50 protein-coding genes and 1 other RNA gene (1 of these 51 running past the window's edge) are annotated in these 57671 nt (G+C 49.3%); 15 read left to right on the top strand and 36 right to left on the bottom strand.

All coding sequences use genetic code 11. From position 1 onward, the window contains the following. Both zapD and yacG read left to right on the top strand, forming a co-directional pair. On the top strand, positions 1–732 hold the 3' portion of the coding sequence (zapD, locus tag CEQ48_RS06895; protein ID WP_089070729.1) for a cell division protein ZapD. 9 nt of this gene lie to the left of the window's left edge; the window shows 732 of its 741 coding nt (coding positions 10–741); its start codon lies beyond the left edge, outside the window; the stop codon is at positions 730–732. Between the two features lie 157 nt (positions 733–889). Then, a complete protein-coding gene (gene yacG / locus CEQ48_RS06890) occupies positions 890–1087 on the top strand; it encodes a DNA gyrase inhibitor YacG (protein WP_000162865.1) in 198 nt (65 codons plus the stop codon). A gap of 47 nt (positions 1088–1134) precedes the next feature. Here the strand turns inward: yacG and parC are convergent, their stop codons facing one another. The 6 genes from parC to nudF all read right to left on the bottom strand — a co-directional run bounded on the left by parC (position 1135) and on the right by nudF (position 8144). Continuing rightward, on the bottom strand, positions 1135–3420 hold the full coding sequence (gene parC, locus CEQ48_RS06885; RefSeq protein ID WP_089070728.1) for a DNA topoisomerase IV subunit A: 2286 nt from the start codon (positions 3418–3420) through the stop codon (positions 1135–1137). A 3-nt stretch (positions 3421–3423) separates the two neighbouring features. Continuing rightward, entirely contained in the window at positions 3424–5304 is a 1881-nt protein-coding gene (parE, locus tag CEQ48_RS06880; protein ID WP_000139794.1) for a DNA topoisomerase IV subunit B, read from the bottom strand. A gap of 328 nt (positions 5305–5632) precedes the next feature. Continuing rightward, positions 5633–6220, bottom strand: a complete 588-nt coding sequence (yqiA, locus tag CEQ48_RS06875; protein ID WP_089070727.1) for an esterase YqiA — start codon at positions 6218–6220, stop codon at positions 5633–5635. A gap of 1 nt (position 6221) precedes the next feature. After that, on the bottom strand, positions 6222–7040 hold the full coding sequence (gene cpdA / locus CEQ48_RS06870) for a 3',5'-cyclic-AMP phosphodiesterase (RefSeq protein ID WP_089070726.1): 819 nt from the start codon (positions 7038–7040) through the stop codon (positions 6222–6224). Between the two features lie 24 nt (positions 7041–7064). Further along, the gene (locus CEQ48_RS06865; RefSeq protein WP_089070725.1) at positions 7065–7511 is read right to left on the bottom strand and encodes a DUF1249 family protein; all 447 of its coding nucleotides are present in this window, start codon (positions 7509–7511) and stop codon (positions 7065–7067) included. Between the two features lie 6 nt (positions 7512–7517). Then, positions 7518–8144 carry an ADP-ribose diphosphatase gene (nudF, locus tag CEQ48_RS06860; protein ID WP_001150034.1) on the bottom strand — a complete coding sequence of 209 codons (627 nt, stop codon included), beginning with the start codon at positions 8142–8144 and terminating at the stop codon, positions 7518–7520. Between the two features lie 231 nt (positions 8145–8375). Here nudF and tolC point away from each other — a divergent pair, with 231 nt between their 5' ends. Continuing rightward, positions 8376–9692, top strand: a complete 1317-nt coding sequence (gene tolC / locus CEQ48_RS06855) for an outer membrane channel protein TolC (protein ID WP_089070724.1) — start codon at positions 8376–8378, stop codon at positions 9690–9692. A gap of 104 nt (positions 9693–9796) precedes the next feature. On the opposite strand, the gene hldE is transcribed toward tolC, so the two are convergent. From hldE to CEQ48_RS06835, 4 genes are all read right to left on the bottom strand, one after another. Next, a complete protein-coding gene (gene hldE, locus CEQ48_RS06850; protein ID WP_089070723.1) occupies positions 9797–11227 on the bottom strand; it encodes a bifunctional D-glycero-beta-D-manno-heptose-7-phosphate kinase/D-glycero-beta-D-manno-heptose 1-phosphate adenylyltransferase HldE in 1431 nt (476 codons plus the stop codon). 63 nt (positions 11228–11290) lie between these two features. Further along, positions 11291–14137 (bottom strand): bifunctional [glutamate--ammonia ligase]-adenylyl-L-tyrosine phosphorylase/[glutamate--ammonia-ligase] adenylyltransferase, encoded by a 2847-nt coding sequence (gene glnE / locus CEQ48_RS06845; protein ID WP_089070722.1) that lies wholly within the window; start codon positions 14135–14137, stop codon positions 11291–11293. A 123-nt stretch (positions 14138–14260) separates the two neighbouring features. Beyond that, positions 14261–15517, bottom strand: a complete 1257-nt coding sequence (locus CEQ48_RS06840) for a methyl-accepting chemotaxis protein (RefSeq protein ID WP_113599265.1) — start codon at positions 15515–15517, stop codon at positions 14261–14263. Between the two features lie 484 nt (positions 15518–16001). Continuing rightward, on the bottom strand, positions 16002–17519 hold the full coding sequence (locus CEQ48_RS06835; RefSeq protein WP_089070720.1) for a CYTH and CHAD domain-containing protein: 1518 nt from the start codon (positions 17517–17519) through the stop codon (positions 16002–16004). Between the two features lie 205 nt (positions 17520–17724). Between CEQ48_RS06835 and CEQ48_RS06830 the strand changes: the two genes are divergently transcribed. The 3 genes from CEQ48_RS06830 (at position 17725) to CEQ48_RS06820 (ending at position 20585) form a co-directional block, all read left to right on the top strand. After that, positions 17725–18405, top strand: a complete 681-nt coding sequence (locus CEQ48_RS06830) for a TIGR00153 family protein (RefSeq protein ID WP_005514779.1) — start codon at positions 17725–17727, stop codon at positions 18403–18405. Positions 18406–18547: 142 nt separating this feature from the next. After that, the gene (locus CEQ48_RS06825; RefSeq protein WP_089070719.1) at positions 18548–19810 is read left to right on the top strand and encodes an inorganic phosphate transporter; all 1263 of its coding nucleotides are present in this window, start codon (positions 18548–18550) and stop codon (positions 19808–19810) included. Positions 19811–19976: 166 nt separating this feature from the next. After that, positions 19977–20585: a TIGR04211 family SH3 domain-containing protein gene (locus tag CEQ48_RS06820; RefSeq protein WP_089070718.1), complete on the top strand. Its 609-nt coding sequence runs from the start codon at positions 19977–19979 to the stop codon at positions 20583–20585. A gap of 112 nt (positions 20586–20697) precedes the next feature. Here CEQ48_RS06820 and CEQ48_RS06815 read toward each other — a convergent pair whose 3' ends face one another. Continuing rightward, entirely contained in the window at positions 20698–21468 is a 771-nt protein-coding gene (locus CEQ48_RS06815; RefSeq protein ID WP_089070717.1) for a general secretion pathway protein GspB, read from the bottom strand. Continuing rightward, entirely contained in the window at positions 21468–23051 is a 1584-nt protein-coding gene (locus CEQ48_RS06810) for an AAA family ATPase (RefSeq protein ID WP_089070716.1), read from the bottom strand. The genes CEQ48_RS06815 and CEQ48_RS06810 overlap by 1 nt, the downstream gene beginning before the upstream one ends. A 92-nt stretch (positions 23052–23143) precedes the next feature. On the opposite strand from CEQ48_RS06810, the gene CEQ48_RS06805 reads away from it, so the two are divergent. Then, complete coding sequence (locus CEQ48_RS06805) at positions 23144–24355, top strand: multifunctional CCA addition/repair protein (protein ID WP_089070715.1); 1212 nt, start codon at positions 23144–23146, stop codon at positions 24353–24355. Between the two features lie 100 nt (positions 24356–24455). On the opposite strand, the gene eno is transcribed toward CEQ48_RS06805, so the two are convergent. The 5 genes from eno to rlmD form a co-directional block, all read right to left on the bottom strand. Beyond that, positions 24456–25757 carry a phosphopyruvate hydratase gene (gene eno / locus CEQ48_RS06800; RefSeq protein WP_000036742.1) on the bottom strand — a complete coding sequence of 434 codons (1302 nt, stop codon included), beginning with the start codon at positions 25755–25757 and terminating at the stop codon, positions 24456–24458. A 78-nt stretch (positions 25758–25835) separates the two neighbouring features. Next, positions 25836–27473 carry a CTP synthase gene (gene pyrG, locus CEQ48_RS06795; protein WP_089070714.1) on the bottom strand — a complete coding sequence of 546 codons (1638 nt, stop codon included), beginning with the start codon at positions 27471–27473 and terminating at the stop codon, positions 25836–25838. 274 nt (positions 27474–27747) lie between these two features. Continuing rightward, positions 27748–28563, bottom strand: coding sequence for a nucleoside triphosphate pyrophosphohydrolase (mazG, locus tag CEQ48_RS06790; protein WP_089070713.1), 816 nt, complete (start codon positions 28561–28563; stop codon positions 27748–27750). A gap of 99 nt (positions 28564–28662) precedes the next feature. Next, positions 28663–30879, bottom strand: a complete 2217-nt coding sequence (gene relA, locus CEQ48_RS06785; protein ID WP_089070712.1) for a GTP diphosphokinase — start codon at positions 30877–30879, stop codon at positions 28663–28665. 63 nt (positions 30880–30942) lie between these two features. Then, on the bottom strand, positions 30943–32265 hold the full coding sequence (gene rlmD, locus CEQ48_RS06780) for a 23S rRNA (uracil(1939)-C(5))-methyltransferase RlmD (protein WP_089070711.1): 1323 nt from the start codon (positions 32263–32265) through the stop codon (positions 30943–30945). Positions 32266–32436: 171 nt separating this feature from the next. Here rlmD and barA point away from each other — a divergent pair, with 171 nt between their 5' ends. Beyond that, a complete protein-coding gene (gene barA / locus CEQ48_RS06775; protein ID WP_089070710.1) occupies positions 32437–35220 on the top strand; it encodes a two-component sensor histidine kinase BarA in 2784 nt (927 codons plus the stop codon). Between the two features lie 11 nt (positions 35221–35231). Here barA and CEQ48_RS06770 read toward each other — a convergent pair whose 3' ends face one another. From CEQ48_RS06770 to rpoE, 14 genes are all read right to left on the bottom strand, one after another. Further along, positions 35232–36500 carry a sensor domain-containing diguanylate cyclase gene (locus CEQ48_RS06770; protein ID WP_089070709.1) on the bottom strand — a complete coding sequence of 423 codons (1269 nt, stop codon included), beginning with the start codon at positions 36498–36500 and terminating at the stop codon, positions 35232–35234. Next, entirely contained in the window at positions 36493–36897 is a 405-nt protein-coding gene (locus tag CEQ48_RS06765) for a hypothetical protein (RefSeq protein WP_089070708.1), read from the bottom strand. The genes CEQ48_RS06770 and CEQ48_RS06765 overlap by 8 nt, the downstream gene beginning before the upstream one ends. 9 nt (positions 36898–36906) lie before the next feature. Continuing rightward, the gene (locus CEQ48_RS06760; RefSeq protein WP_089070707.1) at positions 36907–38190 is read right to left on the bottom strand and encodes a hypothetical protein; all 1284 of its coding nucleotides are present in this window, start codon (positions 38188–38190) and stop codon (positions 36907–36909) included. Between the two features lie 256 nt (positions 38191–38446). Then, the gene (acpS, locus tag CEQ48_RS06755) at positions 38447–38827 is read right to left on the bottom strand and encodes a holo-ACP synthase (RefSeq protein ID WP_089070706.1); all 381 of its coding nucleotides are present in this window, start codon (positions 38825–38827) and stop codon (positions 38447–38449) included. Positions 38828–38830: 3 nt separating this feature from the next. Beyond that, a complete protein-coding gene (gene pdxJ / locus CEQ48_RS06750) occupies positions 38831–39562 on the bottom strand; it encodes a pyridoxine 5'-phosphate synthase (protein WP_089070705.1) in 732 nt (243 codons plus the stop codon). Further along, positions 39559–40284: a DNA repair protein RecO gene (gene recO, locus CEQ48_RS06745; RefSeq protein WP_001279493.1), complete on the bottom strand. Its 726-nt coding sequence runs from the start codon at positions 40282–40284 to the stop codon at positions 39559–39561. Before recO ends, pdxJ begins: the two co-directional genes overlap by 4 nt. Before the next feature lie 69 nt (positions 40285–40353). After that, positions 40354–41328, bottom strand: coding sequence for a GTPase Era (era, locus tag CEQ48_RS06740; RefSeq protein ID WP_089070704.1), 975 nt, complete (start codon positions 41326–41328; stop codon positions 40354–40356). Further along, positions 41321–41998, bottom strand: a complete 678-nt coding sequence (gene rnc / locus CEQ48_RS06735) for a ribonuclease III (RefSeq protein WP_089070703.1) — start codon at positions 41996–41998, stop codon at positions 41321–41323. Before rnc ends, era begins: the two co-directional genes overlap by 8 nt. 31 nt (positions 41999–42029) lie before the next feature. Beyond that, positions 42030–42926, bottom strand: coding sequence for a signal peptidase I (gene lepB / locus CEQ48_RS06730; protein ID WP_089070702.1), 897 nt, complete (start codon positions 42924–42926; stop codon positions 42030–42032). Between the two features lie 91 nt (positions 42927–43017). Continuing rightward, the gene (gene lepA / locus CEQ48_RS06725) at positions 43018–44811 is read right to left on the bottom strand and encodes a translation elongation factor 4 (RefSeq protein ID WP_089070701.1); all 1794 of its coding nucleotides are present in this window, start codon (positions 44809–44811) and stop codon (positions 43018–43020) included. Between the two features lie 112 nt (positions 44812–44923). Next, positions 44924–45394: a SoxR reducing system RseC family protein gene (locus CEQ48_RS06720; RefSeq protein WP_089070700.1), complete on the bottom strand. Its 471-nt coding sequence runs from the start codon at positions 45392–45394 to the stop codon at positions 44924–44926. Then, positions 45391–46356, bottom strand: a complete 966-nt coding sequence (rseB, locus tag CEQ48_RS06715) for a sigma-E factor regulatory protein RseB (RefSeq protein ID WP_000734779.1) — start codon at positions 46354–46356, stop codon at positions 45391–45393. The genes CEQ48_RS06720 and rseB overlap by 4 nt, the downstream gene beginning before the upstream one ends. Continuing rightward, on the bottom strand, positions 46353–46973 hold the full coding sequence (locus CEQ48_RS06710; RefSeq protein ID WP_000763844.1) for a sigma-E factor negative regulatory protein: 621 nt from the start codon (positions 46971–46973) through the stop codon (positions 46353–46355). The genes rseB and CEQ48_RS06710 overlap by 4 nt, the downstream gene beginning before the upstream one ends. Before the next feature lie 31 nt (positions 46974–47004). After that, positions 47005–47577, bottom strand: a complete 573-nt coding sequence (gene rpoE, locus CEQ48_RS06705) for an RNA polymerase sigma factor RpoE (RefSeq protein ID WP_001005346.1) — start codon at positions 47575–47577, stop codon at positions 47005–47007. A gap of 505 nt (positions 47578–48082) precedes the next feature. On the opposite strand from rpoE, the gene nadB reads away from it, so the two are divergent. Further along, the gene (gene nadB / locus CEQ48_RS06695; protein ID WP_001918879.1) at positions 48083–49690 is read left to right on the top strand and encodes an L-aspartate oxidase; all 1608 of its coding nucleotides are present in this window, start codon (positions 48083–48085) and stop codon (positions 49688–49690) included. Between the two features lie 24 nt (positions 49691–49714). Here nadB and CEQ48_RS06690 read toward each other — a convergent pair whose 3' ends face one another. Together CEQ48_RS06690 and CEQ48_RS06685 are read right to left on the bottom strand one after the other, a co-directional pair. Then, on the bottom strand, positions 49715–50059 hold the full coding sequence (locus CEQ48_RS06690) for a hypothetical protein (protein WP_032481254.1): 345 nt from the start codon (positions 50057–50059) through the stop codon (positions 49715–49717). 49 nt (positions 50060–50108) lie between these two features. Further along, positions 50109–50369: an FAD assembly factor SdhE gene (locus CEQ48_RS06685; RefSeq protein WP_089070699.1), complete on the bottom strand. Its 261-nt coding sequence runs from the start codon at positions 50367–50369 to the stop codon at positions 50109–50111. A gap of 152 nt (positions 50370–50521) precedes the next feature. On the opposite strand from CEQ48_RS06685, the gene ygfZ reads away from it, so the two are divergent. Together ygfZ and CEQ48_RS06675 are read left to right on the top strand one after the other, a co-directional pair. Then, positions 50522–51493 carry a tRNA-modifying protein YgfZ gene (ygfZ, locus tag CEQ48_RS06680; protein ID WP_089070698.1) on the top strand — a complete coding sequence of 324 codons (972 nt, stop codon included), beginning with the start codon at positions 50522–50524 and terminating at the stop codon, positions 51491–51493. A gap of 634 nt (positions 51494–52127) precedes the next feature. Beyond that, positions 52128–52334 carry a DUF1107 domain-containing protein gene (locus CEQ48_RS06675; RefSeq protein WP_001235991.1) on the top strand — a complete coding sequence of 69 codons (207 nt, stop codon included), beginning with the start codon at positions 52128–52130 and terminating at the stop codon, positions 52332–52334. A gap of 100 nt (positions 52335–52434) precedes the next feature. On the opposite strand, the gene CEQ48_RS06670 is transcribed toward CEQ48_RS06675, so the two are convergent. Genes CEQ48_RS06670 through CEQ48_RS06660 form a run of 3 tightly spaced genes read right to left on the bottom strand, consistent with a single transcriptional unit; the run spans position 52435 to position 55480 of the window. Further along, complete coding sequence (locus CEQ48_RS06670; RefSeq protein WP_089070697.1) at positions 52435–53664, bottom strand: FAD-dependent 2-octaprenylphenol hydroxylase; 1230 nt, start codon at positions 53662–53664, stop codon at positions 52435–52437. A gap of 11 nt (positions 53665–53675) precedes the next feature. Continuing rightward, entirely contained in the window at positions 53676–54884 is a 1209-nt protein-coding gene (ubiH, locus tag CEQ48_RS06665; protein WP_089070696.1) for a 2-octaprenyl-6-methoxyphenyl hydroxylase, read from the bottom strand. Between the two features lie 20 nt (positions 54885–54904). Next, a complete protein-coding gene (locus tag CEQ48_RS06660) occupies positions 54905–55480 on the bottom strand; it encodes a YecA/YgfB family protein (protein WP_000042175.1) in 576 nt (191 codons plus the stop codon). A 241-nt stretch (positions 55481–55721) separates the two neighbouring features. Between CEQ48_RS06660 and CEQ48_RS06655 the strand changes: the two genes are divergently transcribed. The 4 genes from CEQ48_RS06655 (at position 55722) to rpiA (ending at position 57580) form a co-directional block, all read left to right on the top strand. Then, positions 55722–56030 (top strand): cell division protein ZapA, encoded by a 309-nt coding sequence (locus CEQ48_RS06655; RefSeq protein WP_000070442.1) that lies wholly within the window; start codon positions 55722–55724, stop codon positions 56028–56030. 12 nt (positions 56031–56042) lie between these two features. Further along, positions 56043–56226: non-coding RNA, 6S RNA (ssrS, locus tag CEQ48_RS06650), on the top strand. A 3-nt stretch (positions 56227–56229) separates the two neighbouring features. Further along, positions 56230–56814 (top strand): 5-formyltetrahydrofolate cyclo-ligase, encoded by a 585-nt coding sequence (locus CEQ48_RS06645; protein ID WP_032478466.1) that lies wholly within the window; start codon positions 56230–56232, stop codon positions 56812–56814. A 109-nt stretch (positions 56815–56923) separates the two neighbouring features. After that, complete coding sequence (rpiA, locus tag CEQ48_RS06640) at positions 56924–57580, top strand: ribose-5-phosphate isomerase RpiA (RefSeq protein ID WP_000189749.1); 657 nt, start codon at positions 56924–56926, stop codon at positions 57578–57580. The last annotated feature ends 91 nt before the right edge of the window (positions 57581–57671 follow it).

The following is a 57671-nucleotide window of genomic DNA, read 5'->3' as shown; positions in this document are numbered from 1 at the left end:
CACCAGTTTGAACACCCTCTCAATGAAAAAACGCGCATCTACCTGCGTGTCGAAGCGCTGCTCAACCAGATGGAGCGAGCGTCCACTTTCAGTGATGGGATTCAACATCAGCTCTTTTTTCGCTCACTGTTCGATATGCTTGAGATTTTTGAGCAAATTCAACTGAAAAGTGAACTGGCGAAAGATATGGAAAAACAGCGCTTAACCTATCGCAGTTGGCTTCATGTAGAAGGTGTGGATCAAGAGATGCTTAGTTCTCTTCTGGCCGAACTCGATGAAGTGCATCGGGATTTGATGAGTGCCGAGCGTTTTGGCCAATCACTCAAAGAAGATCGATTTCTCAGCGCGATTCGTCAGCGTTTTAATCTACCGGGTGGTTCTTGCTGCTTTGATCTGCCGGCGCTGCACTACTGGCTACATCTACCGCTGGATCGCAAAATGCGTGATGCCCAGCAGTGGATGCAAACCGTGACACCGCTTTCGAATGCACTCAAGCTGTGGCTTAAATTGACTCGAGAAACCGGCCACTACCGCTCACGCTTAGCAAGCAACGGTTTCTACCAAAGCGATGCGGAGGATGCCAATATCCTACGCCTTGCGATTCCGCTCGAATACGGTGTATACCCGATGATTTCTGGGCACAAAAACCGTTTTGCTATCAAGTTTATCGATTTTCACAGCGGGCAAGCCTGCACTCAAGATATCGCCTTTGATTTAGCGGTGTGCTGCTAAAACTCACGACATTTTCTCGAAACGACTTTTTCTCGAAACAATGTTGCGAACCAAAAATACATTATCAGCTTGGCTTTGATGAAGAGCATCCCCATACAACTTGGCATTGCCGGTTTTAAGGGGATAAGCCATTGCTGCTTTTCAATAGGACTGCGTTATGACCAAAAAACTCACCATAGTGAAATGCCCACAATGTGGCACCGATGTGGAATGGGGCGAACAGAGCCCACACCGCCCTTTTTGTAGTAAACAATGTCAAATGATTGATTTTGGCGAATGGGCAGATGAAGAGAAAGCCATTCCCGGCGCACCGGATATGTCCGACAGCGATGGCTGGTCAGAAGATCAGTATTAGTTCACGGGTTGAGAGTAAAGAAAGAGGAGCCAAATGGCTCCTCTTGTCTATTCGTCTTCCGAATGCGGGGTTGATTCTGGCTCCGCTGAGGTCTCAATCTCAATCGCGGTCACGCGTTGCAAGCCACGGGGCAACAAAGCACCACGGCGGCCGCGTTCACCACGGAAGTTATCCAGATCGCTCACCTTCAAGCCTAGCTTACGCTTACCCGCATACAGGGTAATGGATGCGCCTTGTGGTAATACCATCAGGCTTGACAGCACTTCCTCACGGGTTTTCGCTTTCGCCGCAGGAATATTGATGATCTTGTTACCCTTACCTTTGCTCAGTTGCGGCAGATCCTTAATCGGGAACAGCAACATTCGCCCTTGGTTAGTAATCGCAAGGATCTCATCGTTATCGAGATCGGCAATCACTTGTGGCGTCATCACTTCCGAGTTTTCCGGTAAGTTGATCAGCGCTTTACCACTGCGGTTTTTCGACAGCAGATCATCGCCTTTACACACAAAGCCGTAGCCGGCATCCGAGCCGACCAGCCAGAGCTGATCTTCTTCGCCCATCACAACCTGACGAATCGTGGTGCCTTCAGCTACGTTCAAACGTCCGGTAATCGGCTCACCTTGACCGCGCGCTGATGGCAGCGTGTGAGATTCTAGTGAGTAACTGCGGCCATCACTGCCCAAGAACACTGCTTGCTGGTTGCTCTTACCACAGGCATGGGTCAGGTAATTATCGCCCGCTTTGTAGTTCAGGCTCTGGCAATCCACATCATGACCTTTGGCGTGACGGATCCAGCCTTTTTCAGACAGCACGACGGTGATCGCTTCACTTGGCATCAAATCACGCTCAGTCAGCGCTTTGGCTTCTTCGCGCTCGACCAGTGGTGAACGGCGATCATCGCCAAACTTGTCGGCATCCGCTTTGATTTCTTTCTTAAGTAGATTGTTCAAGCGACGTTCAGAGCCGAGTAGCTCTTCCAGTTTTTTACGCTCTTTTTCCAGCTCATCTTGCTCACCGCGGATCTTCATCTCTTCCAGTTTCGCCAAGTGGCGTAACTTGGTATCTAAGATCGCATCAGCTTGAATATCCGTCAGGTTGAAACGCGCCATCAGCACCGCTTTTGGATCGTCTTCGGTACGGATGATCTCAATCACTTCATCAATATTGAGATAAGCGATCAGCAAACCTTGCAAAACGTGCAAACGAGCCAGCACTTTATCGAGGCGGTATTGCAGACGCGAGCGCACCGTTTCACGGCGGAAAGTGATCCACTCACTCAAGATTTGCACTAAACCTTTAACCTGAGGACGATTGTCGAGACCAATCATGTTCAGGTTAACGCGGAAGCTCTTTTCCAGATCCGTTGAGGCGAACAAGTGGTTCATCAGCAGATCGCAATCGACGCGATTTGAGCGCGGCACGATCACGATACGCGTTGGGTTCTCGTGGTCCGATTCATCGCGCAAATCTTCCACCATCGGCAGCTTCTTAGCGCGCATCTGCGCCGCAATCTGCTCCAACAGCTTCGCGCCAGAAACTTGATGCGGCAGCGCGGTGATCACGATGTCCGAACCTTCTTTGCACCACACAGCACGCATTCTTACACTGCCACGCCCCGAGCGGTAGATCTTCTCTAGCTCAATCGTTGGGGTGATGATTTCCGCTTCAGTCGGGAAATCTGGGCCTTTGACGTACTGCATTAAATCGGTCAGCGGCGCGTTAGGATTATCGATAAGGTGAATCGTCGCATCCGCCACTTCACGCACGTTGTGCGGTGGAATGTCGGTGGCCATACCTACCGCGATGCCGGTAACACCATTGAGCAGAATGTGCGGCAGACGCGCTGGTAACATTTTCGGCTCTTGCATGGTGCCGTCAAAGTTTGGCTGCCAATCTACGGTGCCTTGGCCTAATTCGCTAAGCAGAATCTCGGCAAACTTTGACAATTTGGCTTCGGTATAACGCATGGCCGCGAACGATTTCGGATCGTCCGGTGCACCCCAGTTACCCTGACCATCCACCAACGGATAGCGATAAGAGAATGGCTGCGCCATCAACACCATGGCTTCGTAACAGGCCGAATCGCCATGCGGATGGTATTTACCCAGTACATCACCCACGGTACGTGCTGATTTTTTGTATTTGGCCGATGCCGAGAGACCCAACTCAGACATCGCGTAGATGATGCGTCGTTGAACCGGTTTTAAGCCATCGCCAATGTAGGGCAAGGCACGGTCCATGATGACGTACATCGAATAGTTGAGATAAGCGTCTTCAGTAAATTTGCGCAGCGGCAGCTGTTCAACGCCATCAAAGCTGATTTCAGTAGACATTCGTTACACCTCTGCCATATCGCCGTTACGTTGCAGCCAAGCTCGGCGGTCATCCGCACGCTTTTTACCCAGCAGCATATCCATCATCTCGTCGGTCGCTTCTGCATCATCAATGGTCAGTTGCACCAAGCGGCGAGTGTTGGGATCCATCGTGGTTTCACGCAGTTGCAGCGGGTTCATTTCACCCAAGCCTTTAAAGCGTTGCACGTTCACTTTGGCTTTTTTCTGGCTCAGACGCTCTAACACGCCCTCTTTTTCCTGATCATCCAGTGCGTAGAACACCTCTTTACCACAGTCGATGCGGTAGAGCGGCGGCATGGCAACATAGACGTGACCAGCTTTCACCAGCGCGCGGAAATGACGTGTGAACAATGCGCACAACAAAGTTGCGATATGCAGACCATCCGAGTCCGCATCGGCAAGAATACAGACTTTGCCGTAACGTAGTGCTTCGAGGTTGTCATTGTCCGGGTCAATACCCAGTGCAACCGAGATGTCGTGTACTTCTTGTGAAGCCAATACCTGATCGGCAGAAACTTCCCACGTATTGAGGATTTTACCGCGCAGTGGCATTACCGCTTGGAATTCACGATCCCGCGCTTGCTTCGCCGAGCCACCCGCCGAATCCCCTTCCACCAAGAAGAGTTCGGTGCGGTTAAGGTCTTGCACTGTACAGTCGGTCAATTTACCCGGTAAGGCAGGGCCTGAAGCGATCTTCTTACGCACCACTTTCTTGCTGGCACGCATTCGGCTGTGCGCGTTGGCAATACAAACTTCGGCTAACTGCTCTGCCAGTTGCGGTTTCTCATTAAGCCACAAGCTGAAGGCATCTTTCACCACACCGGAGACAAACGCCGCCGATTGGCGTGAAGAGAGGCGCTCTTTGGTTTGGCCGGCAAACTGCGGATCTTGCATCTTGATCGACAGTACATAAGCACAGCGATCAAACACGTCCTCGCCCGTCAATTTGACCCCGCGTGGCAGCAGATTGCGGAACTCACAAAACTCGCGCATCGCATCCAGCAAGCCTTGGCGTAAACCGTTGACATGGGTACCACCTTGCGCGGTTGGGATCAGGTTAACGTAGCTTTCGGTGATCAGCTCGCCACCTTCGGGTAGCCAAATCACCGCCCACGTTGCCGCTTCGGTTTGCGCAGTAAACTCGCCCGTAAACGGCTCTTCCGGCAGTAAGGTATAACCTTTCACCCCTTCGGCCAGATAGTCTTTTAGGCCATCTTCGTACAACCAGCGGTGCTCGTTGTTATTCACCTTATCGGTAAAGATGATTTCTAAACCGGGGCAAAGTACCGCCTTGGCGCGCAAGTTATTAATCAGGCGCGATACGGAGAAATTCGGTGAGTCAAAGTATTTGGTGTCTGGCCAGAAATGCACGCTAGTACCGGTATTGCGACGGCCGCAAGTCCCCGTAACCGTCAGCTCAGTCACTTTATCGCCATGTTCAAAGGCAATTTCATACACTTGACCATCACGGCGTACCGCTACTTCTACCCGTTTGGAGAGCGCATTCACCACCGAAATACCCACCCCGTGCAAGCCACCGGAGAATTGGTAGTTTTTGTTGGAGAACTTACCACCGGCGTGCAGTTTGCACAGAATAAGCTCCACCCCTGAGACCTTCTCTTCAGGGTGAATATCGACGGGCATGCCTCGCCCGTCATCAATCACTTCGAGCGATTGATCGGCATGAAGAATTACCTGAATTTTGGAGGCGTATCCGGCCAGCGCTTCATCGACGGAGTTGTCGATCACTTCTTGCCCAAGGTGATTGGGGCGCGTGGTGTCGGTATACATTCCCGGTCTGCGACGCACTGGTTCTAAGCCATTGAGAACCTCAATGGCCCCAGCATTATATTGTTCAGTCATAATACGGAATGCTTTATTTGCTCAATGATTGGTAACTTTATCAGCGCCGTGTGAAAACCTGATTTTTCGTGCATAAATTGTGCGAAAAATCGCATTATTTCAGGTGTTCATTTCAGCAAGCTGAACGATGGGAGCGAGAGGACACTGATCAAGCAAGCTCGCGTTCTGCCCTTACACCGCCGCACAGCTGGCGCTAAAGTCTAAGGGCAACATAGTCTGGAAGCCGCCCTCTGATGTCAAGGGCACAGCGCAAGGATCAGGTAAATTTATGAGGCTTTGCGCAGCAAAACGCAGATTGAATCCGAAAACAACAAAAGTCAGTCATCAATCAAAGTTCAAGGAAGTGAATAATCTGCTCTGGGTAACGTTCAAAATCCACAAAACTGTGGTCACCGCCCTCTTCCACGGTCTGTTTAGCCGCTTGGTACTTCTCAACCGCTTGTCGATAATCCAGCACTTCATCGCCTTTTTGCTGCAGTAGCCAAAAATCGCTTGGCTGTTTCAGTACTGGCTTATCGAGCGCTTTCAACTCATCAATATGACACGCTTCGAGCACGTAATGCTCTTGAGTGTAAGGATTAACCTGCTCACCGAGAAAATCGGCTAATAACTCGTAAGGCTTCACAGCAGGATTGATCAGGACCGCGCGAAAGCCAAATTGGGCATTTAACCAAGTGGAGAGATAACCGCCTAATGAACTACCGACCAACCCGATCCGATATTGCGCGCGATATTGCTCCACGACAGACAACAGATGCTGCGCCGCTTGCGCTGGAAAGCTCGGTAACTTGGGCACCACGACTTTGATATCAGGCCTGTGCTGCTGACAATACTGCTGCATCACTTGCGCTTTGTGTGACAAAGGTGAGCTGTTAAAACCATGGATGTAGAGCAGCAAAGCAGGACGAGCAGTCATATCAGTATCCGTTCGAGTTAAAATCAGGTAAAAATCGGCCTTGTTTAAGTCGCTTCACTTGAGTACTGACTTGCCCATCCGCGTGGAGGGTTAATTCACGCCAGCCGGGTGAGCAGTTGTCTAACGCGAAATCTTGCGAATTTGGCTTAAACTGCACACAGGTCGAGGGGCTCGCCATCATGCGTGCTCCCAAATGAAGACGATCCATATCCTGATGCACATGGCCACACAAAATGGCTTTCACATTACTGTGCTTAGCGACAACATCCCAAAAACGCTCACTCTCTTTGAGTGTGTGTTGATCGAGCCAAGCGCTTCCCACCAAGAGCGGATGATGGTGCAGCAGCACTAAAGTGTGACGCTCTGGATGCTCGGTCAGCTTATTATCCAGCAGTTGTAACTGCTGCTCACTCAGTTTGCCATGCGGCACGCCAACCACTTGCGAATCAAGTAACACCACTTGCCAATGTTCCCCCAGCAGCACATGTTCAACGGCTTGAATTTGCTGAGTGGGCAGTACGCTGTGCATACTCGGTTTGTAATCATGATTACCAGGCAGCCAATAACACGCTTTTTGTAGCGGCTGAATACCGCGCACAAAGCGTTGATAAGACTCGGGTGTATGGTCTTGCGAAATATCCCCGGTGGCGAGAATGGCATCAAATTCGACCTGCTCTTCACCAATGGCCGCAACCACAGCCGCAAAGCTGTCAGCCGTATTCACACTGAGCAAGCTCCCCTCTTCCGTCGCGAACAAATGGGTGTCCGTGATCTGAATAAGCTTGATCGATGAATCCTCTGATTGAGACGACACTTTCAAAATCGGTAAACCTAACTCTGTTATTTATTGTGATAGGGTGATTGGACTGCGACTGATGCCATGCTTGAGGCAGAAAGTCAGCCAATCGCCTAAAAAGCGATTCAGTTGCGCTTTTTCATCGGGTTGCACCATGTTTTCGTTCGGATAATCATAGCGCGCTTGCACTCGACCTAACTGTTCACTACTGCAAACCTCGGCCACGCGAGCATCGTGGTACAGCCTGACAGACATGGTCGGCAATGGAAATACTGACAAGTCATCACTTTGACAGACCTCCAACAAAGTTGTGTACTTTGTGACCTCTAGCACTTGCAGTTGGTAGGTCATTTGAGCAGCTTGGTAACGACGCACCTCTCCGACCTCCGGCTGCGCAGGCAGCAGAGCATTCAGTTTGGCGTAGTTGGTCTCATATACCCGCATTAATTCAGGGAGATCAACATGATATGGTTTTTTAACTGTCAATTGACTCATTACTCGTTACTGCCATTGCTGTTGTAATGGCTGATAATTCAGCGCCAACCACTGTAAGGCAATGATTGATGCTCCATTTTCAATTCGCCCATCTTTGACCAATTGATACGCTTCAGTCCGACTCATCACATGCACTTTGATGTCCTCTCCTTCACAGTCTAAACCATGAATGCCACCCGCTTGTGAACAATCAACTTCACCTATAAAGACATCCAATTTTTCAGAACATCCCCCAGATGAAGGATAATAAGAGGTAATTTTTTCAATTCTACCTACGCTCAGCCCTGCTTCTTCTACCGCTTCACGGCGCACGACTTGTTCAGCACTCTCATCGGTATCAATCACTCCAGCGACAATTTCCAGTTGCCAGGGCTGTGCATGTTCTAGCGCACCGACGCGGATCTGTTCGATGATCACCACTTGGTCACGAATAGGATCGTACGGCAACATCGCTGCGGCATGACCACGTTCAAACATTTCCCGCTCGACAGGCTCACTCCAGCCTCCCGCAAAGCGTTTATGCTTAAAACGGTACTTCACCATGCGGAAAAAGCCTTTAAACAGTGTCTCCTTATTAAGGATTTCGACATCTTTCTTATTAAAAGAGACTGGCTGCTGATTCGCGTCTTGCATTCGTACCTCCTATTGATGAACTTTATAGTTTACTCGTGGAATTTGCCGACTACCAAGTGATGGCTCAACTTTTTATATAAAAATTATCTTATTTTTTAAGTGGCTCATAATTTTTATTGCACAGTTGGATAGTTAAGTGTAAAAAAGTGCAAAGTTTCGAGTGAATTACCATCAATTTGAGTTAAACTCTTGAGGAATAAATCCTTTCACATCACGTCAGGAATAGGACCGATGAAAAAACTGCTTCCATTATTTGTTAGTGCTGCGCTAGGCACACTAAGCTCTGCCGTTTGGGCAGAAAACCTGGCAGAGATTTATAACCAAGCAAAAGAAAATGACCCCCAATTACTCAGCGTAGCGGCTCAACGTGATGCTGCGTTTGAAGCGGTGACTTCTAGCCGTAGTGCCCTTTTACCACAAATTAATCTGACGGCGGGTTACAATATCAACCGTAGTGATCAAGACCCACGCGAAAGTGATCTTCTCTCTGCAGGCATCAACTTTTCACAAGAACTGTACCAGCGTTCTAGCTGGGTAAGCTTAGACACGGCAGAGAAAAAAGCCCGCCAAGCAGACTCTCAATATGCGGCAGCTCAACAAGCTTTGATCTTACGTGTCGCACAAGCTTACTTTGAAGTGCTCCGCGCTCAAGATAACCTTGAATTCGTACGCGCAGAAAAAGCCGCTGTGGGTCGCCAATTAGAGCAAACCAAACAACGCTTTGAAGTGGGGTTGTCAGCGATTACCGACGTACATGATGCGCAGGCACAGTTCGATGGCGTGTTAGCCGATGAAGTGTTGGCTGAAAATAGCCTCACCAATAGCTATGAAGCTTTGCGTGAAATTACGGGTCAGGAATACTCTAAGCTTTCAGTGCTCGATACCAAGCGTTTTGCCGCGAGTCGTACTACTGAATCGAGTGAAGCTTTGATCGAAAAAGCGCAACAGCAAAACTTGTCGCTGCTTGCCGCTCGTATCAGTCAAGATGTCGCACGTGACAACATTTCGCTTGCTAGCTCTGGCCACCTGCCATCACTAACCTTAGATGGTGGCTACAACTATGGCAACAATAGCAACGACAATGCTAAAAACACTTCAGGTGAAGAGTACAACGATTTCAAAATCGGTGTGAATCTGTCGGTTCCTTTGTACACGGGTGGCAACACCACGTCACTGACCAAGCAGGCTGAATTTGCTTATGTAGCCGCCAGCCAAGATCTGGAAGCCGCTTACCGCTCAGTGGTTAAAGATGTACGTGCGTACAACAACAACATCAACGCTTCGATTGGTGCATTGCGTGCTTATGAGCAGGCAGTGATTTCTGCGAAGTCAGCACTGGAAGCGACCGAAGCAGGTTTTGATGTTGGTACGCGTACCATTGTCGATGTACTCGATGCCACACGTCGTCTGTATGATGCGAACAAGAACCTATCGAATGCTCGCTATGACTACATTCTCAGTGTGCTGCAACTGCGCCAAGCGATTGGTACTCTGAGCGAGCAAGACATAATGGACATCAACTCCGGCCTAAAAGTCGCGAAGAAGTAATCCATCTGTTTTGAGCTGTATGAAATAGTAAAGGGGCCACTTGGCCCCTTTTGCTACGCTTTATTTAAGTAATTGATAAATAAAATATTTATTGTAATACAGAATTAACCACGACCACCTTTGATCGCTTCGATGATTTCCGTGGTTGAGCAGCCTTCTTCAAAGTTCAATACTTTTACTTCACCACCCGCAGCAATCACTTCTTTGCCACCGGCAATCTCTTCCGGTTTATAATCACCACCTTTCACCAGTAGGTTTGGCAATACGGCTGCGATCAAACGCTGTGGCGTATCTTCGCTAAATGGCACGACCCAGTCCACCGCGCCAAGACCGGCCAATACCGCCATACGACGATCGGTACTATTGACCGGACGGCCAGGGCCTTTCAAGCGTTTCACCGATTCATCGGTGTTCACCGCAACGATTAAGCGATCGCCAAGCTCTGCTGCATGGTTAAGGTATGAAACATGGCCGGCGTGCAAAATATCAAAGCAGCCGTTGGTCATCACCACTTTTTCGCCACGCGCTTGCGCTTTTTTCACCGCTTCAATCAGAGCATCTTCGCTGATCACGCCATAGTCGGTGTCTCTGCTACCGTGCACGGCTTCCGCCAATTCAATGGTAGAAACGGTGGATGTTCCGAGTTTACCGACCACCACACCGGCAGCGGCGTTGGCAAGCGCACAGGCTTCATCCAGCGCTTTGCCTGCCGCAACCGACGCAGCAAGCACAGAAATCACCGTATCGCCCGCGCCCGTCACGTCATACACTTCTTGGGCTTGGGTGGGTAAATGGAAAGGTTCCAGTCCACGGCGCAGCAGAGTCATACCGTGTTCGCTACGAGTCACCAGTAATGCACCGAGGTCGAACTTTTCAATCAGGGCAAAACCTTTTTCAACCAGCTCTTGCTCAGATTTGACTTTGCCGACCACAGCTTCAAATTCAGACATGTTTGGCGTAAGCAGCGATGCACCGCGATAGCGTTCAAAGTCGCTGCCCTTAGGATCGATAAACACAGGTACACCAGCCGCCTTGGCTTTCTGAATAAACTGCTGTACGTGCTCTAACGCACCTTTCGCGTAGTCAGACAGGATCACCGCGCGCACTTTAGGTAGCGCACTCTCCATGCGAGATAAGATAAGCTGCGCATCCGTATTTTCGAATTTGTCTTCAAAATCGAGACGGATCAACTGCTGACCGCGGCTCAATACACGCAATTTAGTGATGGTCGGGTAATCCGGCAGCGCCACAAAATCACAATGGACTTTCAGTGAGGTGAGCTTGTTGGCAAGCACATTCGCCGGCTCATCTTGCCCTGTCAGGCCAATGATGTGCGCGTGACCACCTAAAGAAGCGATGTTCATCGCAACGTTAGCGGCACCGCCCGGACGCTCTTCACTCTGCTCTACTTTCACTACAGGTACTGGTGCTTCCGGTGAGATACGTCCCGTTGGGCCATACCAGTAACGGTCAAGCATGACATCACCGACAATTAACACACCCGCTTTGCTGTAGTCAGGTAGCACTGGTTTCATTCTCAATCTCCAATATTCAGATTGGGGCGGAGTTTATCACAGCCGCCAAGGTGGCAGAAGTGCTCAACCGAGCCACTGCTGCCAAGCTTGTATCACTTGTTCACGTTCAACCACAAATTGTGAATCTCGCACATCGGCCGATTGATTGAGTAAATTACGGCGATGAATCTGGTCACGCATACTGGTGTAGGCATGAGTCAGAGCCTGCGCTTGCGACTCGCTCATCACTTGATGGTTCATCAAGGATTCAAAAATGCGTACGTTATCCGACCAACGCGTTAACTTAGGTTGTTGATGACTAAAGCGTAAGACCAGATATTGCGCTAAAAATTCAATATCGGTGATCCCGCCTTCATCTTGCTTGAGCATAAAGCGCCCCGCTTTTTTACCGCCGAGATGATCACGCATTTTGATCCGCATCTCGACCACTTCTTGTTTAAGCTTGTGCTCCTCTCGGGGCAAACAGAGAATCTGATGCCGTGTGTTGGCAAACGCTTGTTGCAGCGGCGCATCACCATAGATCATCCGCGCGCGAACTAGGGCTTGATGCTCCCAAGTCCACGCTTCTTGACGCTGATATTCATCAAAGGCATCGGTTGGACTCACGAGCAAGCCTGATGCACCAGAGGGGCGCAGTCTGGTATCGACTTCATACAAAATACCCGAGGCTGTGCGGGTAGAGAAAATATGGATGATGCGCTGCGCTAAACGTAGATAGAACTGGCGGCCATCAATGCTTTTCTCGCCATCCGTGTTCACCTCAACTGGGCAGTCGTGCATAAATACGATGTCGAGGTCGGAGTTATACCCCAGCTCCCAGCCTCCGACTTTGCCATAGCCCACCACCGCAAAACCTCGGCCATCACGATCTTTGAGATGAGTAGGTTCGCCGTATTTACTGCTCACTTGCAACCAAGCTTGACTCACGACCGCTTCAACAATCGCTTCGGCAAGATAGGTTAAGTGGTCACTCACTTTCATCACCGGAAGCACGCCAGCGATATCCGCTGCGGCAATGCGCAGGATAGAGATCTGCTTAAATTGGCGCAGCCCTTCCATCTGCTGCTCCATATCTTCTTCTGGAATGCGCGCCAGAAAATCCCGCAGCTCGGTTTGATAAGACTCCAATGGAATTGGGTTATACAGATGCTGTGGATCAATCAGCTCATCAAGCAAGATAGGATAACGCGCGAGCTGCTCAGAAATCATTGGGCTAGCGGTACACAAGCGCACCAATTGCACCAAAGCAGCAGGATGCTCATCGAGCAGTTCAAGGTAAGTGGTGCGTGTGGCGATACTGTGCAGCAATGCCAATACACGCGACAAACCAAATTCTGCATCGGGATGAGCAAACACGGCCTGATACACTTTCGGCATTAACCGATTAAGCACCTCGCGCCCACGCGGGCCAATGGTGCGTTTCGCCAGATCATCTTTAAATTGATTGATGGTGCGAATTTGCTCACCCGCTTCGCTCAACCCAAGATCCTGCTCAATGATGTGTTCAATCACTTCCGGTTTATGCGCCATATCCCACAGCTCATGGAAATGACGAGCTACCGTGTGCTCCTCTTCTTCATCTTCTTCGCCAATCAAGGTGGCAAACACGCGATGCACGCGCTGCATGTGTTCGCTCACCTCACGCTGTAAACTTGGCCAGTCGGCCAATCCGATTGCGATCGAAAGGCGCAGTTGATCGTCTTCTTTATCCGGTAACGTTTGGGTTTGCTTATCGGCCATCGCTTGCAGCAAGTTTTCTAAGCGGCGCAAAAAGCGGTAAGCATCACGCAAATCTTGCACTTGTTCGCGCGTTAGCAGTTCAAGCTCCGCAATCGCATCCAAGGTTTCTAGCAAGCCGCGTTTGCGCAGGCTTGGCTCGCGGCCACCGCGGATCAATTGGAACACTTGCGCAATAAATTCCACTTCACGAATGCCGCCCGCACCGAGCTTGATGTTGTTACTCAAACCACGGCGGCGCACTTCGCTGCTGATCATGGATTTCATTCGGCGTAGGGATTGGATCGCGCTGAAGTCGATGTAGCGTCGAAACACAAACGGGCGCAGCATCTGGCGCAACTCTTGGTATTGCGGGTACATTTCTCGCCCCATCACTCGCGCTTTGATCATCGCGTAGCGTTCCCAGTCACGCCCCTGCTCTTGGTAGTAATCCTCTAATGCGGCATAACTCATCGCGAGTGGGCCGCTGTCACCAAACGGGCGCAAGCGCATATCCACTCGGTAACAAAAACCATCCGGTGTGGATTGGTCCAGTAGCTTGATCAAGCGCTGACCTAAGCGTGTGAAAAATTGCGCATTGGCAATCGAGCGGCGCGCGCCTTGCGTCTCGCCATTTTCAGGATAAGTAAAAATCAGATCGATATCGGAGGAGAAGTTGAGCTCACCGCCACCGAGTTTGCCCATACCTATGATCAACATGGGCTGCGCTTCCCCTTGCGCATTGCAAGGTGTGCCCATTTCAAGACAACAGCGTTGATAGAGCCATTGATAGCTTTCAAAGATCAGTGCTTCCGCCAGTTGGGAAAGGTGAGAAAGGCTCTCTTCCAAGGTCCAACTCGCACAAAAATCCCGCCATGCGATATACACCATCTCTTGGTTACGAAACTGGCGTAAACGCTTCTGCGCGACCGCTTCATCCTGACACTCGGCCAACCACTGCGCTAATTCACTGCGATAATATTGTTCACGGCTTGGCTCGGCTAATAACGAGGGGAGCACCTGACACAGTTGGTCATCACGCTGCAAGGTTTGGGCTACAAACTGGCTTAAACCGAGCACATAGCGCAATTGACTCAGTACAGGCGAAGGCCAGTTGGCGATGTGTGGATGTTCAGAAATCAGTGATTGATAATGCAATTCGGCGGTCGGCAAAAGCGCGCTGGGCAGTGACATGATGCTTCCTTGTCTTTGAATGTTCACTAGTTATATCGCAAACTCTGGCGGAAAAAAAACGCCCACAGAGCAGTTGTGGGCGCTTGACGAATAATTTTTTGCGGTTTTGCTCAATAACTCGGCTTACACGCGAAATGCGGTAATTTTTCTATCCAGCTCTTCAGCGTTACTTTGCATGATTTCTGAGGTTTCGAGCAGCTCAGTCATCACGGTGACCGAACCTTCCACCAACTCACGCACATTGTTGAGGTTTTCGTTCATCTCTTCGGCCACATTACTTTGCTGGCCTGCTGCCGCGGCAATTTGGAAGTTCATATCATTGAGTAATTGAACCTGATTAACGATGCCATCCAACTCGCTGCCAGCGTTGGTAATCAGCTCTACTCCATCCGCGGCTTGCACTACACTTTTTTCCATCAGTTCGACAGCGACATTAGCACCGGCTTGCAGTTGTGAAATCATCTCTTGAATTTCAACAGTCGCGTTTTGCGTACGCTGCGCCAAGTTACGCACTTCATCAGCAACCACCGCGAAACCGCGCCCCGCATCCCCTGCACGCGCCGCTTCAATCGCTGCATTCAGCGCCAGCAAGTTGGTTTGTTCTGAAATACCTCGAATTGTGCCCACAACACTACTGATTGACACCACACGCTCTTCAACTTGGTTTACCGCATTAGCCGAAGCACTGATATCTTTTGAAAGCTCATTCATTTTATGAATGGTGCTTTTCACAAACTGCTGACCCGTTTTCGCTTGCTGGGAAGTATTTTCGGTTAAGGAAGAGGCCTTCAGCGCATGTTCCGCTACCGTTTGAACCGTTGACGACATTTCACTCATCGCCGTCGCCAATTGGTCAATTTCGTTGAACTCTTCTTGCGCTGAATCTTTGGTCTCCGACATACTCATCGCCATCACTTCGGTGAGTGAGGTCAACTCTTGCGAAGCATCAATTTGCAGCTTGATCAGGTCTTGTAGCTGGCGGCGGGTTTTCTCAAGCTCGCGTGCTACATCCCCATACTCATCTTTACAATCCATAATGATCGGCTCTGAGAGATTACGCTGCGCCATCAGTTTGATCACATCATTTAGATATTGGGTTTGGCGCAACATCACACGCGCAGCAAACAGCAACAACACCACAAACACCACAATCAACAGTAAGGTTTGCCAGAACACTTGCACCAAATAGTTATCGTAGTGCTGCTGTGCGACTTCCACACTATGGGTGGCAGCCAACAAGGATTGGTAAAAAGTATGCGCATCCCAGAGTTGCTTGCCAATGATCAACACCGTGCTGAATACCATCAGCATCACCATTTTCGGGACGAGACGAACATCTGTGATTACCCGCTCCCACGGCTTAAACGACATCGTTGCCATTGTCAGTTCTCCATTCTTGTTGATTGCCACTGAGTGAGGATGCAAAAGATCCGCAACCTATTATTTCGAGCCTCGTATGAAAGCCGATAATATCAAAAATGAAACAAAACCCATCAGTTTGTTATCGCTAATTCTCTTATTCATCACGCTATTTGTGATCTTTGACTTATACCCAAATGACTTGGAGTTGCAGGTAGGCATCAAGTGAGTTCATATCAATGGGCATAGACAGACTATGTGATTGGGATGAACAAACGTAGCCAACACCACCGCAGCTTCAAGTAGGAAGGGGATATTATCTCTATCCATCACTCATCAAACTCACTATGTGTTATCGGCATAAACTGGCGTATCTAGAGTCTTTTCTCGCGATAACGAGATGTGGGCATGCATAGTGAAAGCTCACCAAGATGGGGATACACGATAAAAAGAAAAGGGAAGCACCCGCCTCCCTTATTTATCTATATCAATGCGTTAGCCAGAGCTACTCACGCCAATACGGATGCGCTTCAACACCCATAGTGCGGCTTTGCTCCATCGCATGCAAAATGGAGTTCTCTTGACGAATCAGCCAACGTTTCAGTTGATCTTGCTCTTCACCTTGTAGCAGATCCACCAAACGCTCTAATGGTTTGAGGCGCAATAAATCATCAATACCGTGCAACAAATCCGCCCACGGCATCCGAAATGCCTGACGGTTTTCCGCATCGTACAAGCTCGCAAAACTCACCCCAGTGTAGAGGTTACGCATTAAGCGATACTGCTGATCGAGGTATTCTTGTACGGTTAAGGTTTTACCCGGAGGGAAAGCTTCCATCAACTCCGCCCATGTGCGGTCAAGTTGTTTTACGGAAAACGCCTCCAGAGGCTGGGCCATTTTTTCGCGTGATTTGTCATCTAAAAACGGCTGCCAACCACGTGTCAGCACCCAACGACTTAGATCCAGTAACAAGCCGGTATAACGGGCACTGCTCAGTAAACGCAATGTATCTTCACGCTGTGGCAGACTCTCTTGCAAGGTTTTCAAAGCGGTGACTAAAAACTTACGCGCATCCAGTTTACGCAGCGCGTAACCTTTGTCTTCTTGCAGGCTTTCCAGATATTCAAACTCTTTCAGCCATTGTAATTCTTGCTCTAACCATTTGAGTTCTTGGCGCAAAATTGCGCTGGCGCGGCGCGGAATGATGCCGCCGTAGACGGAAAGCAGTTGGCGCAGGTAACTCACCGCATGACGAATTTCGTGCAATGCCGCGACGTTTTCACGTTCGGTATAGATTTGCTCATGGTAATGCCAGTGTGCCAACGCATGTTCCAACGCACGGATAAAGCAAGACTCTGCGGTGTCATTTTTATCGACACTGACCAATGCCATGGGTTGGATTTCATCACCCGAATAATTGGCGGCGAGGCGATAGCCACGAGCTGCTTTGCTAAGATTCCCTAAGCGCATACCGCCATGCTCACAGAGCTGGCGCGCTAAGGTAAACAGTGCATCGGTTTGACCGGATTTCAGTTCCAGTTCCACTTCACAGATCGGCTCTTGGCGATCGCCTGCCACTACAAGACCTTGGTCAAAGGCGACTTCGACTTGGCTACCATCGGCCATGCTAATCAGCCACTGCTCACGGGTGAAATTGGTCGAAAAGAGCGGCATGAGTTCGGCTTGTAGCTGAGCCAGCTCTTTTCCTTGCGGCCAGATATCGGCAGGATGCAACGAAAGATCGGGCTCATTACTGTGATGTTCAGCATTGAACTCCGGACGCTGATGTAGACCGGCGACCACACGACCTGCGGTTTTCACCGTTTGAACATACACCTCATCAAAACGACGAATGCGCAGTCCAATATCATGCTGACGCAACCAGTTATCGGGGGTATCAAAGTATGTGTTTCCTAACTCCCGACAGCTGTGCTGAAGAACTTTGGTTTCAGAAATCTTCGCGCGTAAGATGGTTGAAAAATCTGGAGAAACAAAAAACTTCAGTTCTATCTCGGTTTCCATAGTTATCCCTTTCGATGCAGATGCCGACAGGATATTGCCTTATAGACACCGGAGCAAGAGAGAAATATCGGCCCAATCATGATCTAAAACAGTTTTATTGCGACAGTGTTTGGGTTAACATGCGCGCCTTTATAGCCAACGCTCAACATTTCATCATAATATGGTGTATGTTATTTCAAGGTTATAGTTATTAGGTTGAATGACCATGCCAGTAAATACAATCATGGGGTTATTTGCAAAGTCCCCGATTAAGCCTTTGCAACGCCACGTTGTGTGTGTGAATGAATGCTGCTCTCATCTGATCAATTTCTTTGAAGTCTGTAACAAGGGTGATTGGGAAAAAGCAGGTGAAATTCGTGCACAGATTTCTCATCTTGAGAAAGAAGCTGACGTGTTAAAACGTGAAATTCGTCTTAAACTTCCTCGCGGTTTGTTCATGCCTGTTGATCGTAGTGACATGCTTGAGCTTCTCACTCAACAGGACAAACTCGCAAACCTAGCCAAAGACATTGCAGGCCGTGTATATGGTCGACAACTTGTTATCCCTGAGCCTCTCCAAGAAAACTTCATTGCTTACGTTAAACGTTGTTTAGACGCGGCTAACCAAGCGCAGAATGTGATCAACGAGCTCGACGAGTTATTGGAAACAGGATTCAAAGGTCGTGAGGTAACCCTCGTGGCTGAAATGATCCATCAACTGGATGTGATTGAAGATGACACCGATTCTATGCAGATTCGCCTACGCCAACAATTGATGGCTATCGAATCGAAAATGAATCCAATTGATGTCATGTTCTTGTACAAAATTCTGGAATGGGTGGGCGGTATTGCCGACCAAGCGCAGCGCGTTGGTGCTCGCTTAGAGCTTATGCTTTCTCGTTCTTAAATTTAAAAGTTAACCAAATAACGAAGAGCAACCACACTATGACGACCCGCTAGGCGATGAGTATTTTCTACGCTGAAGGTCGTCATCTGCGTCAAAAACAAGCTTAGGTTGCTCCGCTTGTTATCAACAACTAGGTATTACGATGGAAATCCTTGCGAACTACGGCACCGTCTTGATTATTGTGGCAGCTGTCTTCGGTTTCTTGATGGCGATTGGTATTGGTGCGAACGATGTCGCCAATGCAATGGGCACTTCAGTAGGTTCAAAAGCACTCACCGTTAAACAAGCCATTATTATTGCGATGATTTTTGAATTCGCAGGCGCTTACTTAGCCGGTGGTGAAGTGACAGAAACGATCCGCAATGGGGTGATTGAAACCTCTCTCTTCGCAGATAAACCCGATGTTCTGATTTACGGCATGATGTCAGCGCTTCTTGCCGCTGGCACTTGGTTGCTGGTGGCCTCTTACATGGGCTGGCCAGTGTCTACTACTCACTCTATCATCGGTGCAATCATCGGTTTCGCGTGCGTTTCTGTCGGCACAGAAGCAGTTGATTGGAGCTCCGTACAAGGGATTGTGGGTAGCTGGATTATCACTCCGGTGATTTCAGGCTTCTTTGCCTACCTTATCTTTGTCAGCGCACAAAGCCTCATTTTTGATACGGAAAAACCGCTGATCAACGCTAAGCGCTTCGTACCTGTATACATGTTCATCACCACTATGGTGATTGCTCTGGTAACCATCAAGAAAGGCCTCAAACACGTAGGATTGCATCTAACGACTCCAGAGGCTTGGATGTGGTCTGCTGTAGTTTCTGCCATCGTGATGGTTGGCGGCTACCTATACATTCAGAAGAAATTTGCTAATCGCGATGAAGACCACGGTTTCGCTGGTGTAGAAAGCATTTTTAGCACACTGATGGTGATTACCGCATGTGCCATGGCTTTTGCTCACGGCTCAAACGACGTAGCGAACGCGATTGGTCCATTGTCAGCAGTAGTTTCAACCGTTGAACACATGGGTGAAGTGGCCGCGAAAAGCTCTATCGCATGGTGGATTCTTCCTCTGGGTGGTTTCGGTATCGTGGTTGGTCTGGCAACACTAGGTCACAAAGTAATGGCCACTATCGGTACTGGCATTACTGAACTGACCCCAAGCCGTGGTTTTGCTGCTCAGCTTGCAACCGCTTCGACTGTAGTACTGGCCTCAGGTACTGGTCTACCAATTTCAACCACGCAAACTCTGGTTGGTGCGGTACTGGGTGTCGGTTTCGCACGTGGTATTGCTGCACTGAACTTAGGTGTGGTGCGTAACATTGTCGCCTCTTGGGTAGTCACTCTGCCTGCTGGCGCACTCTTAGCCGTGGTTTTCTTCTACGCGATTCAAGCCGTGTTTGTCGGCTAAGCCGCAGTAAACTCAGCGTTAGCGAACTGTCATTATTGACTCAAACGCACAGAAAGGGAGGCTTAGCCTCCCTTCTTTGTTGCAGCGCTTGCTAAAACTGCATACTATTTGCCACAAACTTTATGAAGCTTATCGCCAAATCTATCTTTAAATTAAGGGATTTACTGTGAAAAAACTGATCTGCATGGTGCTCTTTTCCATGTTGGCCGCACCAACGTTCGCGCAAGACCGCTACATCGCGGACAAACTCTTTACTTACATGCATTCAGGCCCAAGTAACCAATACCGCATTCTCGGCAGCATTGACGCTGGTGAAAAAGTTAAACTGCTTGAGGTGAACAAAGAGAGTGGTTACAGCCAAATTGCTGATGAGCGTGGCCGTACAGGTTGGGTTGAAAGCCGTTTTATTACTCGTGAAGTGAGCAATACTCTGCGCTTACCGGCTCTAGAAAAAGAGCTAGAAGAAGTGAAAAAGCTATTAGCCAACGCGCGCCAAAATGCCGATAGCGAACAAGCGGGATTGGCAGAATCGCTCGAGCTGCGTAACCAGCAAATTGCCGAATTAGAGCGTAACCATGCAGAAATCAGCAAGCAACTAATTGATTCACAAAACGAAATTCGTGAGCTGCGTGCTAAACTCGATACACAGAAAGAAGATCTGTTACTGAAGTATTTCACTTACGGTGGCGGTGTTGCCGGTATTGGTTTACTGCTTGGCTTGGTGTTACCGCACATTGTGCCACGCCGTAAGCGCCACCCAGCAGGCTGGGCATAATCACTTTCTGTGGACTGCAAAAACTGTGGCCTAGATATATAAACTAGGTTCTATAAAAAAACGGTCAACTAACTAAAGTGACCGTTTTTTTATATCGCTATCTTACTCGCATTTAGCCTTTCCAATCCTGTAGAGCAGGGATCTCTATCTGTTCCCCAGCAAATAAGATGATGCTACTTTGCGGTTTAATACTTTCCAACTTCACTTCTGGCGTCAGCATATCCCCTTCGCGATACTCTACCCCATTCACTTTTATCCAGCGTTTTTGTTCATTACTGGAAAACGCATGCATCTGAAAATTCAGTGCGGGGAGCCGTCCTTGGTAACGATCGCTGTGCTGAGTTAATTGCACTACAGCAGAAGTTGGGGTGATTGAGGTAGCTGACTCACTAGATTGATCGCGCATAATCGCCTGTACACGTAGCGCTAATTCAGGCGAAAGCTGAGTTAAATCGAGATCGCTCAAGGCCTGATTTGACGCACTCTGTTGACCAGAAGCTTGGATTGTCGCCGGTGGTGCCACAATGTTGTCGGCTAGCGCAGTAACATCCTCTTCTGGATAGGGTTCGTCGAGTACTGATTCGACAAAGGTAGGTTGCAGATCCTGAAATTCGGGATACGCTAGACGCTCTAATGGCGCATCAACTTGCACCGTTGTAGGCTCGGTTTGTCGATTAGCCACTTCCTGCTGCACTTGTTCATAGCGTTGGTAAATCATCACTCCCGCTGTCACTAACCCAGGCACGAGCCACAGTGCTAAATGCAACCAGCGTGACGGATTCATCGCAGTGGGTTCTTGCTCGGTATAAGTGCGACGACTGACAGGCTGAGCTTGCAGATACTTTTGTTGAGACTGCTTCAAGGCATTCATCACTTTTGACATTAGCCTTCCTCCTTCAAACTCGGCGCTTGCTGCTGGGTCAATAACTCAAGGCGGCGTAAGGTTTGTCTTCCTGCGATACCATCAACATGCATATTTTGCCAACGTTGGAATAACTCAACTTTACGCGACAAATCCTTATCAAATTGCTCACGCGGGCGTTCAGGTTCACCTAACACTTGCGCCAATTTGCTCTCGAGCAAGGCAACATCGGCTCCCTGCATTCCCTGCTTTAATGTTCGAGAAAAGCCAGCTTGCCAAAGTAGAGCAAATTGCCCATTCCATAACGGCTCTAGCCATTGGCGGGCAATACGATAACGTTCGCCTCCCACCAACAGCTCCGCTTGATCGCCCGTTAAGCGATACAGCACCGCGTAAGTAGGCACATCATCCATCATTAAAGTGAGTACAGCGGGCAAATCGTAAGTTTGCAACGTTGACCAATCGCCCGTCTGCTCTTCACACCAAAGCACCGCATCTGCTTGAGTCTGACAAAACTGCTCCAGCACCGAGGCTTGATAGCCCCAGACAGCATACAGAGTTTCAAGGGCATGCTCGCTGCTCGTCGCGTTGAGTAACGCAGTGCGTAACGCTTGTGGGAAAACTCTCTGCTCGGTCGGCGGCACCACTTCAGGTAACGGAAAATAGTGTTCCCGATCAAGCTGAGGTGGTAACTGCCATGCCAGTACGACGGCCAGAGCTATCCCCCCCAATGCGCTGGAGAGATAAGAGAGCTTAGGTACAGGAGGTTTGGCCGAGGCCACTTGATAAACAGAAGATTGAAAGCTCATCACCTCTTGGCAGGCGAGCTTAATTCTCGCCAGGCTCAGCGTTGGTTCACCCGCTTGATACGCTTGCTTTAACGCCGCATCACACACCAGATTGATTAAGCGCGGAATACCGTGAGTTTGCTCTGCAATCCACTGACAGGCTTTACGATTAAACAGCTCAGGGTTACCGCAGGCTTGCTCAATCCGAAAGCGGATGTAGTCGGCCGTTTGCTCTTCATTCAATGGCAGTAAATGGTAGCGTCCAGTGATCCGCTGGGCGAGCTGGCGCAACTGGGGCAAACGCAGTTTTTCTTGCAACTCGGGCTGGCCAATCAGCAGTACTTTAAGCAGTTTATGGCTCTCGGTTTCCAAATTGGTCAGCAGGCGTAGCTGCTCCAACACATCGGGAGCCAAGTGCTGCGCTTCATCAATCATCAGCAGCACTTGAATGCCTTGCGCGTGCTCGGCCAACAAAAACTCATGCAGCACTTGCGTGAGTTTCTTTAAGGTCGCCTTCTTCGGATAGCTGACCTCAAATTCATCACAGATCGCTTCCAATAGCTCCAGATCCGAGAAAGTGGGATTGAGGATCATCCCCGCGCGCGTTTTGCCCGGCAAACTCGCCAGAATCGCTCGCGCGACAGTGGTTTTCCCCGTTCCAACTTCTCCGGTGAGCATGGCAAAGCCGCCTCCATCGCCCAATCCGGCTTGCAGGTGTACTATGGCTTCCTGATGACGCTGACTCAGGTAGAGATAACGCGCATTGGGGACGATAGAAAACGGTAATTCGTCAAACCCAAAGAAGTTCAGATACATGCTTGTTGACCCTATTCATCGCAGTGGGTGCAACGTATCATTGCTGACTAAGATTAGCCAATGTCATTCATGCAATTTTTTGAGACTCTACGATGCAAATTTACCTCGTTGGCGGCGCAGTGCGCGATCAATTGCTGCAACTTCCGGTTTATGACCGTGATTGGGTGGTGGTCGGCAGTAGCCCACAAGCTATGTTAGCGGCAGGCTTTCAAGCCGTCGGGAAAGACTTTCCGGTGTTTTTGCATCCGAATAGTAAAGAAGAACATGCCCTTGCCCGTACAGAGCGTAAAACGGGCGTAGGTTACACAGGCTTTGCTTGCCACTACGCACCCGATGTCACACTCGAAGAAGATCTGCTGCGCCGCGATCTGACCATCAATGCCATGGCGCAAGATAACTCTGGGCAACTGATTGATCCTTACGGGGGACAGCGCGATCTCGCCGCGAAAGTGCTGCGCCATGTTTCGCCCGCGTTTGTGGAAGATCCCCTGCGTGTGCTGCGCGTGGCGCGCTTTGCGGCCAAGCTGCATCACCTCGGTTTCACCGTTGCAAAAGAGACAAGGCAGTTAATGGCGAAGATTGCGCAATCGGGCGAGTTGCAGCACTTAACCGCCGAACGTGTGTGGCAAGAGTGGCATAAATCGCTCTCGACCCATCATCCCGAAGTGTTTTTGCAGGTGTTACGTGATTGCGGCGCATTGGCGGTGGTACTGCCTGAAATCGATCGCTTGTTCGGCGTGCCACAACCGGAAAAATGGCACCCAGAGATCGATACCGGTATTCACACGTTAATGGTCGCCAAGCAAGCCGCACAACTTTCTGATTCCCTTCCCGTGCGTTTTGCCGCGCAAGTGCATGATTTAGGAAAAGGCGTGACGCCACCTTCTGAATGGCCAAGCCATAAATTGCACTGCCATACCGGGCTTAACATCATTGAATCATTGTGCGAGCGCATTCGCATACCTAACGAATTTCGTGATTTAGCGCTCGCGGTGTGCGCGCAGCATTCCAATATCCATCGTGCGGACGAGTTAAAGCCTGCCACCAAGCTTAAAGTGCTGGGGCTTTTGGATGTGTGGCGCAAACCGGAACGTCTTGAGCAAGTGTTACTGTGCTGTGAAGCGGATCATCGTGGCCGTTTAGGTTTAGAGAGTGCGCCCTATCCGCAGCGTGAGATTTTCCTGCGCGCCTACCACGCCGCCCTTGGCGTAGAGGTTCAAGCCGTGATTGCGGATGGCTTTCAAGGCAAGAATATCAAAGAAGAGTTGGATAAACGGCGCGTATCGGCAATCGAGGCTCTGTAGTTCGTTGCCCGCAACCGTGGAAAGCAAAACGCCCTGCAATGCAGGGCGTTTTTTTATCGCGCGACTGTTATCGTCAACAGTCGCGAAGGCGCGCTTAAAATTAAGCTTGGCCTTTCACTTCTTTCAGACCGTTGAAAGGAGCACGTGAACCCAGTGCTTCTTCGATACGGATCAGTTGGTTGTACTTAGCAACACGGTCAGAACGGCTCATAGAACCAGTCTTGATTTGACCTGCAGCAGTACCTACCGCTAGGTCAGCGATAGTTGCGTCTTCAGTTTCGCCTGAACGGTGAGAGATAACTGCAGTGTAGCCAGCATCTTTTGCCATCTTGATCGCAGCCAGAGTTTCAGTCAGAGAACCGATTTGGTTGAACTTGATCAGGATAGAGTTAGCGATACCGTTGTCGATACCACGCTTCAGGATCTTAGTGTTAGTTACGAACAGATCGTCACCAACGATTTGGATTTTCTTACCCAGTTTCTCAGTTTGGTATGCGAAACCTTCCCAGTCAGACTCGTCCAGACCGTCTTCGATAGAAACGATTGGGAACTTCTCAGTCAGCTCTTCTAGGAAATCAGAGAAACCGTTAGAAGTGAAGATACGACCTTCGCCTTTCAGGTTGTATTCTTTCTTCTCTGCGTCGTAGAACTCAGAAGCCGCACAGTCCATCGCTAGAGTGATGTCAGTACCCAGTTTGTAACCTGCAACAGCAACCGCTTCAGCGATAACTTCTAGCGCTTCTGCGTTAGATTTCAGGTTAGGAGCGAAACCACCTTCGTCACCTACTGCAGTGTTGTAGCCTTTAGACTTAAGTACTTTAGCTAGGTTATGGAACACTTCTGCGCCCATACGTACTGCTTCTTTCAGAGTTTTTGCGCCAACAGGTTGGATCATGAACTCTTGGATGTCTACGTTGTTGTCAGCGTGCTCACCACCGTTGATGATGTTCATCATTGGTAGAGGCATTGAGAATACGCCAGGAGTGCCGTTCAGCTCAGCGATGTGCTCGTACAGAGGCATGCCTTTTGCTGCAGCTGCTGCTTTCGCGTTCGCCAGAGAAACCGCCAGAATCGCGTTTGCACCGAAGTTTGACTTGTTCTCAGTACCGTCTAGGTCGATCATGATTTGGTCAATAGTTGCTTGATCTTTTGCATCTTTGCCAACCAGAGCGTCTGCGATTGGGCCATTAACCGCAGCCAGCGCTTTCAGAACGCCTTTACCTAGGAAACGAGACTTGTCACCGTCACGCAGTTCAAGCGCTTCACGAGAACCAGTAGAAGCACCTGATGGAGCTGCTGCCATACCAACGAAACCACCTTCCAGATGAACTTCCGCTTCTACAGTTGGGTTACCACGTGAGTCGATGATTTCACGACCTAGAACTTTAACGATCTTAGACATTAATGTTTCCTCTCAATTGAATTTAAATGTCAAAACTAAAAGGGTAGCCACACTGCTAAAGTGGCTACCCGTATCCTTTTACTTCAATTCACCGCGTTGGAACTGACCCGCTGCTTTTACAAAGCCAGCAAACAGAGGGTGACCATCGCGTGGGGTTGAGGTGAACTCTGGGTGGAACTGCGCTGCCACAAACCATGGGTGAGCAGGGTTCTCAATCACCTCAACCAGCTTCTTATCTGCTGACAGACCAGAAACCTTCAAACCTGCTTTTTCAATCTGAGGACGCAGCAGGTTGTTGACTTCATAACGGTGGCGGTGACGTTCATGGATCGTCGCGCTACCGTACATTTCGTACGCTTTGGTACCTTTTTCAAGGTGGCACAGCTGTGAACCTAGACGCATGGTGCCGCCCAGATCCGATTTTTCGCTACGCTCTTCGACATTGCCTTCACCATCTACCCATTCCGTGATCAAACCAACCACTGGGTATTTAGTGCTTTTATTGAATTCAGTTGAGTGTGCACCTTCCATACCCGCTACGTTGCGCGCGTATTCGATGAGGGCCACTTGCATACCCAAGCAGATGCCAAGGTAAGGAATTTTGTTTTCACGTGCATATTGTGCCGCACGGATTTTGCCTTCGATACCACGGTCGCCAAAACCACCCGGTACCAGAATCGCATCTAGGCCATTGAGCACATCGGTGCCTTTGGTTTCAACGTCTTGTGAATCTACGTATTTGATGGTGACACTCAGGCGGTTCTTCAGACCCGCATGTTTCAGTGCTTCGTTGACGGATTTGTAAGCATCTGGCAGTTCAGTGTACTTACCAACCATACCGATTGTCACTTCACCGGTTGGGTTCGCTTCTTCGTAAATCACCTGTTCCCATTCAGACAGATCCGCTTCTGGCGCGTTAATGCCAAAACGAGCACACACCAAATCATCCAAACCTTGAGAACGGATCAGTTGTGGGATCTTGTAGATAGAATCCACGTCTTTCATAGAGATAACGGCTTTTTCAGGCACGTTACAGAACAGAGCGATCTTCTTACGCTCGTTGGCTGGGATCATACGATCGCTACGGCAAACCAGAATGTCTGGCTGAATACCGATAGAAAGCAGTTCTTTTACTGAGTGTTGAGTTGGCTTCGTTTTTACTTCGCCTGCTGCCGCTAGGTAAGGAACCAGCGTCAGGTGCATAAACATGGCGTTTTCACGACCAACTTCGATTGCTAGCTGGCGGATCGCTTCCATAAATGGCAATGATTCGATATCACCCACAGTGCCGCCCACTTCAACGATAGCGATATCGTGGCCTTCTGAGCCAGCAATCACACGGTCTTTGATCGCGTTAGTGATATGAGGAATAACCTGAATAGTGGCACCTAAGTAGTCGCCACGGCGCTCTTTGCGTAGTACATCAGCGTAAACACGACCTGCGGTAAAGTTGTTGCGCTTGGTCATCTTGGTACGAATGAAACGCTCGTAGTGACCAAGGTCTAGGTCGGTTTCTGCGCCATCTTCCGTAACGAACACTTCACCGTGCTGAGTTGGGCTCATGGTGCCCGGGTCAACGTTGATGTAAGGGTCAAGCTTCATCATGGTCACTTTAAGACCTCGAGCTTCAAGAATCGCTGCAAGGGATGCTGCTGCAATACCTTTACCTAGAGAGGATACAACCCCGCCAGTAACAAAAATATAATTTGTCGTCATGTTTAACCTGAAATTGGTTGAATGAGGGAAATGGATTTCTTCTGGACGGGACAAAACTATACCAGAAGGCCCCCATTGCCACAACGTGAAATCTATCACACTCAATTTTTTATTTTTTGCTTCAAATCAAACCAAATTGAAGCGAAGAGCGTGAACGGCACATTATCTGAGTCACTTTTGTCTCAAACCGCGATCTTTTTTCGTACAGGACAAATTTGCTGCTTAATCAACCATTAAGCCTGACTGTGGGTTTATGGTTATTTTTCACATCCCATCAGAGAATCGACTTTATTGCCTGTTTTTCTTCAAATTTTACTTCATCCCAAAATCTATCGAGTTCCGCTAAAGTGAAGTCCTGTAATGGCTTATTTTTCGCACTCGCTTTGCATTCGACACCTTGAAAACGGCGCACAAATTTGGCGTTAGCCTTGCTCAAGGCCATTTCTGGGTCATGCCCTAAATGGCGTACCAAATTAACGGTGGCGAACAATAAATCGCCTAACTCTTCTTCTACTTTTTGCGTATCTATTTCCACTTGCAGCGCTTCTTCCATCACCTCTGCAACTTCTTCGTGTACTTTGTCGACAACCGGGCCAAGGCTATCCCAATCAAATCCGTATTTGGCGCACTTTTTCTGGATCTTGTAGGCACGCAATAAAGCGGGTAACGAACGTGGTACAGAGTCTAGAATACTTTGCTCACTTTTGCCTGCTTGTGCTTTCTCTTTGGCTTTTTCGGCTTCCCAATTGGCGTGAATTTGCTCGTCATTGTCAAAGGTGACATCTCCAAATACATGAGGATGACGGCGCGTCAGCTTTTCATTAACCGTGTCTACCACATCGCGAAATTCAAACAACCCTTGCTCTTTGGCCATTTGGCTGTAGAAAATGACCTGAAATAGTAAATCCCCCAACTCTTCACGCAAATTAGGCCAATCGCGCTGGGTGATGGCATCCACCACTTCAAAGGTTTCTTCAATGGTGTAAGGTGCAATGGTGTCGAAGGTTTGCTCTTTATCCCACGGGCAACCTTGTTCTGGGTCACGCAAGCGGCTCATGATCTGTTCGAGTTGTTCAATCGGGTGTGACATGGCTTTCCTCACATCAGGCATTGAGCGCCTAAACCTATTGAAGTTGAAAAAACAACGAGGTGGAAGTTTTCACTTCACACCTCGCTGTTTGCGTTGGATTTAACCTAAGCGTTTGACCAACATAACATCTTTGATTTGCTCGATGCGTTTGGAGACGCGCACCAAGGCTTCAACGTTATTCACCTCAAGATCGAAATCCATGATGATGATTTGTCGTTTGTAGTCGGAGCGGCTTTTCATACTCGCCACTTTGACTTTTTCATTGGCCAACAAGGTCGTGATGTCTTTCAGTAAGCCACTGCGCTCCATAGCTTCGACACGCACGGTCAACAGGTAAGAACCAACAAAACCGCTGCCCCACACGGTATCAATGATCCGCTCTGGTGCGTGATGGCTCAACTCTTCTAACTGTTCGCAGTCGCTGCGGTGCACGGAAATACCACGCCCTTGGGTAATGTAACCGCGGATTTCATCCCCCGGAATGGGCTGACAGCAACGCGCAAGGTGGGTCATCAGGTTATCCACCCCTTCCACCACCACCGCATCTTTATGCGGGCGATTCGACGTTAATGTTTTGTTTTCCTGCAGTTTTTCCAGCGCGAGCTTATCTTCTTCCTCGGCGGTCGGTTTATTTACTAACGCATTGATATGGTTAACGATCTGGTTGATGCGCAGATCGCCACTGCCGATACCGACGTACATTTCATCCACGCTATTGACGTTAAAGCGCTTGAGCGCATAAGCCTCGGCGTGCTTGAGATTGGCACCGATTTTCGCCAGTTCGATTTCGAGAATTTCACGTCCCGCTTCGAGATTTTTTTCACGGCTCTGTTTGCGGAACCAAGCATTGATCTTGGCGCGCGCACGACCTGAATGAACGAAACCAAGCGATGGGTTCAGCCAGTCGCGTGATGGATTCGGCTCTTTGGCGGTGATGATTTCAACCTGATCGCCCATCTGCAATTTGTGGGTGAACGGTACGATGCGCCCTGCCACTTTCGCGCCAATACAGCGATGCCCCACTTCGGAGTGAATGTGGTAGGCAAAATCGAGCGGGGTCGCGCCCATCGGCAAGTCGACCACATCGCCTTTCGGGGTAAAGGCGTAAACGCGATCATCAAACACTTGACTACGCAGTTCGTCGAGCATCTCGCCCGAATCGGACATCTCTTCTTGCCAATCGAGCAGTTTACGCAGCCAAGTGATCTTCTCATCGTAACCACTGCGCGCTACGCTGCTGCCCTCTTTGTATTTCCAGTGTGCCGCTACCCCAAGCTCTGACTCTTCATGCATCTGCTTGGTACGGATCTGGATCTCGATGGTTTTGCCTTCCGGCCCCAAAATCACGGTATGAATGGACTGGTAACCGTTCGGTTTGGGGTTCGCTACATAGTCATCAAACTCGTTGGGTAAGTGCTTGTATTTAGTGTGCACAATGCCAAGTGCGGCGTAACAGTCTTGCAGCTTATTAGCAATAATCCGCACCGCACGCACATCAAACAGCTCATCAAAAGCGAGGCTTTTCTTCTGCATTTTGCGCCAGATGCTGTAGATGTGTTTCGGGCGACCGCTGACTTCAGCGTTAATCCCGGATTGCTTCATCTCTGCACGCAGGTCGCTGACAAAATCACGAATGTACTGCTCACGCACGATGCGGCGCTCAGAAAGCTGTTTGGCAATCTGTTTATAAGTATCCGGTTGTTGGTAACGAAACGCGTAGTCTTCAATTTCCCATTTGAGCTGACCAATGCCAAGGCGGTTAGCCAGTGGCGCATAGATGTTGGCACACTCTTTGGCAGCCACGCGGCGCACTTCATCTGGCTCGTTTTTCACTTCACGCAGGTTGCAGATCCGCTCGGCAAGCTTAATCACCACGCAGCGGAAATCATCCACCATCGCCAGTAGCATACGGCGCACGTTATCCACTTGCGCTGACGCTTCACTGCCATGCATGGTGACGTTGAGCTGGCCAATCGCCGCCATCTCTTCCACGCCGTGGATAAGCTTAACCACTTCGCGGCCATATCCCTCTTCGAGCGACTCATTATCCAACACACCACTGGTGGCGATCGGAAATAGTAAAGCCGCCACCAGCGTTGGGCGGTCCATCGATAGGGTGATCAAAATTTCGATCATTTCCCGCCCACGCCAAAGCAGCAGAGGCCCTTGTGGATTGCCCGCCAACAGTTGCTCGCAATCGCGATACACTGCGGTTAATTTAGCGGCCGTTTTACCCTCTTGGGTCAGGCTGGCTATCCATGTTTCTAGCTCAAACTGTTGGTCTGGGTTTAAGTGTGCGCTTCGTACCGCAACCATTGATATCGTCCTAATAATTGTATTTTTAGCCTTCGACTGACGCTCGTATCAGGAGTTCAATCACTAGCCCTTTTTCACAAACAAAGCCATGGACTCGAGATGACTGGTGTGCGGAAACATATCCAACATGCCCAGCTTCTCTAAGCGAAATCCTTGGCTCAGCAAGCTTTGACTGTCTCGTGCTAATGTCGCAGGATTACACGACACGTACACAACCCGCTTGGCACCTAACGCAGAGAGTTGATCCACAATCCCTTCTGCGCCTGCGCGGGCTGGGTCGAGCAGTACTTTAGCAAATTTCTGCTGCGCCCATGAGGCGCTCGTCATATCTTGTTCCAAATTGGCCTGATAAAACGCCACATTATTGATTTGGTTCAATTTCGCGTTATGAGTGGCGTGTTGCACCATCTCATCAACACCTTCAACGCCCACCACCTCTTGCGCTTGTTTGGCCAGCGGCAGCGTGAAATTCCCTAAGCCACAGAAGAGATCGAGCACGCGTTCTTGTGGGCTAACCTCAAGCCAATTCAAGGCCTGCGCGACCATGTGCTGATTCACCGCGCGATTGACCTGAATAAAATGGCTGGGCAAGAAACTTAAGCGGCTGCCTGTTTCTTCACAGTATGGCGCTTCACCTTGCACATGTTGCAATTCGCCTGCTTCCAGCATCAGATATAAGGTTAGTTGGTTTTGCGAAGCAAAGTCAGTTAAACGCTGCTGATCTTGTTCAGTCAGCGCGCCTAAATGGCGCAGCACCAACACGCGAGTATTATCCCCTTTCACCAATTCGACATGCCCCAACCGCTCAGGTTGACTCCACTCACTCAACAAAGCGTTCAAGTCAGGCAACAGCGCGTTTAAACACGGCTCCAGCACGGGGCAATGGGTCACATTAACAATCGCTTTGCTCTGCTTGCGGCGGAAACCCAATTGTAGTTGCTGAGTTTTCTTATCCCACATCAGGCTTAAGCGTGCGCGACGACGGTAGCCTTGATCATCAGAACAAACTGGCGCAGACAGAGCAAGACTCTGCCCTGCAAACTTCACCATTAATTGACTTAAGGCTTGCTGCTTGTGATGGATTTGTCCCGCTCGGTCAAGATGCTGTAAATCGCAACCACCACATTGCGCATAATGCGCACAGAAAGGTGCAACACGGTCAGCGCTGGGTTTCAACACTTTAATCAGTTGACCGCGCGCGTATTTGCTCTTGTTTTCAGTGAGCTGAATCAGCACCTCTTCCCCCGGCAAAGCGCCGTCAACAAACAAGGGTTTCTTGTGTAAAAAGGCCAGTCCGCTGCCTTGGTGATCCAACCGTTCAATAGTGACCGGCTGATGCTTTGTGTCTAACGTGCTGTGCTTTTTCGGTTGAAAGAAACGTGCCATGCTCTGTGCTCAAGTGTTGAAATAGATTTGTTTTCGCCCCGGCATCACTATTCTGCACGGGGGAGATTGTCGAAGATGAGGGAGTTGATTAAGCTAACGCCCACGTTTCCCCACGCAATCCGATTTGTGCGGGGTATTTTCCCATATCCACACCACAATGTTTAGACAATAATGACTCAAAGATATGGCTTGCGCGCCCGCGTTATGACGCTCACTTTGGCACCTACCCTGATTATTGGTCTGCTGCTTAGCGCTCTGTTCTCTTTTAACCGTTATCACGATTTAGAAACTCAAGTGATCAATGCTGGTGCCAGCATCATTGAGCCATTAGCGATCGCCAGTGAAGATGCGCTGCGCATGCAAAGCCGAGAGTCGGTGCGACGCATTATCAGTTATGCCCACCGGAAAAATTCCAAGTTAGTCCGCAGCATCGCGGTGTTTGATGCCAATCATGAGCTGTTTGTGACTTCAAACTTTCACCCTAATTTCGAAAAACTCATGTATCCCAAGGATAAACCGATCCCATTTCTGAGCAGCTCAGTGATTGACGATAACACGCTTATCTTGCGTACCCCGATCGTTTCTGAGCGCACCGCACTAGATAATGACGATGCCAATCCCGCGACTCCGGTGATGGGTTATATTGCTATAGAGCTGGATCTCTCTTCGCTGCGTTTACAGCAGTATCAGGAGGTTTTTTCCGCAGGTTTAGTGCTGGTGATCGGGATTTTGCTTTCTTGGGTATTTGCTTCGCGCTTGATGTACGACGTAACTCGCCCAATCACTCATATGAAAAATATGGTCGATCGCATTCGTCGCGGCCATTTGGATGTGCGCATTGAAGCAAAAATGCATGGCGAGTTGGATTCGCTGAAAAAAGGCATCAACGCGATGGCGGTATCGCTCTCCGAATACCATGTCGAAATGCAGCACAGCATAGACCAAGCCACGTCCGATCTCAGAGAGACCCTTGAGCAGCTTGAGATTCAAAACGTCGAACTCGACATTGCCAAAAAGCGCGCGCAAGAAGCGGCACGAGTGAAGTCAGAATTTCTAGCCAACATGTCGCACGAGCTGCGTACCCCACTCAATGGTGTAATTGGTTTTACGCGGCAAATGCTGAAAACCCAGTTGACCAACAGCCAAGCGGACTGCCTTCAAACCATTGAAAAATCAGCCAATAACCTACTAACGATCATCAACGATATTTTGGATTTCTCCAAACTCGAAGCTGGTAAGTTGGCTCTGGAAAATATTCCGTTTGAATTCCAAGAAGTACTGGAAGAAGTGGTTAACCTTCAAGCCACTAGCGCCCACGAAAAAGGCTTAGAAATCACCCTCAAGATTGACCCGAAAATTCCGCGCGGCGTGGTGGGCGATCCGCTGCGTATTCAGCAAGTTCTGACCAACTTGGTCGGTAACTCAATTAAGTTTACCGATCGTGGCAACATCGACGTGAGCGTGGAAATGCGCGCGCTACGCGATGATGCGATCGATCTGCAATTTATGGTGCGCGATACCGGCATTGGCATCTCCGAGCGCCAGCAAGCTCAATTATTCCAAGCTTTTAGCCAAGCGGATGCCAGTATTTCACGCCGTTATGGCGGTACAGGACTAGGGTTGGTGATTACCCAAAAACTGGTCAGCCATATGGGCGGAGAAATCAGCCTCACCAGCCGTTTGCACCAAGGTTCAACCTTCTGGTTCACGCTGCGCCTGCATACCACAGAGCTGCCTCTCAATGACGGTTATAACGCGGACTCGCTCAATCATCGCCACTTGCTGCTGATTGAACCCAATATGCAAGCCGCTGCGATTGTGCAGCAAACGCTGGTCCAAAGTGGTTTAGAAGTGACGTACCGCTCAGCGATTCCGGAAGAGCAACACGTTTACGACTATGTACTGCTCAACTTAGCGCCAAGTAAAGAGACCAATCCGACCTTGGTGGAACTTTGGGTGCAACGCGCATTAGCCATGACCCACAATGTGATTGTCGGTGTGCCGAGCACAGAACTGGCGCTCGCCGACCAATTGATGCAGCGCTACCCAGTAAAATGCATCAGTAAGCCTTTATCACGCAAAAAACTGCTACAAACCTTGGCATCGCAACAGCCGCAACTCGCCAACACCAGTTTACCTAAACCTCAAGCGGATAAGCTTCCGCTGTGCGTCATGGCGGTCGATGATAATCCTGCCAACCTCAAACTGATCACTGCGCTATTGCAAGAGCGGGTTGAGTACGTGGTATCTTGCACCAGTGGTCAGGAAGCGATCGAGCAAGCCCAGCTGCGTCAGTTCGATATCATCTTGATGGACATTCAAATGCCGCACATGGATGGGGTCACTGCTTGTAAAGAGATCAAGAAGCTCAAAGGTTACTGTGATACGCCAGTGATTGCAGTGACGGCGCATGCTATGGCCGGTGAACGTGACCGCCTACTGAAAGCGGGTATGGATGATTACCTGACCAAACCGATTGAAGAGCATATTCTGCAACAAGTGTTGGTGCATTGGAGCCCGCACACGCGCAGTAAACAGGTCGCGAAAGTGCCCCCACCCGATGGTGCCGCGGTCATATCTAACGCCTTACCCTCATCACAGCCAGTTGAAGAGGCGATCATTGATTGGCCTGTCGCGCTTCGCCAATCCGCCAATAAAGAGGAGCTCGCTAAAGAGATGCTCGGCATGTTGGTCGATTATTTGCGAGAAGTCGAAACTGTGGTCAATACTGCGCTTGAAGATGATGAATACTCCACTAGCGATCTGCTGCATCATATCCATAAATTACATGGCAGCTGTTCGTACAGCGGCGTACCCCGCCTGCGAAAAATCTGCGCCAGTTTGGAACAAGCGCTGCGCAATGGGGCGAGCGTCGGCGAGTTAGAGCCTGAGTTATTTGAGCTGCAAGATGAAATGGCTAAAGTGACCGAAGCCTCTCACGACTATCTGAACTGATCCTGTTTGAGTTATTTGGTGCTGGGAAGAGGCTGAAGCTCTTCCCCTGTACGATAGATATGATAGCTATGCTTGCCTCTGTATTTGACCCAGTACATAGCTTTATCGGCTTGTAGCAGCAGTTTTTCTAAGTCAATGTGCAGGCTATTCATATGGCTAATCCCAATACTACAACTGACTTGCGCAGTCTGTTTAGCTAATACGATGGGAGCCGATGAGGACTCAATCAGTTGAGCTGCAAACGATTCAATAGACTCTAAATCAAATTTATTCAGTGGAATGTAAATAGCGAACTCATCCCCACCTAATCGCCCGACCACAAAATCGGAAAAATGCGTTTGCGCCAAGGCATAAAATCGTTTGGCGATTTCACGTAATACTTCATCACCAGCCGCATGCCCCAAAGTATCATTGACTTGCTTAAAGCCATCTAAGTCAATCAATAACAACGCCATAACTTTGCTAGCGTGCTTTTTATGGAGCACATACTTTTCGCAACCCAAACGGTTTTTTAACCCAGTCAGCGTGTCTTGTTCAGCAATGGTGCGATAGTAGCTTTCCCAACGTTCAATCTGTTGGCGTAGCTCACGTTCACGCAATAATGCTTGGTGAGAAGCATCAATAAATTCATTGATGCTTTTGGCCACTAAACCAATCTCGTTGTGGTGATCTTCTGCTGCGACCGCGACTTTACGATCATGATCTGGCCGCACTTCAGATAAAGCCTGCGAAAGCTCAGTCAGCGGTTTACCGACCAAGCGACGAACGATCCAGATAAGCGCAATAAAAGTCACTAGAAACTGAATCAATACCACGACTATCTGATCAAGAATTTGATTAATGGCTTGCTGACGAACGGCTTGATGATCCAAATGAATCATTAAATAGCCAATCAAATTACCATCGACAGGAGAGTCCAAACGGTAACGATTCGCATCATTCCAATAATTCTGCTCTTTGAAGGCTGTGGGCACAGTCGTTCGCTCAAATACAATGCCATCAACGCTGGCTAATTTGACGGCATTGATCTCTTTGTGAAGTAGCAGCGCATCCATCACCTCAGAGGCAATATCGTAATTATTCACATACAGCGCAATGGCCGCCGAGTTGCTCAAAGAGAGCGCAAGCTTCTCCTCCAGTTCTTGTTTTTGCTGTTCAACACTCTGTATGCCTCGCGGAATAATGATGGCCAAAATGATCAGCAAATACCCAAGCGCACACAGTGAAATCATCTTCAGTAAACGATTAACTAACGGAGATGAATGCGTTTGCTCAGTCATAGATCACCAGTAATACTTTGAGCGCGTCACTGGGATTTTGGTCGGTATAACCAATCGAGAACGGGTTCTCTTCTAATTTAGCGATCAGCTCTTGTTCACTCACCACTGACTCAGGGGCACGCAGCCGTCCTGAGAATTTCAGTTTCGCCCAATAAGCGTTGATCTGGCTCTCTTGCATGTTGGTCACCTGCAAAAAGAAACGTTGACGTACCGCACCACTGCGATCTAACACCTGATTAATGTAAGTTTTGCCCACCACGCGATTACGTCCAAGGTATAAGGCAGATAACTGCTCTTTATTAATTCCCATTACCGGACTTTTTGGGCTGGCAACCACATACAATTCACCCCAAGTCAGAGGGCTAAACAAGAGAGTTAGGAGTAACCAATATCGCATTGAGTCCTCCTAAAACACAAAGTTAACGCTGGCAGAAAACAGCTGCACATCCCGGCCCCGTATATCAGCATCTAAAGGAATGGCCCATAAACCATAGCCGCTATCGGCAATCTGGATGTAATCATATTGTGCTTTCAAGGCTATCTGGGCAGTAACGTCCCAGCGAACGCCTAAGGAGTATGTCTGCTGATCGATGTAGGTAGAGTTAACTCCGTCAATCAACCATTTTTGTACCGCAGCCAACTGCGCACCATTAACTGGGGATAATCCCCAATCAGACTGCGCTTGGTAGGGGGGATTTTTTGGGTTAAACCGACCATAGATGGCATAAGGCGTAACACTGCTTAGGGTATATCCCGCCATGACATAGCCACCGACCCCTTCTGGAACCACGGCCTTCTCACCTATGATGGTATAAATTTCTGATTGGAGCGACCACTGATCACCTCGATAGCCAAAGCCCAATTGCCAATATTCAATAGTTTCCGCTTGAAGGTTGATTTGCTCAACTAACTGCGCGGCTTCAGCGCTGATCGCCCCAAACCCGGCTTGCGCTAATTGATTTACAGCTTGCACACCGGTTAAAGAGTTACCATCCAGATCCACCTTAAGGTGCCCGACATGCACATAAGAGAGACGCCCAAACCATTGCTCTTGCTCGAGAGAAAGTACCAGAGCTAACGTTTGATCAGACTGTGTGGCAGAAATCTCTTTGGACGCGATATTTTGCAGTTTCTGTTTAATTCGGCCATATTGCGCGCCTAACGACCAAGTGATCTCATCCCATTGACTGCGATAAGTGACATCAACTCCATCGATAGAATCGTAGAAAATACCGCCGTAAAACTCTTGCGGAGGGCGCAACCAAAGGTGTGCGTAGTCAATACGTCGGCTGTCAGCAGCGATGTAGGCATTAAGCCCAAGACGCCCCAAGCGAATATCCCAGTGCTCATCCGGCATATAGCGCACAAAAGCGAGCTCAGTAATATCATCGAAGCGCTGCTCGACTCGATCCTCCATCACCCACTGCGCTGTCAGCGACCATTGCGGGTCTAACTGAAGATCAAACTGGATCCCGAGATTAGAATCAGGCTTAAACGATCCGTTACGTTGATATTCGTCTGGCTGGGCGATGTTACGCAGAAAACCAAGGTTCTCTTCATTTTCATAACCGTAACCAATCGATCCATAACCAGAGACGCTCCAGTCGGCCGCCAAAACAACGCCATTCGTCATGGCTAATACACCGACAACACAACTCATCAGCCGGTTTTGAAAAAGGCTTCGCATCATTGGGTCATTCCTAAGCAAGCACAACGTCTACCACAACGCAAAACAGCGCGCCAAGCGACATATTCTCTATTTCGATCGTCATTCGTCATTGATGACATCACCCAATTTCTTTAATTCTAGTTATTGATGAAGCAAAAATACGCATTTGATGCAAAGAGCAGAAAAACTCATTCTTCCGTTGAAGAAAAGTAAGCACGTAAGGAAAATATAGTCAGAAAATGAAAGATTTGAAATGAACTAAAGCATGAACGCCGCATCAGCGGCGTTCAAGAATCACGGTCGCCATCGCGTAATGGCGCTCATCAGAGATGGAAAGATGAATATTCACCACCTGCAGTTGTGCGGCTAACTGAGCGGCCTTGCCACTCAAACTTAGTAAGGGCTTACCTAATGCATCGTTGCTAATGGTGAAATCGTGGAAAGACACGCCCTGCGCAATTCCAGTCCCTAAGGCTTTGGATGCCGCTTCTTTAGCCGCAAAGCGTTTAGCTAAAAAGCGCCCTTGTTGCTTCAAAGCCAGAAATTGCTCCAGTTCCGAATCTGTGAGAATGCGCCGCGCAAAGTTTTCACCTGAGCGCGCCAACGCTTTCTCAACCCGTTCGATTTCAGCGATATCTGTTCCGAGTCCAACGATCATACGTTATCGACGCGCAGCAACCATGATGGCTTTCATATCGGCGACGGCTTTCGCTAAACCATCAAAAACCGCGCGACCAATGATCGCATGGCCGATGTTCAGCTCGTAAATTTCAGGAATGGCCGCAATCGCCGCGACATTGTGGTAGGTCAAGCCATGACCCGCATTCACCGTAATGCCCAAGTCGTGTGCGTAAGCCGCTGCGGCTGCAATTTTCTTCAGCTCATTTTGCTGATCGACATCGCTTTTCGCATCGGAGTAGTGCCCGGTATGCAGCTCAATAAAAGGTGCGCCACAAGCTTTGGCCGCATCAATTTGCTCACGATCGGCATCGATAAACAGAGAAACTTTAATGCCAGCCGCTGTGAGTTTTTCCGTTGCCGCTTTGACACGTTCCAACTGACCTAGCACATCAAGACCGCCTTCTGTGGTCAACTCTTCACGTTTTTCCGGCACCAAGCAGACGTATTCTGGCTGAGTTTGCAGCGCAATCTCGACCATCTCATCCGTCACCGCCATTTCAAGGTTCATACGCGTTTGCAGCGTTTCACGCAAAAGACGGACATCGCGATCTGTGATGTGACGACGATCTTCACGCAGATGGATGGTGATGCCATCCGCGCCCGCACGTTCAGCAATTTCGGCTGCATGCACTGGATCGGGATATTGTGTGCCGCGTGCGTTACGCAAAGTCGCCACGTGATCGATATTCACACCAAGATAAATTGAGCTCATTCTTCTGTACTCCGTGCTCTGGGTAGAGTTGTTTGACGAAACAACTCACGACTCTTTAAAGGTTTGCCGCCAAGATACGGCTTTAAGGCTAAACGTGTAAAGCGTTTTGCCGCTTGCAGTTGTTCTTTGCTGGTAAAACGCCGTTCACTGATTGCAATGAGCTCGTTACCGAGAAAGGTGAGATTATCGCGACGTACTGAGGCAATAAAGCCTTTTTGCTCACGATAGCGATAGGTCATGTCTGGTGAAACTGGCTCACCCGTACCTGCACAATGCAGAAAATCTACGCCGTACCCCATCGCGGCAAGCAAGGCGAGTTCAAAGCGGCGTAGCGCGGGCTCAGGATTGGTGCTTTGCGCCAGTTCAGTGAGCGCAAACAGATAATCATGAAATAGTCCGGGACTGGCGACTTCAGGCATGAGCACTCTATCCACCAGCTCGTTGATGTACATCGCCGAATAGAGATAGACGCCGGAAAGCGGTAAGCCGAGGCTAATCGGTTCGGCTTGGCGCAACGTTTTCATCGAGCCATTGCCCGACCATTTCAGCAGTAAAGGAGTGAAAGGTTGCAGCGCACCTTTGAGGTTGGAGCGTTTTCCGCGCGCGCCTTTGGCCATCAAGGTGACTCGCCCGTACTCCTCACTGAACACATCGAGGATTAAGCTCGATTCACTGTAAGGGCGGCGGTGCAGAACAAAACAGCGTTGCAGTCCGTCTGACATTTTCCCTTTCTATCATGCAGTTGAAGGTAGGAATGAAAAAGGTGGCAACCTCGTTGCCACCTTTCATGTTTAGAGATCGTCGATATAGCCGAGTGAACGCAGGGCGCGCTCATCATCCGCCCAACCGGATTTCACTTTCACCCAAGTCTCTAGGTAAACTTTGCGGCCAAACAGCTCTTCCATATCGAGACGCGCTTCGCGGCCGATGGTTTTGATCTTCTCGCCGTTTTTACCAATCACCATTTTCTTCTGGCCGATACGTTCAACCAAGATCAGAGCATTGATGTGGAAGCCATCGGTATCTGGGTTGTAATCGAAACGCTCGATTTCCACAGTCACCGAATACGGCAGCTCTTCGCCCGTAAAACGCATCAGCTTTTCACGCACGATTTCAGAGGCCATAAAGCGCTGTGAACGATCCGTCACATACTCTTCAGGGAAATGGTGCACGGCTTTCGGCAGGTGCTCACGAACGTGCTTTTTCAGCACATCGGTGTTTTTCCCCTGTTTAGCGGAAATCGGTACGATATCGACAAACGGCATGCGCTTAGAAAGCTCCAGCATGTGCAGCATCACTTCGTTACGATCTTTGACCTGATCGACCTTGTTCACACAAAGCACCACCGGGAAGTTGGCTTTTTGCAGCTTGTTGAACACCATCTCATCGTCAGCGGTCCAGTGAGTCCCTTCCACCACAAACAGCACTAAGTTGACATCACTCAGTGAGCTTGATGCCGCGCGGTTCATCAAACGGTTGATGGCGCGTTTTTCTTCAATGTGCAATCCCGGAGTATCCACGTAAATGGCTTGATACTTGCCTTCCGTCTCAACACCCATAATACGGTGGCGAGTAGTTTGCGGTTTACGCGAAGTAATCGAGATTTTCTGCCCTAACAGGTTATTGAGCAGGGTCGATTTACCCACGTTAGGACGACCGACAATCGCGACAAAGCCGCAGTGTTGGTCCTCTGGTGTCGATATCGCCGTTTGGCCTTCGCTGCGAGAAGCAAAGTATGCATCGATATCAAATTCTTGATCAGCCATGAGTTAATTGCTCCAGAGCCGTTTCTGCAGCCGCTTGCTCTGCCTTGCGGCGGCTGGTGCCTTTACCGATCACAGGTGTGTCCATACCTGCAACTTCACACGCAACCGTAAATTCTTGGTTGTGCGCTTCACCTTTAATATTAGTCACAGTGTAGACGGGCAGCGGTTTTCTTCTGCCTTGCAAAAACTCTTGTAAGCGAGTTTTTGGGTCTTTTTGTGATGCGCCCGGTTTGATCTCCTCAAGGCGACATTGATACCACTCCAGCACAATAGTGCGCGCGGTTTCTAAATCACTATCGAGGTAGATCGCACCAATGATGGCTTCTACGGCATCGGCCAGAATCGAGTCACGGCGAAAACCACCGCTTTTCAACTCACCTGGACCTAATTTTAAGTAATCTCCCAGATCGAATTCACGACCCAGCTCCGCCAACGTGTTACCACGCACTAAGGTGGCACGCATACGGCTCATATCGCCCTCATTCACTTTCGGGAAGCGGCGATAGAGCTCGTCAGCAATGACAAAACTTAAAATTGAATCGCCCAGAAACTCAAGACGTTCATTGTGCTTACCATTGGCGCTGCGGTGTGTCAGCGCCAGATTAAGCAGCTCAGTCTCCTTAAAGGTATAACCGAGCTTACTTGTTAATTTATTCATTGGAGGTGTCATAATCTCAACGTTATTGCCAGCTTATGCTGGCTTAGTGGATCCCACCAACACGATTGAATCGTACTCCGGTAGGAATCCAGCGTGGAAGTACGCTGTCTTCAGCGCGTTCAAACTCGAAACTGATCCAGATAGCCACAGCTTTTCCGACCAGATTCTGCTCTGGCACAAAGCCCCAGAAACGGCTGTCTGCACTGTTGTCACGGTTATCACCCATCACAAAATAGTGCCCTTGTGGTACAACCCATTCATTCACGCCACTGCGTGGTCGATAGTTCGCCACGTTATCAATGCTCAATGGGTTAACCAAAATACTGTGCTCGACCTTGCCTAGCAGTTCATTCAGTTGGATCAGTGGGATCTCATTTTGGTAAAACTCGCTCTCTTGCACGTTAGAGAGTTTGACCGCTTGGCATTCGCTCTCACCCTGGCGCTGAATACACAGCTCTTTACCTGCGCTGTAACGTACGGTATCTCCGGGCATCCCCACCACACGCTTGATGTAGTCGATCTGAGGATTCACTGGGTATTTGAATACCACTATGTCACCGCGCTCAGGTTTACCCGTTTCCACTAACTGAGTGCGCCATACAGGATCTTTCAAGCCGTAAGCGTATTTCTCAACCAGAATAAAATCCCCAACCAGCAGAGTCGGCATCATCGAACCGGATGGAATTTGGAACGGCTCATAAATGAACGAGCGCAGTACCAGCACAAAAGCAATGACAGGGAAAATCGAGACACTGTTTTCAATCCACCATGGCTGAGCCGCAACTTTATCCAGCGCTGAGGCTGGCATATCCGGTGTTTGTGCCTGTAAATGAGCTTGTTTCTGTTGGCGTTTTTTCGCCCACACCAGCTTTTCCAGTGTCCAGACGATACCGGTGACCAGAGTTACGATCACCAAAATCAGTGAGAATGTGTTCGCCATTGACTTCCCTTATCTAAAAAATACGAAAGTGAAAGAGCCGAAACCCTTTCACTCATGTGTTAAACCAATAAGTCTGAAGCCAGCAAAGAAATTAGTCTTTGCCGACATGCAGAATGGCAAGGAACGCTTCTTGTGGCAGCTCAACGTTACCGATCTGCTTCATCCGTTTCTTACCTTCTTTCTGCTTCTTCAGCAGTTTCTTCTTACGGCTCACGTCACCACCGTAACATTTCGCCAGTACGTTTTTACGTAACTGCTTCACGGTAGAGCGCGCAATGATGTGGTTACCGATTGCCGCTTGGATCGCGATATCGAACATCTGGCGAGGAATGAACTCTTTCATCTTCTCAACCAATTGACGACCGCGGGTTTGCGAGTTGTCGCGGTGGGTAATGATCGCCAAGGCGTCCACTTTGTCACCGTTGAGCAGCACATCCACACGTACCATGTGCGACATTTCAAAACGTTGGAAACCGTAATCCAGTGACGCGTAGCCACGAGAGGTGGATTTCAAGCGGTCAAAGAAATCCAGAACCACTTCAGCCATCGGGATGTCGTAAGTCAGCGCCACTTGGTTACCGTGGTAAACCATGTCCACCTGAGTACCTCGTTTCTCGATACACAGAGTGATCACGTTACCCAGGTAATCCGCAGGAACCAGAATGTTACAACGCGCGATCGGCTCGCGGATCTCTTCGATATCGTTGATGGCTGGCAGTTTAGCTGGGCTATCAACGTAGACGATCTCTTTGTTGGTCTTGAGCACTTCATACACTACGGTTGGTGCCGTGGTGATGAGGTCGAGATCGTATTCGCGCTCTAAACGCTCTTGGATGATCTCCATGTGCAGCATACCAAGGAAGCCACAACGGAAACCAAAACCGAGTGCTGCCGACGTTTCTGGCTCATAGAACAGCGACGCGTCATTGAGGCTCAGTTTACCCAGTGCATCACGGAAGTTGTCATAGTCATCAGAAGAGACTGGGAACAAGCCCGCATACACTTGAGGTTTCACCTTTTTAAAGCCCGGCAGCGCTTTTTCACAACCGTTCTTCGCTAAGGTCAGGGTGTCACCCACTGGTGCGCCCATGATGTCTTTGATACCACACACCACCCAGCCTACTTCGCCAGTGTTGAGTGAATCGGTATCCTCTTGTTTTGGAGTGAAAATACCTAAGCGATCCACACCCCAAGTTTGGCCGGTGCTCATCACTTTGATCTTGTCGTTTTTCTTCAGGCTACCGTTTTTAATACGAACCAGAGAAACCACACCTAAGTAGTTATCAAACCATGAGTCGATGATCAGCGCTTGTAGCGGTGCATCAGGATCGCCTTGTGGCGCTGGGATGGCAGAAACGATTTTTTCGAGAACTTCATCCACGCCCACACCGGTTTTCGCTGAGCAACGCACAGCATCAATCGCATCGATACCGACGATGTCTTCAATCTCTTCCGCCACACGCTCTGGCTCTGCCGCCGGCAGGTCAATCTTGTTCAGAATGGGCACGACTTCCAGATCCATTTCGATCGCGGTATAGCAGTTTGCTAGGGTTTGCGCTTCTACGCCTTGCCCCGCATCCACCACCAACAGTGCGCCTTCACACGCCGCCAATGAACGTGATACTTCGTACGCGAAGTCAACGTGTCCTGGGGTGTCGATAAAGTTCAGTTGATAGGTTTGGCCATCTTTCGCTGTATAGTCGAGAGTCACACTCTGCGCTTTAATGGTGATGCCACGCTCACGTTCCAGATCCATAGAGTCAAGAACTTGCTCGGCCATTTCACGATCGCTCAAGCCGCCACAGACTTGGATTAAACGGTCAGATAGAGTCGATTTACCATGGTCAATGTGGGCGATAATCGAAAAGTTACGAATGTGCTTCATAGGTTTGGGATGACTAAACTCTTAAATAATAAGGACATAGAAAAGCCGCGTTGGCGGCTATTCATTCAAGTTGGGCGATTCTACCCAATTTCGTTGGGGTTCGCATCATAATTTAGGCAACCGGGATACCCAGTTTTCGTAACAAAACCACTTGCTGCTGAGAGCGTAGCTCCAGCACTTTCGCATAATGTTTGGCAACCCATACACCGAGCGCAATAAAGAGCAGTGCAGTAAGGATCACTATCCCCTCTCCAAAACCCAACATAGGGGCCAGCCATTGATCGCCAAGCCATGCACCCAGCATCATGAAAAACAGCGGTAATAAATAGACGAGCGCCGCCGACTGCAGCACGCTCTTTTCCGGCAAACCAATCTCGACCACCTCACCCGCTTCTAGGGCTTGTATGGTTTGTAAACGCCAGAATAGGGTTTTGTTACCAAACGCTTTAGAGACGATGCCCGTACCGCAGCTTTTCGAGGATTGGCAACTGCTGCAACTGGTTTGCTGTTCACAACTCAGCGTCACTTGAAATCCTTGTTGAGCGGGTACCACTTTGGTCACCGTAGCCAATGCCGTCATCATTGCGCTTTCACTCCACCGACACCAAACATCACCGATTGAGCGATACGTTGCGCAGTCGCAGGAGGAATATCGCCCACTACCGAAATTTCATTCTCACCTTTGACGACACTGTGCAAAGTACGGCGGCCTTGTCGAACCAACTGCCCTTTGAGTGAGTAGTTATCACTGGCAGAGACATACACTGAGAAATTAAACAGGCCGTCCGAATACATCTGGCTTTCCACCAAACGCTCTGTCATTGCCATACGATAACGATTCAGCTCCATGGCTTGAAAACCATCCGGTACCCAAGTGACTTGCCAGAAGGTCTCTTGCACACTGCCTTTTGGCAACTTAAGGACTTCAGGCAGTTGCACCTTGTTTAGCCCTGCCATGATTTCGGCCAAACGCTCGCTGACCGAAAATGAAATGGTGCGATACTGCTCAAGCACTTCGCCATCGCGATCCAGCAAATCCGCCCTTAAAGGCAAATGGCTTTTTTCATCGACCCAGACAACATACGAGTAACGTAAACCATCTTTCGGAACCACGCGCAATACTTGGCACGCTGCCCCCGCTTCTCGGGCGCGCCCGACTTTCACGAAGTCATAGTAGCGGCTCAACTCCGCCACATCCGTGTTCAACATGGGGATGGTTGGAGCCACCATATTGCCCGATTCAATCGTAAAAGGCTCAACACCCGGCTCGATGTAACTCACTTCATCACCACGGCGGATCACTTCACGCACGGGGCCGCTCAAGTACACCAAATGCGCCAGTTGTTGATCATCTTGCCGAGCATGACGATACAACAAGGGCTCAATGCTGTTTTTCTTAACCAAGATGTATGAGAGTTCGTAATTGAGATGTTGGCTGGCTTCATTCATCTGATACAACAACGCCTCTGCAGACTCTTCCTCTGCAAAGGCGGTAGTTGAATTTACACAGAACAGTGTCAGCGCACTGATCAAAAGTTTCTTCATTCCACAACCGATTCAACTGGGTGTTGGTGAGAAGCACTATTCTCACTGTTTAGGCGTAATTGCAGTTCGTAGTCCTGCAGCAAGGCGTTTACGCGGCGACGTTGCTCTTGCATGCTGCTGTCTGGCGCATGCTTTTCCACCGAATCACGAGTCAAACTCACTGGCTCAGCACTTCCAGCAAGAGGAATGGTTTGCAGCACAGGCAGTTCATTTTCCACACCTGAGCTTTGTCCACCATACTGTTGAACGCCGAAAATAACCGCCAACGAGACACAAGCGGCGATACCGACTTGACCAAACTGAGACAACCAAGCAGGCAACTGACGTTTAGCCTGTTGCGGTTTAGGCTGCGCTTCGAGTCTTGCCTGTTGCAAGTCAATCACGTTCGTTGAGTGGTGTAGCGGATTGTGCGCAGGCTCATTTTCCAGCGCCAAGGCGACACTTTCAGCGATATTCCATTCTTTGTGAATCGGTGCCTCTCCACGGAGTACATCACCGATCAGATGATAGTTTTTCCACGTGTCACGTGCATCTTGATCCTGAGCCAATCCTAAAATCAGCTCATTGTCGATCATCTCGCCATCCATGAGTGCTGAAAGTTTTTCTTTGTCAGCCATTCTATTCACCATAGTCATTACGGAATTTGCGTTACAGAAGAGGTTTGATTTTCTTCTCTACCGCCTCACGAGCGCGGAATATTCGTGAACGCACTGTACCAACAGGGCAATCCATCACTTCCGCAATTTCCTCGTAACTCAAGCCATCAAGCTCGCGCAACGTCATTGCCGTTTTTAAATCATCCGGTAACGCATCAATTGCATCGAACACAGTCTTCTTCAACTCTTTGGACAACGTAATGTTCTCCGGGTTCGATAATTCTTTTAATGCGTCACCACCTTCATAGAATTCAGCTTCTTCAGCATCAACATCACTTGCGGGTGGGCGTCGGCTTTGCGCAACAATGTGATTTTTCGCGGTATTAACAGCAATACGGTACAACCAAGTGTAAAACGCACTCTCGCCACGAAAGGTTGGAATGGCTCGATACGCTTTAATAAACGCTTCCTGCGCTACATCAGCCACATCACCGGAATTGCTTACATACCGGGAAATAAGGTTGCACACTTTATTTTGATATCTCAAAACCAAAAGGTTAAATGCTTGCTTATCCCCATTCTGAACTCGCTCAATCAACACTTGATCGGTCAGTTGCTCGTTCATTCGAGCGGTCACTCCTATTGTTATTCCCCTACCTTCTCAGATATGGGTACTCATTATGCGAATTGTAATATTGACACCACTACTTGCATGAGCACCTTTAGAGACTCGGCATTATCGAGAAAGTTCATTATTGGGTGAAATATTTTACTCAAAACCTTATCAAGGCAGCATTTTCACCCGTTGCCTCTCGCGTAGATAGGTATTCCCCATACATCACGTGCGCTTCACTCTTTATATAGTGGTGAATGCAGCGGATTAATAGAGTGCAACCGCTAACATGACAATAAGATTTACAAACTATTGCATTTAGCGCGATGATAATAGCAGGACTTACACCGTATCAACGATCCGAATTTTTCGATAATTTCTTGCCACTTGATTGTGCACAGTGGCATGTCTGCTCAATCGATGCGGTGTTTTTTTCCTCTAAAGAAAACAACTCTTTGAGGAATTTAAAGAAATGTCGAGTTGGATGACTCGCTACAGTTTGGGAATTGGCAATTTTATGAATGCAGACCGAGAGCATCAATGTGATGTATTAGTCATAGGAAGTGGCGCAGCAGGCTTATCGCTTGCTTTACAGGTCGCTCAATACGGAAAAGTGATTGTATTAAGCAAAGGGCCGCGCAGTGAAGGCGCGACTTTTTATGCACAAGGCGGTATTGCAGCAGTCTTTGATGAATCGGACAGTATTGAATCGCATGTGCAAGACACCTTAATTGCAGGTGCTGGGATTTGTGATGAACAAACCGTGCGCTTTATTGCCGAGCATGCCAAAGAGTGCGTGCAGTGGCTGATTGATGGCGGTGTACCTTTTGACAAAGAAGAGGATAGCGATAACGACCACCCACGCTACCACTTGACCCGCGAAGGCGGTCACAGCCATCGCCGTATTTTGCATGCTGCTGATGCCACAGGGATGGCGATGCAGACGTCCTTGCAAGATAACGCCCACAACCATCCCAACATTACGGTACTTGAAAGACACAATGCGCTGGATTTGATCACTGAAGATAAAATCGGCGGTGATGCCAACAAAGTCGTTGGCGCCTATGTATGGAATCGTAATGCGGAACACGTAGAAACGATTCGCGCCAAATTTGTGGTGTTGGCGACTGGCGGGGCATCTAAGGTGTATCAGTACACCTCTAACCCTGATGTTTCTTCTGGTGATGGCATTGCCATGGCGTGGCGTGCGGGCTGCCGTGTGGCCAACCTAGAGTTCAACCAGTTCCACCCAACCTGTTTATACCATCCAGAAGCACGTAACTTCCTACTTACCGAAGCGCTGCGTGGTGAAGGCGCTTATTTGCGCCGCCCAGATGGCAGCCGCTTTATGCCGGATTTCGATGAACGAGCTGAGCTGGCTCCGCGTGATATCGTGGCACGCGCGATCGACTTTGAAATGAAGCGTTTAGGTGCAGACTGTATGTATCTCGACATCAGCCATAAGCCTGCTGACTTTATCGAAAAACACTTCCCCACCATTTACTCACGCTTGATGGATTTGGGCATTGATATGACCAAAGAACCGATCCCCATCGTTCCTGCGGCGCACTATACGTGTGGTGGCGTGATGGTAAATCCGCAAGGTCAAACGGATCTTAAGCAGTTGTATGCGATTGGCGAAGTGAGCTACACCGGCTTACACGGCGCAAACCGTATGGCATCAAACTCTCTTCTAGAATGCGTGGTATACGCATGGTCAGCGTCACAAGACATCATTGCTCAGTTGCCCAACGCAAGCATGCCAGAGTCACTCCCAGCTTGGGATGAAAGCCAAGTCACCTGTTCTGATGAGGAAGTGGTTTTGCAGCATAACTGGCACGAACTGCGCCTCTTTATGTGGGACTACATGGGAATCGTGCGCACCAACAAGCGTTTGGAACGAGCAATGCGCCGCATTCAGCTACTGCAACAGGAGACCCACGAGTATTACAGCAACTTCCGTGTGTCAAACAACCTCCTCGAGATGCGTAACTTACTGCAAGTCGCTGAATTGATGGTGCGTTGCGCGATGCAACGCAAAGAAAGTCGCGGCTTACACTACACGTTGGACTATCCAGATCAACTGGCAGAGAGTGGCCCAACGATTCTTGTGCCGGAAAAATAACGCTCTCTCCGCTTGCAACAGCAATCAAGAGATCTGCGCATGATCACGGGAGCCATTGAGCTCCCGTTTTAATCGCACTAACAATTGCCGATAGGTGGCTTCATCACAGCTATCACGCCAGATAAACCAACGCTTGCCCTGCCCTTGTAAGCAGATAAACAGCGGAGCATAAAGCGTATGTACCGAATGAAAGGTTTCACGCCGCCCCTCTTGCTCGAATACGCCAGCAAAGGTGAGTTCCACATTGCCGACCAAACTCGCCGGCATCCATTGGCTGTGGAGATGACCACGCCAGATCCAAGCGGCAAAATAGGGCACCAACACCAAGGGAATAGAAGAAACGAATAACGCCCAGAGCATCAACAGCATAATCAGCAGCGCGATGATCTGAGCGTAAAAGGAAGGGATAAAAAGAAGCTTAACGGACTTTGCTGAGGTTATGAGCGACAATCTTATCCACCATCGCAGCAAGGCCTAAATTCTCACAGCGGCCATGTCCCATCACCCAAGCAAACAGATCAGGGTCGTCACTTTCCAGTAAAGCCACAAAGTCGTCCTGCTCAGATTCGGCCAGTGAATCAAAACACTCTTCGAAAAATGGCATGATGACCACATCAAGCTCCAACATACCACGACGGCATGCCCATTTGATTCGCGCTTTTTGTTCAGCGGTGTACATCAGTATTCCTCACCTTATGGTTTTTGTTTGATTCGGAGTGTAACAAGGGTGCAGACAGACAACTAGTAACTCAGTCACAGTCCCTGTTCAAGCTGACAAAAAAGTTGATCCAGATTAACATAGCGAGACTTTTTTCCTCAGTGGTGAACAACATGGACTGGCAAAATCGTTTTTCAGTACTCAATCTTTCTTCTCACGATCCTCTCCCTGAACTGATGCTCACGCATCTCACTGGATGGGGAGCCATCACGCTGGTCGGTGCCGATAAAAAAGCGTATCTGCAAGGCCAAGTCACCTGCAATGTGGTTTCTTTGCAAGAGCAGCAAGTCACCTTTGGTGCACACTGTGATGCCAAAGGTAAGGTATGGTCGGTATTTCGCTTGTTTCATCATCACGATGGCTACGCAATGTTTCAACCGCAATCGGCGATAGAAGTCGAACTGCGCGAGCTGAAGAAATACGCCATCTTCTCTAAAGTGACGATTGCCGAAAGCAGCGATATCGCTCTAGGTGTGATGGGCAGTCAAGCCGATGCTTGGATTGATACTGTGAGTGAAACGACTGGCGATGTACGCCGTATCGCAGGCGGTACAGCCGTGCGTATGAGTCCACAGCGTTGGCTGCTGTTGGTGAATGCCGAACAGGCGGAGCAATACGTCAATGCTTGGCAAGGACTGCATGTCGAGCAATCGCTGTGGACACGCATGGATATTGAAGAGGCCGTGCCTGTCGTTACCCAAACGGCTCAAAATGAACACATTCCGCAAGCACTCAATGTGCAAGCCGTTGACGGTATCAGTTTTACTAAAGGTTGTTACACAGGGCAAGAGACTGTGGCACGTGCCAAGTATCGCGGCATCAATAAGCGCGCCATGTACATAGTCAAAGGTAATCTGAGTGCGCCGCTGAGCCAAGATGAGCCTGTGGTTCTTGAACGCGCTGTCGGAGAAAACTGGCGTAGCGCGGGCACACTGCTGACTCATTATCGTTTTACCGATTCAATAGCGATCGGTTTGATCGTCCTGCCCAACGATCTTGAGCACAATGTCGAGCTGCGTCTAGCTGCTCAACCAGACACCCGCTGGCATATCCAACCGCTACCCTATTCACTCAGTGAAGAATAGCGCTCATTCATCGAAACCGACTTGAGCTGCCTGAATCGGCAGCTCAAACTCTCCCTCATCAGGCTCCCTTCTCAGCTTCGCTGCAACACACTATTGCTCGTTGCATCTTCGCGCGAGTTTCTTCAAACAAACCAATACTTATTTATGAATTTAAAATTAAATTAAAAACATAAATAGTCAAAACCAAAACAATCCTCTAGGCTATAAACCGTTGAGGAGAGCAATGAGCACCCAAGTTTGCTCACTCTCTCGTCAACAGAAAGTGAATTAACTGAGCATTCGAGTTATCCACTTTTTGTGTAATGCATCTGTGACTATTCGCCCGCCCAAACGCGGGCATTTTTTTACAATTATTTTACAATCAACTTGCCTGTTCAGAATTTTTACGACTATTCTTTAAAGTGTCATAAGAGGCTGGCTTAATACGGGCTGTTCATCAGTTACCCGCTGAGAACATCAGAAGAATTTGTAAATTTGATCACATGATTCTGGATATTTGACTGCAGTTTTGATTCATTCTGCACAGATATTCCAAATAATCAGTAAGTACTGCTTATTCCACCAAACCTATCACACTATTTTTGTTTAGGTTTTTCTATACTAAGCAGTGCCAGAACAACGCAAGGATCGAAGTATGAGACTGTTTAAGCGCTATACACCAGGTATGATTGCTAAACACGTGAGCCGTCTGTTTAAAGGTAGGATTTATATCTTTGGCGTCGGTAAATTCGAGTTCGATAATGGTAAGTTAAAGCTGCCAGAGAAAGCGGAGCAGCGCCACTATCAGACCGTAAAAGAAGTCAATCAAGAGATCATGAAGCTGCGTTGCGCTTATGCATAAACAAGCAAACACTCAATAGCATTCGATTTAATATAAAGCGATTTAATGTAAAAAGGGTTGGCAGTGCCAACCCTTTTTGTTTGATCGACTTTTTATTCAATCAGTAGACACGCTCTAACCAAACCTGCTTCGCCAGCTCAGGCAGATCGCCCTTGAGGCCTAGCGCGCGTTTCATGATTTCATCTTTGGCGCCCGGTAATTGACCTACCAGACGCATGCCGATTCCACGGATCAGTTTCTTAGCAGGGTTATCCCCCTCAAACAGATCGCGGAAACCTTGCATCGCCGCAATCATTTTGGCAGCTTCCGCTTTCCGCCAGCGCTCATAATGGCGCAAATTACGCTCATCACCAATGTCGCGATTTTGCTGCCATAAGCTCAGCAGCTCTTGCGCCAAGCAGGCAGCATCCAGTAAACCTAAGTTCACACCCTGCCCTGCCAGCGGATGAATGGTGTGTGCGGCATCCCCGACGAGCGCAACCCGAGGCGCAACAAAATCACGGGCATAGCGCATCTTAAGTGGGAAAGCTTGTCGCTCACCGACCACGTCACAGCGGCCTAATCGTGCATCGAATTCTGCGGTCAGCGCTTTGTTAAACTGCGCATCACTCATATTGAGCAAAGCCTCAGCGCGTGAAGGCTCTGTCGACCACACAATCGAACTCATATGCGGCTCTGACATGGGGAGAAAGGCTAACGGTCCTTGGGCAGTAAAAATCTGGCGCGCGACTTTATTGTGCGGATCACTGGTGCGCACATTGGCCACTAAGGCACTGTGTCCATAATCCCAATGCGTCAAAGGAATATCCATTTGTCGACGCAACCAAGAGTTTGCGCCATCGGCCCCTACGACCAATTTTGCGCTCAAGGCTTGGCCATTACTCAAGGTTAGCCATGCTTCGCTTTCACCCACGGCGATGCTCTGACAGGTCGCAGGCACATGCAGTGTCACATTGGCTTGTTGCTGAACTTGCTCTAACAGCGCCAACTGAATGACTCGGTTTTCAACAATGTGTCCTAGATTAGGCTGCGTCATCTCATTGGCTTTAAATTCAATCCGCGCAAAACTATCTTGCTCCCACACTTCCATCGCGATGTAGGGTGCAGCGCGGCGCGCTTCAATGCCCGCCCAAGCATTAAGATTACGCAGCACAATCTCACTTGAGCGACTCAAGGCAGAAACGCGCACATCCGGCAGCGGGTTTAGCGCCTCTTCCGGTAATTGGTTCTCAACCACAGCAATGCGTAGGTCACTCTCTTTCAGAGCCGCAGCTAACGCTAGGCCGACCATACCGCCACCGATAATTACAACATCAACGCTTTGCATCATTCTTTTACCTATTAACGGTTCACTATGCCGAGAGTGCGGCGCAATAACGGAGCTTTCAATAACGGCAAGTTATCCATCGCCATTAGACCAAGGTTACGCCCCATTCGCATCGCTAACCAGTCATTCGAGAAAGTGTGTACTAATCCTGTAGTCAGGCTGATGGTTGCCGTGCGATCGGCATGGCGACGCTGAAAATAACGCTGCAGTAGCGCGTACTCACCCGCATCGTCGCTGCGCGTAATCTCTTCGGCTAAAGTCGCCACATCACGAATACCAAGGTTAAAACCTTGTCCTGCAATCGGGTGTAAGGTTTGCGCCGCATTGCCCACCATAGCAAAACGGTGAGAGACCGTTTGCTCACGATAGCGCAAAACCAGCGAATAAACACTTCTCTCACCTGCATGGGTCAAGGCGCCAAGCCGCCAACCAAAGGCTTGTTGTAAGCCTTGTAAGAACTCAGCTTCGCTGCAATGCAGCCAGTGCGCAACTTGCTCTGGTGGCAGACACCAAACTAAAGACAAGCGATCTTGGCTCATTGGTAGCAAGGCAACGGGGCCATGCGGTGTAAAACGCTCAAAAGCTCGCCCTGCATGAGGTTGCGCGCTGGTGATATTGGCGATCAGCGCGACTTGTTCAAAATCGTGCTCCTGCATCGCAAGGCCCAGCGCTTGGCAACACGTCGACAGCGCACCATCTGCCGCCACAAGCAGCTTACCTTGCAAGGTCTCTTTAGTGTCGAGTTGGACAGTGACCGACTCTTGTTCACGGGTAATATTCACCACTCGGCTTGGTACAAATTGTTGAATGACAGAACACTGCGCCATGCGCTCGGCGTAAACGCGCCCCACATCCGCCAGTTCAACCACATAACCTAGAGCGCTAACCCCAAGCGTCTCACAATGAATATCCGTCATTCCTGCATGAGACTGATCCGAGACATGGATATGTTTAATCGGAGTCGCAAAAGGCTGTAGGCTCGGCCAAAGTTGTAACTCCCGCAGGATTTGTACCGTACCGTAGGAGAGCGCAATGCTGCGCGCATCAAAACCGGGATGCGCAGAATGATCGGTTGCAAACGCCTCTATCACGGCGACCTTCAGCTTACCTTGGCTGAGGTGCTGCAACGCGAGCGCTAATGTTGCGCCCGCCATCGCGCCACCCGCAATGATCACATCAAAACTGATAGGCTTACTGATATTGGGCTGCTGGCTGTCCGTCATTGCGCTTCCTTTCTGTTGACTTAGTGAACGGTGGGCTTAGTGTCTTGCTCTGGTTTGACACCAAATTCCGCATGTAATACCAATACACAGGCTTTGATATGTTCGATCACTTGTTCCAATAATTCTGCTTGCTCGGCTAAGTCATCCTCTTCATCGATGCCTAATTTCGACATCTCTTCCAGATCCTCTAATGCTTCTTTCGCTTCAACAGAAGCGTGCTTCAGATTGGCGCCACTCAAACCTAATCCAGAAATAAAGTGGTTAATCCATTCCGCAACCGCATCCGCGAGCTCAAACAAGGCTTCCTCGCCCTCACCTTCAGGTAGGAGCAATGAAAGCTCAAAATCGGTATCCACCAACTGCGCACTCATCGCCAGCAGAATCTGCTCTGCGCTGGCTAATGCACCAATTGGCCAGCCCATGCCATCGTTGGTGTAATCGAAAACCAAGGCTTGCCAGCTTTTATCATTGAGGCTTAAACCGCCGGACAACATCCCCGTCAGTAACCCTTGTAGCTCGGCAGGATTAATACCGAGAGAAGCGCTACGCAGCTCATTGGCTAAAGCTGGGTAAGCAGGAAGTCTATTTTTGCTCATATTGGATTCACTAACCGAGAAAGGTAGCCCAATCCTACCACTTCATTGCCAGAGCGAAAACGCTCGCCTGCAGTTGGTGCTTAGCTTTTGCACAAATTGTCCAAATCGTGAGTTTTCAAACGTCCATTTCTCGGGTTGCGACGGGAAAGGCTTGAATCTTGTTTTGGGTTTACCTATAGTTCCACCTCGATGGTCACCTGAGTTGACTCATCTTTAGTTATGCTAAAAGAGTTCATTAATCATGAGTAATCAAGCGGTTGACATTGAAATTTTGGGCAAAGTGACCCGGGTAAACTGCCCAGCAGGTCAAGAAGCGTCTTTGCTTCAAGCTGCGCAAGATCTCGATAATCGTTTGAAAGAAATGGCAGAGCGAACTAAAGTCACCAATGAGGTGAAACTGTTGACGATTGCCGCACTCAACATCTGTTACGAGTTACAAACGAAACAGCAAGAAAATGCGGGTACTCAGTCACAACTTAGCGAGCGCATGGAACAGCTCGCCGCTTCATTAGAAGCTGCATTGAAAAATGTGAAGCCAGGAAAGCAATAAACACAGCATTGATTTACCCTGGGGTGTTCGTCAGCGGATTTATGTCCCTGAGCCGATAAGCAACATAACAGGGTTGGTATTGGGTAGCTATTGAGCAAGCTCGGCTTGTACCGAGAAGCCTGCGGTTACCATTACTGATCCGCCTTGAACCTGATGGTTCAAGGGCTACGATCCTCAACGGCATCCCGGGGTTCCCTCTATGACAGATTCTCGTACACACCTACGCCTGCAAATTCGTCAGCGTCGACAATCACTCTCTGCTTTTGAGCAACAGACGGCCAGCCAACAACTTATCCATACCTTTGCTAGCTTATCGGAAGTGACTGCCGCGCAGCGTATTGCCCTGTATCTTGCCAATGATGGTGAGCTAAATACCCAACCACTGATCGAATGGCTTTGGCAGCAAGGTAAACAAGTGTATCTCCCAGTTTTACACCCTTTCGCAAAAGGTCACTTGCTGTTTCTGCACTACCAAGCACACACACCAATGAACAAAAATCGCTATGGGATCGCAGAGCCTAAACTCGACCAACGTTTGATCTGCCCGGTTCGAGAGCTCGATATTATCGGTACTCCTTTGGTGGCGTTTGATCAATCAGGCCAACGCTTGGGAATGGGTGGCGGCTATTACGATCGCACTCTCGCACCTTGGTTTAAAACGCAGCAAGGCGCGATGCCGATTGGTCTTGCGCACGATTGCCAGCAAGTCGAGCAACTGCCCACTGCAAGCTGGGATATTCCATTACGAAAAATAGTGACCCCCAGCAAGGTTTGGCAGTGGTAGTCGAACAATTGCTCAGTTTAGCTCAGCCTAAGTGATTACTTCTGCTTCCGGTTTGGGGTTATAATCGCGCCGCGCAACATACCCGCAAATCGATACTCAGGAGATAGGCATGACTCAAGATGAAATGAAAAAAGCCGCCGGTTGGGCTGCTCTGAAATACGTAGAAAAAGGCAGCATTGTCGGTGTTGGTACGGGCTCAACCGTTAATCACTTCATCGATGCTTTAGGCACTATCAAAGACGAAATCAAAGGCGCGGTTTCGAGCTCGATTGCTTCGACTGCGAAACTGGAAGCGCTCGGCATCCGTGTTTATGACTGTAACGATGTATCGGAGCTGGACATCTATGTCGATGGTGCTGATGAGATCAACCCAGAACGCGACATGATCAAAGGTGGCGGTGCAGCGCTGACGCGTGAAAAGATCGTCGCGGCGATTGCTAAGAAATTTGTGTGTATTGTCGATGGCACTAAAGCGGTCGATGTTCTAGGCAACTTCCCTCTGCCTGTTGAAGTGATCCCAATGGCGCGTTCTTATGTCGCGCGCGAACTGGTAAAACTCGGTGGCGATCCTGTGTATCGTGAAGGTGTGATCACCGATAACGGTAACGTTATTCTGGATGTCTACAACATGAAGATCACCCATCCCAAAGATCTCGAAAGCAAGATCAACGGCATCGCAGGGGTTGTGACCGTGGGTCTCTTTGCTCATCGCGGGGCTGATGTGGTCATCACTGGCACACCACAAGGTGCAAAAATCGAAGAGTAATATCGGGCATTCCCCCCCATATTCCGTTATTTGCTTACAAACGGCACCGCTGGGTGCCTTTTTTTATCCTTTTCTCTAAGAAAATTATGCC

It is taken from the genome of Vibrio tarriae, from assembly GCF_002216685.1.
Classification (GTDB): domain Bacteria; phylum Pseudomonadota; class Gammaproteobacteria; order Enterobacterales; family Vibrionaceae; genus Vibrio; species Vibrio tarriae.
The sequence above is the reverse complement of the archived record's forward strand: the minus strand, read 5'-3'. Positions and strand labels throughout refer to the sequence as shown.

What these genes read in the sequence shown, in the direction of transcription:
- yacG (WP_000162865.1), top strand. Translation starts at nt 890, where the DNA reads ATGACCAAAAAACTCACCATAGTGAAATGCCCACAATGTGGCACCGAT.
- parC (WP_089070728.1), bottom strand. Translation starts at nt 3,420, where the DNA reads ATGTCTACTGAAATCAGCTTTGATGGCGTTGAACAGCTGCCGCTGCGC.
- parE (WP_000139794.1), bottom strand. Translation starts at nt 5,304, where the DNA reads ATGACTGAACAATATAATGCTGGGGCCATTGAGGTTCTCAATGGCTTA.
- yqiA (WP_089070727.1), bottom strand. Translation starts at nt 6,220, where the DNA reads ATGACTGCTCGTCCTGCTTTGCTGCTCTACATCCATGGTTTTAACAGC.
- CEQ48_RS06865 (WP_089070725.1), bottom strand. Translation starts at nt 7,511, where the DNA reads ATGAGTCAATTGACAGTTAAAAAACCATATCATGTTGATCTCCCTGAA.
- nudF (WP_001150034.1), bottom strand. Translation starts at nt 8,144, where the DNA reads ATGCAAGACGCGAATCAGCAGCCAGTCTCTTTTAATAAGAAAGATGTC.
- tolC (WP_089070724.1), top strand. Translation starts at nt 8,376, where the DNA reads ATGAAAAAACTGCTTCCATTATTTGTTAGTGCTGCGCTAGGCACACTA.
- hldE (WP_089070723.1), bottom strand. Translation starts at nt 11,227, where the DNA reads ATGAAACCAGTGCTACCTGACTACAGCAAAGCGGGTGTGTTAATTGTC.
- glnE (WP_089070722.1), bottom strand. Translation starts at nt 14,137, where the DNA reads ATGTCACTGCCCAGCGCGCTTTTGCCGACCGCCGAATTGCATTATCAA.
- CEQ48_RS06840 (WP_113599265.1), bottom strand. Translation starts at nt 15,517, where the DNA reads ATGGCAACGATGTCGTTTAAGCCGTGGGAGCGGGTAATCACAGATGTT.
- CEQ48_RS06835 (WP_089070720.1), bottom strand. Translation starts at nt 17,519, where the DNA reads ATGGAAACCGAGATAGAACTGAAGTTTTTTGTTTCTCCAGATTTTTCA.
- CEQ48_RS06830 (WP_005514779.1), top strand. Translation starts at nt 17,725, where the DNA reads ATGCCAGTAAATACAATCATGGGGTTATTTGCAAAGTCCCCGATTAAG.
- CEQ48_RS06825 (WP_089070719.1), top strand. Translation starts at nt 18,548, where the DNA reads ATGGAAATCCTTGCGAACTACGGCACCGTCTTGATTATTGTGGCAGCT.
- CEQ48_RS06815 (WP_089070717.1), bottom strand. Translation starts at nt 21,468, where the DNA reads ATGTCAAAAGTGATGAATGCCTTGAAGCAGTCTCAACAAAAGTATCTG.
- CEQ48_RS06810 (WP_089070716.1), bottom strand. Translation starts at nt 23,051, where the DNA reads ATGTATCTGAACTTCTTTGGGTTTGACGAATTACCGTTTTCTATCGTC.
- CEQ48_RS06805 (WP_089070715.1), top strand. Translation starts at nt 23,144, where the DNA reads ATGCAAATTTACCTCGTTGGCGGCGCAGTGCGCGATCAATTGCTGCAA.
- eno (WP_000036742.1), bottom strand. Translation starts at nt 25,757, where the DNA reads ATGTCTAAGATCGTTAAAGTTCTAGGTCGTGAAATCATCGACTCACGT.
- pyrG (WP_089070714.1), bottom strand. Translation starts at nt 27,473, where the DNA reads ATGACGACAAATTATATTTTTGTTACTGGCGGGGTTGTATCCTCTCTA.
- mazG (WP_089070713.1), bottom strand. Translation starts at nt 28,563, where the DNA reads ATGTCACACCCGATTGAACAACTCGAACAGATCATGAGCCGCTTGCGT.
- relA (WP_089070712.1), bottom strand. Translation starts at nt 30,879, where the DNA reads ATGGTTGCGGTACGAAGCGCACACTTAAACCCAGACCAACAGTTTGAG.
- rlmD (WP_089070711.1), bottom strand. Translation starts at nt 32,265, where the DNA reads ATGGCACGTTTCTTTCAACCGAAAAAGCACAGCACGTTAGACACAAAG.
- barA (WP_089070710.1), top strand. Translation starts at nt 32,437, where the DNA reads ATGACTCAAAGATATGGCTTGCGCGCCCGCGTTATGACGCTCACTTTG.
- CEQ48_RS06770 (WP_089070709.1), bottom strand. Translation starts at nt 36,500, where the DNA reads ATGACTGAGCAAACGCATTCATCTCCGTTAGTTAATCGTTTACTGAAG.
- CEQ48_RS06765 (WP_089070708.1), bottom strand. Translation starts at nt 36,897, where the DNA reads ATGCGATATTGGTTACTCCTAACTCTCTTGTTTAGCCCTCTGACTTGG.
- CEQ48_RS06760 (WP_089070707.1), bottom strand. Translation starts at nt 38,190, where the DNA reads ATGATGCGAAGCCTTTTTCAAAACCGGCTGATGAGTTGTGTTGTCGGT.
- acpS (WP_089070706.1), bottom strand. Translation starts at nt 38,827, where the DNA reads ATGATCGTTGGACTCGGAACAGATATCGCTGAAATCGAACGGGTTGAG.
- pdxJ (WP_089070705.1), bottom strand. Translation starts at nt 39,562, where the DNA reads ATGAGCTCAATTTATCTTGGTGTGAATATCGATCACGTGGCGACTTTG.
- recO (WP_001279493.1), bottom strand. Translation starts at nt 40,284, where the DNA reads ATGTCAGACGGACTGCAACGCTGTTTTGTTCTGCACCGCCGCCCTTAC.
- era (WP_089070704.1), bottom strand. Translation starts at nt 41,328, where the DNA reads ATGGCTGATCAAGAATTTGATATCGATGCATACTTTGCTTCTCGCAGC.
- rnc (WP_089070703.1), bottom strand. Translation starts at nt 41,998, where the DNA reads ATGACACCTCCAATGAATAAATTAACAAGTAAGCTCGGTTATACCTTT.
- lepB (WP_089070702.1), bottom strand. Translation starts at nt 42,926, where the DNA reads ATGGCGAACACATTCTCACTGATTTTGGTGATCGTAACTCTGGTCACC.
- lepA (WP_089070701.1), bottom strand. Translation starts at nt 44,811, where the DNA reads ATGAAGCACATTCGTAACTTTTCGATTATCGCCCACATTGACCATGGT.
- CEQ48_RS06720 (WP_089070700.1), bottom strand. Translation starts at nt 45,394, where the DNA reads ATGATGACGGCATTGGCTACGGTGACCAAAGTGGTACCCGCTCAACAA.
- rseB (WP_000734779.1), bottom strand. Translation starts at nt 46,356, where the DNA reads ATGAAGAAACTTTTGATCAGTGCGCTGACACTGTTCTGTGTAAATTCA.
- CEQ48_RS06710 (WP_000763844.1), bottom strand. Translation starts at nt 46,973, where the DNA reads ATGGCTGACAAAGAAAAACTTTCAGCACTCATGGATGGCGAGATGATC.
- rpoE (WP_001005346.1), bottom strand. Translation starts at nt 47,577, where the DNA reads ATGAACGAGCAACTGACCGATCAAGTGTTGATTGAGCGAGTTCAGAAT.
- nadB (WP_001918879.1), top strand. Translation starts at nt 48,083, where the DNA reads ATGAATGCAGACCGAGAGCATCAATGTGATGTATTAGTCATAGGAAGT.
- CEQ48_RS06690 (WP_032481254.1), bottom strand. Translation starts at nt 50,059, where the DNA reads ATGCTGTTGATGCTCTGGGCGTTATTCGTTTCTTCTATTCCCTTGGTG.
- CEQ48_RS06685 (WP_089070699.1), bottom strand. Translation starts at nt 50,369, where the DNA reads ATGTACACCGCTGAACAAAAAGCGCGAATCAAATGGGCATGCCGTCGT.
- ygfZ (WP_089070698.1), top strand. Translation starts at nt 50,522, where the DNA reads ATGGACTGGCAAAATCGTTTTTCAGTACTCAATCTTTCTTCTCACGAT.
- CEQ48_RS06675 (WP_001235991.1), top strand. Translation starts at nt 52,128, where the DNA reads ATGAGACTGTTTAAGCGCTATACACCAGGTATGATTGCTAAACACGTG.
- CEQ48_RS06670 (WP_089070697.1), bottom strand. Translation starts at nt 53,664, where the DNA reads ATGATGCAAAGCGTTGATGTTGTAATTATCGGTGGCGGTATGGTCGGC.
- ubiH (WP_089070696.1), bottom strand. Translation starts at nt 54,884, where the DNA reads ATGACGGACAGCCAGCAGCCCAATATCAGTAAGCCTATCAGTTTTGAT.
- CEQ48_RS06660 (WP_000042175.1), bottom strand. Translation starts at nt 55,480, where the DNA reads ATGAGCAAAAATAGACTTCCTGCTTACCCAGCTTTAGCCAATGAGCTG.
- CEQ48_RS06655 (WP_000070442.1), top strand. Translation starts at nt 55,722, where the DNA reads ATGAGTAATCAAGCGGTTGACATTGAAATTTTGGGCAAAGTGACCCGG.
- CEQ48_RS06645 (WP_032478466.1), top strand. Translation starts at nt 56,230, where the DNA reads ATGACAGATTCTCGTACACACCTACGCCTGCAAATTCGTCAGCGTCGA.
- rpiA (WP_000189749.1), top strand. Translation starts at nt 56,924, where the DNA reads ATGACTCAAGATGAAATGAAAAAAGCCGCCGGTTGGGCTGCTCTGAAA.